This is a genomic window from Sulfuricaulis sp., assembly GCF_049587675.1.
In the GTDB taxonomy this organism is placed as follows: domain Bacteria; phylum Pseudomonadota; class Gammaproteobacteria; order Acidiferrobacterales; family Sulfurifustaceae; genus Sulfuricaulis.
Genome location: NZ_JBAVEJ010000048.1, coordinates 55,553 through 96,488, shown reverse-complemented (window position 1 = coordinate 96,488; position 40,936 = coordinate 55,553). Strand labels below are relative to the sequence as shown.

The 40,936-nt window shown below is 57.2% G+C and carries 41 protein-coding genes and 2 tRNA genes (1 of these 43 only partly in view); 17 read left to right on the top strand and 26 right to left on the bottom strand.

The features are described from left to right. Positions 1–408: 408 nt before the first annotated feature. From WB402_RS02535 to WB402_RS02505, 7 genes are all read right to left on the bottom strand, one after another. Positions 409–1,050, bottom strand: coding sequence for a rhodanese-like domain-containing protein (locus WB402_RS02535; protein ID WP_424205342.1), 642 nt, complete (start codon positions 1,048–1,050; stop codon positions 409–411). A 14-nt stretch (positions 1,051–1,064) separates the two neighbouring features. Beyond that, positions 1,065–1,445, bottom strand: coding sequence for a DUF302 domain-containing protein (locus WB402_RS02530; protein ID WP_424205341.1), 381 nt, complete (start codon positions 1,443–1,445; stop codon positions 1,065–1,067). Next, positions 1,442–1,732, bottom strand: coding sequence for a YqjK family protein (locus tag WB402_RS02525; protein WP_424205340.1), 291 nt, complete (start codon positions 1,730–1,732; stop codon positions 1,442–1,444). Before WB402_RS02525 ends, WB402_RS02530 begins: the two co-directional genes overlap by 4 nt. Beyond that, positions 1,729–2,130: a phage holin family protein gene (locus tag WB402_RS02520; protein ID WP_424205339.1), complete on the bottom strand. Its 402-nt coding sequence runs from the start codon at positions 2,128–2,130 to the stop codon at positions 1,729–1,731. The genes WB402_RS02525 and WB402_RS02520 overlap by 4 nt, the downstream gene beginning before the upstream one ends. A 21-nt stretch (positions 2,131–2,151) precedes the next feature. After that, positions 2,152–2,472 carry a DUF883 family protein gene (locus WB402_RS02515; protein WP_424205338.1) on the bottom strand — a complete coding sequence of 107 codons (321 nt, stop codon included), beginning with the start codon at positions 2,470–2,472 and terminating at the stop codon, positions 2,152–2,154. A gap of 176 nt (positions 2,473–2,648) precedes the next feature. After that, a complete protein-coding gene (locus tag WB402_RS02510) occupies positions 2,649–3,059 on the bottom strand; it encodes a four-helix bundle copper-binding protein (protein WP_424205337.1) in 411 nt (136 codons plus the stop codon). 83 nt (positions 3,060–3,142) lie between these two features. Continuing rightward, a complete protein-coding gene (locus tag WB402_RS02505) occupies positions 3,143–3,874 on the bottom strand; it encodes a Crp/Fnr family transcriptional regulator (RefSeq protein WP_424205335.1) in 732 nt (243 codons plus the stop codon). 383 nt (positions 3,875–4,257) lie between these two features. Between WB402_RS02505 and WB402_RS02500 the strand changes: the two genes are divergently transcribed. Beyond that, a complete protein-coding gene (locus WB402_RS02500) occupies positions 4,258–4,629 on the top strand; it encodes a hypothetical protein (protein ID WP_424205334.1) in 372 nt (123 codons plus the stop codon). A 114-nt stretch (positions 4,630–4,743) separates the two neighbouring features. Here the strand turns inward: WB402_RS02500 and WB402_RS02495 are convergent, their stop codons facing one another. After that, complete coding sequence (locus tag WB402_RS02495) at positions 4,744–4,977, bottom strand: hypothetical protein (protein WP_424205333.1); 234 nt, start codon at positions 4,975–4,977, stop codon at positions 4,744–4,746. Positions 4,978–4,989: 12 nt separating this feature from the next. After that, complete coding sequence (locus WB402_RS02490) at positions 4,990–5,145, bottom strand: DUF3096 domain-containing protein (protein WP_424205332.1); 156 nt, start codon at positions 5,143–5,145, stop codon at positions 4,990–4,992. A gap of 215 nt (positions 5,146–5,360) precedes the next feature. Between WB402_RS02490 and WB402_RS02485 the strand changes: the two genes are divergently transcribed. Both WB402_RS02485 and cls read left to right on the top strand, forming a co-directional pair. After that, a complete protein-coding gene (locus tag WB402_RS02485) occupies positions 5,361–5,675 on the top strand; it encodes a hypothetical protein (protein ID WP_424205331.1) in 315 nt (104 codons plus the stop codon). A gap of 324 nt (positions 5,676–5,999) precedes the next feature. After that, positions 6,000–7,370, top strand: coding sequence for a cardiolipin synthase (gene cls / locus WB402_RS02480; protein WP_424205329.1), 1,371 nt, complete (start codon positions 6,000–6,002; stop codon positions 7,368–7,370). A gap of 316 nt (positions 7,371–7,686) precedes the next feature. Here the strand turns inward: cls and WB402_RS02475 are convergent, their stop codons facing one another. From WB402_RS02475 to WB402_RS02465, 3 genes are all read right to left on the bottom strand, one after another. Next, positions 7,687–8,238, bottom strand: coding sequence for a YSC84-related protein (locus WB402_RS02475; RefSeq protein WP_424205328.1), 552 nt, complete (start codon positions 8,236–8,238; stop codon positions 7,687–7,689). 231 nt (positions 8,239–8,469) lie between these two features. After that, the gene (locus WB402_RS02470; RefSeq protein WP_424205327.1) at positions 8,470–8,667 is read right to left on the bottom strand and encodes a hypothetical protein; all 198 of its coding nucleotides are present in this window, start codon (positions 8,665–8,667) and stop codon (positions 8,470–8,472) included. A gap of 115 nt (positions 8,668–8,782) precedes the next feature. Next, positions 8,783–9,517, bottom strand: a complete 735-nt coding sequence (locus WB402_RS02465) for a Crp/Fnr family transcriptional regulator (RefSeq protein ID WP_424205326.1) — start codon at positions 9,515–9,517, stop codon at positions 8,783–8,785. Between the two features lie 336 nt (positions 9,518–9,853). On the opposite strand from WB402_RS02465, the gene WB402_RS02460 reads away from it, so the two are divergent. The 10 genes from WB402_RS02460 (at position 9,854) to WB402_RS02415 (ending at position 26,999) form a co-directional block, all read left to right on the top strand. Continuing rightward, entirely contained in the window at positions 9,854–10,774 is a 921-nt protein-coding gene (locus tag WB402_RS02460) for a diguanylate cyclase domain-containing protein (RefSeq protein ID WP_424205325.1), read from the top strand. An 11-nt stretch (positions 10,775–10,785) separates the two neighbouring features. Next, the gene (locus WB402_RS02455; protein ID WP_424205324.1) at positions 10,786–11,064 is read left to right on the top strand and encodes a hypothetical protein; all 279 of its coding nucleotides are present in this window, start codon (positions 10,786–10,788) and stop codon (positions 11,062–11,064) included. Between the two features lie 173 nt (positions 11,065–11,237). Next, a complete protein-coding gene (locus WB402_RS02450; protein WP_424205323.1) occupies positions 11,238–12,002 on the top strand; it encodes a diguanylate cyclase domain-containing protein in 765 nt (254 codons plus the stop codon). 331 nt (positions 12,003–12,333) lie between these two features. Continuing rightward, positions 12,334–12,735 (top strand): DUF4398 domain-containing protein, encoded by a 402-nt coding sequence (locus tag WB402_RS02445; RefSeq protein WP_424205322.1) that lies wholly within the window; start codon positions 12,334–12,336, stop codon positions 12,733–12,735. A gap of 24 nt (positions 12,736–12,759) precedes the next feature. Then, positions 12,760–13,689, top strand: a complete 930-nt coding sequence (locus WB402_RS02440; protein ID WP_424205321.1) for an OmpA family protein — start codon at positions 12,760–12,762, stop codon at positions 13,687–13,689. A gap of 67 nt (positions 13,690–13,756) precedes the next feature. Continuing rightward, positions 13,757–13,909 (top strand): DUF3309 family protein, encoded by a 153-nt coding sequence (locus tag WB402_RS02435; protein ID WP_424205320.1) that lies wholly within the window; start codon positions 13,757–13,759, stop codon positions 13,907–13,909. Between the two features lie 591 nt (positions 13,910–14,500). Next, positions 14,501–23,413 (top strand): GH36-type glycosyl hydrolase domain-containing protein, encoded by an 8,913-nt coding sequence (locus WB402_RS02430; protein WP_424205319.1) that lies wholly within the window; start codon positions 14,501–14,503, stop codon positions 23,411–23,413. A gap of 281 nt (positions 23,414–23,694) precedes the next feature. Continuing rightward, entirely contained in the window at positions 23,695–25,407 is a 1,713-nt protein-coding gene (locus WB402_RS02425) for a PAS domain-containing hybrid sensor histidine kinase/response regulator (protein WP_424205318.1), read from the top strand. Continuing rightward, positions 25,407–26,222 carry a response regulator gene (locus WB402_RS02420; protein ID WP_424205317.1) on the top strand — a complete coding sequence of 272 codons (816 nt, stop codon included), beginning with the start codon at positions 25,407–25,409 and terminating at the stop codon, positions 26,220–26,222. The genes WB402_RS02425 and WB402_RS02420 overlap by 1 nt, the downstream gene beginning before the upstream one ends. A 30-nt stretch (positions 26,223–26,252) precedes the next feature. After that, a complete protein-coding gene (locus tag WB402_RS02415) occupies positions 26,253–26,999 on the top strand; it encodes a Crp/Fnr family transcriptional regulator (RefSeq protein WP_424205316.1) in 747 nt (248 codons plus the stop codon). A 164-nt stretch (positions 27,000–27,163) separates the two neighbouring features. Here the strand turns inward: WB402_RS02415 and WB402_RS02410 are convergent, their stop codons facing one another. From WB402_RS02410 to WB402_RS02400, 3 genes are all read right to left on the bottom strand, one after another. After that, positions 27,164–27,568, bottom strand: coding sequence for a hypothetical protein (locus tag WB402_RS02410; protein WP_424205315.1), 405 nt, complete (start codon positions 27,566–27,568; stop codon positions 27,164–27,166). A gap of 486 nt (positions 27,569–28,054) precedes the next feature. After that, the gene (locus WB402_RS02405) at positions 28,055–28,288 is read right to left on the bottom strand and encodes a hypothetical protein (RefSeq protein ID WP_424205314.1); all 234 of its coding nucleotides are present in this window, start codon (positions 28,286–28,288) and stop codon (positions 28,055–28,057) included. A 239-nt stretch (positions 28,289–28,527) separates the two neighbouring features. Beyond that, a complete protein-coding gene (locus tag WB402_RS02400) occupies positions 28,528–30,222 on the bottom strand; it encodes a DUF3943 domain-containing protein (RefSeq protein ID WP_424205313.1) in 1,695 nt (564 codons plus the stop codon). A 705-nt stretch (positions 30,223–30,927) separates the two neighbouring features. Here WB402_RS02400 and WB402_RS02395 point away from each other — a divergent pair. From WB402_RS02395 to WB402_RS02380, 4 genes are all read left to right on the top strand, one after another. Further along, entirely contained in the window at positions 30,928–31,239 is a 312-nt protein-coding gene (locus WB402_RS02395; RefSeq protein ID WP_424205312.1) for a BON domain-containing protein, read from the top strand. 18 nt (positions 31,240–31,257) lie between these two features. After that, positions 31,258–31,494, top strand: a complete 237-nt coding sequence (locus tag WB402_RS02390) for a CsbD family protein (RefSeq protein WP_424205311.1) — start codon at positions 31,258–31,260, stop codon at positions 31,492–31,494. A gap of 86 nt (positions 31,495–31,580) precedes the next feature. Beyond that, a complete protein-coding gene (locus WB402_RS02385; protein ID WP_424205310.1) occupies positions 31,581–31,754 on the top strand; it encodes a DUF1328 domain-containing protein in 174 nt (57 codons plus the stop codon). Positions 31,755–31,809: 55 nt separating this feature from the next. Continuing rightward, positions 31,810–32,214 (top strand): PA2779 family protein, encoded by a 405-nt coding sequence (locus WB402_RS02380; protein WP_424205309.1) that lies wholly within the window; start codon positions 31,810–31,812, stop codon positions 32,212–32,214. Positions 32,215–32,414: 200 nt separating this feature from the next. Here WB402_RS02380 and WB402_RS02375 read toward each other — a convergent pair whose 3' ends face one another. The 11 genes from WB402_RS02375 to WB402_RS02325 all read right to left on the bottom strand — a co-directional run. Next, positions 32,415–33,011 (bottom strand): alternative oxidase, encoded by a 597-nt coding sequence (locus tag WB402_RS02375; RefSeq protein WP_424205308.1) that lies wholly within the window; start codon positions 33,009–33,011, stop codon positions 32,415–32,417. 212 nt (positions 33,012–33,223) lie between these two features. After that, a complete protein-coding gene (locus tag WB402_RS02370) occupies positions 33,224–34,651 on the bottom strand; it encodes an AsmA family protein (protein WP_424205307.1) in 1,428 nt (475 codons plus the stop codon). A 96-nt stretch (positions 34,652–34,747) separates the two neighbouring features. Then, positions 34,748–34,824 (bottom strand) — tRNA-Met (locus WB402_RS02365). Between the two features lie 79 nt (positions 34,825–34,903). Continuing rightward, positions 34,904–35,995 carry a redox-regulated ATPase YchF gene (gene ychF / locus WB402_RS02360; protein WP_424205306.1) on the bottom strand — a complete coding sequence of 364 codons (1,092 nt, stop codon included), beginning with the start codon at positions 35,993–35,995 and terminating at the stop codon, positions 34,904–34,906. A 13-nt stretch (positions 35,996–36,008) separates the two neighbouring features. Further along, complete coding sequence (pth, locus tag WB402_RS02355; RefSeq protein WP_424205305.1) at positions 36,009–36,593, bottom strand: aminoacyl-tRNA hydrolase; 585 nt, start codon at positions 36,591–36,593, stop codon at positions 36,009–36,011. A gap of 21 nt (positions 36,594–36,614) precedes the next feature. Further along, the gene (locus WB402_RS02350; RefSeq protein ID WP_424205304.1) at positions 36,615–37,382 is read right to left on the bottom strand and encodes a 50S ribosomal protein L25/general stress protein Ctc; all 768 of its coding nucleotides are present in this window, start codon (positions 37,380–37,382) and stop codon (positions 36,615–36,617) included. Between the two features lie 99 nt (positions 37,383–37,481). Further along, the gene (locus tag WB402_RS02345) at positions 37,482–38,417 is read right to left on the bottom strand and encodes a ribose-phosphate pyrophosphokinase (RefSeq protein WP_424205346.1); all 936 of its coding nucleotides are present in this window, start codon (positions 38,415–38,417) and stop codon (positions 37,482–37,484) included. 311 nt (positions 38,418–38,728) lie between these two features. Beyond that, positions 38,729–38,803: transfer RNA gene (locus tag WB402_RS02340), tRNA-Gln, on the bottom strand. Positions 38,804–38,931: 128 nt separating this feature from the next. Beyond that, positions 38,932–39,762, bottom strand: a complete 831-nt coding sequence (gene ispE / locus WB402_RS02335; protein WP_424205303.1) for a 4-(cytidine 5'-diphospho)-2-C-methyl-D-erythritol kinase — start codon at positions 39,760–39,762, stop codon at positions 38,932–38,934. 20 nt (positions 39,763–39,782) lie between these two features. Beyond that, positions 39,783–40,418, bottom strand: a complete 636-nt coding sequence (gene lolB, locus WB402_RS02330; protein ID WP_424205302.1) for a lipoprotein insertase outer membrane protein LolB — start codon at positions 40,416–40,418, stop codon at positions 39,783–39,785. After that, positions 40,415–40,936 carry the 3' end of a tetratricopeptide repeat protein gene (locus WB402_RS02325; protein WP_424205301.1) on the bottom strand. It continues 1,209 nt past the right edge of the window, so 522 of the gene's 1,731 nt are visible here — the last part of the coding sequence; the start codon falls outside the window, past its right edge — the gene reads right to left on this strand; the stop codon is at positions 40,415–40,417. Before WB402_RS02325 ends, lolB begins: the two co-directional genes overlap by 4 nt.

Here is a 40,936-nt window from a genome sequence, read left to right as displayed (position 1 = left end):
ATCATGCCCTGCATCATCTTCGACTGCTCTTGCAGGAGCCGTACGCGCTCCTGCGGATTTTTCTCATCCATGATCTTGTGCATTTGCTCGTGCAACCGCAGCATACTCTCCTGCATTTTGCCCAACTGCATTTGTTTGTCCTTCTCTGTCATGGTTGTTGCCGGTTTCTTGTCCTTGTCAGAAGGATGGGCTTCCTCCGCCCAGGCAAGGGGCGTGGATAAAGATAGGGTGGCCAGTACACCTATGAGAAGTGATTTTTTAATCTTCTTTAAGTCTCTACGTTTAGTTTTATAGAAAGGGTGTTAACCGTAGGCCAGGCGGCGCCAAGCAAGCACCGTTCCAGCTTGGCGAGAGGGAGTTTTCAGCAACCTGCTAGGGCCAGCCACTTAATTCTGTCGAGGAACTGTGTTATTCGCTCTCCGGCTTGACCGTGGTCAGCCCGAGGTTTTCCCAATCCTGCATGCCGCCGCGATACCAGAATAATTTGTGCGCCGGATAACCGATTTTCAACAATTCCTTGATATTGGTCGGCGATTGTCCGCACCACGGGCCGTTGCAGAACATCACCAGCGTTTGGGCGCCATCAAAATTCCAGAATCCATCCTGCCGCCTGGCGCCTAGTTGTTTCTCCAGAATTCCCCCCACGGCGACCGGGCCGGACTTGCCGATGTCGAGCTTGTCCCACGGAATATTTATCGCCCCGGGAATGGTTCCTTTTTCCACCCAGTCGGGCGTACGCAAATCGACTACCATGATCGATGCATCGCCGTCATTTATTTTCTTGAGAAACTGTAACACTTCCAGTTCACCGATGGTTTTCACACCCGGCGCCAGCTCACCGGGCTGAATGCAGAACGGCGGGCATTTACGCGAAGTCTTGACAAAATCCGGATTGACGGTGTTGTTCTGATTCTGATGGCGCATGATGGTGACCTTCCGGCCATGATGCATCACTTCCACCGACGCCAGAGCGGCGGTGATGTTCACGTCCAAAGCCGGCGCTGCGCCCGGTGCAAGCAGCCCGGTCGGCAATGCGGTTGAAGCCGGCATGAGGAGCTTCGGGTTCAGGCAATCGCCAATTTGCCGCATACCTGTTCCAGTCTGCCACGAACCTCTTGCACAATCTCGCGGGTCGTGAGATTGCTGGTCAGTTGCAGCAATGCAACCGGATTCATGAGCCCAACGGTAATGTGTCCGTCCGCTTCTTCGCGCACGAATACGTTGTAGGGCAGCAGCATGACGATTTTCGGATCGGCGGTCTGCGCCCGGTGCGCGAGCGGTGGGTTGCTGGCGCCGAGGATGCGATAAGAACGCCCCTCCACGTCAAGCTTTTTCTCCATCGTTTTTTTCACGTCGGGGCTGGTCTGCACGCCAAAGCCTTCTGCCTGCAAAGCCTCAATCGCGCGTCCTACCGCCTTGTTAAAACTGTCGGTGGCCCGCGTCATGAGTGGATCCGACGTCGCCAAATCTGCACCATCCGCCATATGCCGAAGCCACTGAATGCCACAGTCAACAAGCGCCAAGGACGCGCCACAACAGTGATGACAACGGGTAGCAGCAAAGCTTCAGGGTGGCGTTTGAGGTATTGAACTCCGTCTCGGACTTTATCAATCATTCGCGAGAGTCGCCGCAACGAAGTAACATTTTGCGCGATCGCGGCGCGTTCAAAAGCAATTTGCGCGATCAGATCGTCGCGCTGCCTCGCCAGGGCTATGGTTTTTGCACTGTTCATGGTGAATTCAGCTGCTGCCAGTCTTTGTAAAGTTCGGCCAGGCTCGCTTCGAATAAACGCGGCTTCGCTTTAAGCTTGGCACGAACCATGCCCCCGGAAATCACGGCACCGGCCAGAAACAACACGGCGAGGAACACCACGGCGTGCAACCGATAGGGTGTATCCCAATAGACCGCGATGACGAACAGCACCGCGAGGACAAGCGTCATAAAAGTAAACAACAACGCCACAATAGCGCCGAATACTAGCGAAGTCTGCCTGAGTTTTTCTTCGGCAAACTCGGTTGCAAAAAGCTGCAACCGGGTATGCAGATGGGTCACCAGGCTCGCGGCCAGGTTCTTGACGGAACCGAACAGTCCTCCCGGCGGCGCGTCGATGGATTGGATTTCACGATTCACAAGCTGACATCCAGTGAAGTATCAACGCTTCCCAAATGAAAATCCGATTAATATGCCAACACCGGCGGCGATGCCCACGGCGGTCCACGGATTGCCCTTGACGTAATCGTCGGTTGCTGTCGCGGCCTGCTTGGCTTTGTTCACGACCAATTGTTCCGCATCTGCCAGGCTGGCTTTGGCGGTCTGTAACTTTTCTGAGAATTTAGCGCGCGCTAAATTGAACCCTTCGCCGGATACTTTCGCTGTCGCCTGCAGCAAATCGTCGGCATCGTTAACGATCGACTTGAAATCTTCGACCACCTTGGCTTTAGTCCGATTCGATTCACTTATTGTCTGTTCCATCGTACTTTCTCCTTGAATATCTGTTATCTGATAAAGATGTGATTAAATAAATCACTGGTTTTCATTATGCATGCCCTGCTGAAATGCGCTGTGCGATAACGCACATACGGCGGTCCACTTAGCAGCGGCTGATCAAATTGATCCGGCAATCCTTGACTTTACTGTCAAAATACTACTTATGAGGTTGATCGGGCTAAGTCATCGATCCATTCCGGGCGCGGGCCGGGGTTAACTGCTGGCTTGATCACCATCTGCCGGCAACTTTCGGCGCAACGGCGGCAGGTGTCGGCGCAGACCTTCATTTGAACATTGCTTTCGAAACGCTCGCATTCCTGAGCGCACCGCGGGCATATCTCGGCGCAAGCGCCGTAAAAATGCTCCTGCAGAACGGAATCGCTTGCCATAAAATCAGCGCTGGCCTGACAGAGCGCCGCGCAATCGAGCAGCAACCGAACATGATTCGCTGCTGCCTGTCTTCGTTCTGCATGCAGGTATGTGGCCATTTCCTGACAAACTCGATGACAGTCCAGGCAATCCTGAATGCATTGTTTCTTTTGATTTACCCTATCAATCTTATTAGCCTGCATAACTCTCCTTGAGTGGTTATTTTGGGAGTAGGAGAATTCAATTGATAGAAATTATTAAGCGCCGGGCACGGAGAGTTTAGATATCAGGATGTGGAATGACCCACTGCACCACCTAACATGCGGTCGCGGATATTGTTGACATCCCGATAGCAGCGGCACGAGGCGCGCTCCAAACCCTTGCGATTGAGAATGGTAATATTGCCGCGGCGATAACTGATAAGCTTTTTTTCTTGCAGCAGTCCTGCCGCCCTGGTAACTCCGACTCGCCGTACTCCGAGCATGTGCGCGAGAAATTCTTGCGTGAGATGATACTTGTTTGACTGTACCCTATCGTGCGTCATCAAGAGCCACCGCGCAAGACGCTCCCCCAGCTGATGGTGGCGGTTGCAGGCGGCCGTTTGCGCTACTTGGGCCATGAGCGCATAGAGATAGTGGCCTAGCTCGAGTTGCAGCACGGGGTTGCGTTTGAGCTCTTTGCGAAATGACACCGCTTTCATTCGCGTCGCGGTACCGGTACCTTGCACCAGCATGCGCACAGGTGAAACACTGATGCCTAAAAAGAGCGCCATCCCCGCCATGCCTTCCCTGCCAACCAGCCCAACCTCCGCGCTATCATGCCCGTCCAATGGAGTAAGCAAGGAAATGATCCCGTTGTTCGGAAAGTAAACATGCCGTATCTGCTTACCGGGCTCGCAAAGGATATCGCCATACGTCAGATTCACTTGTTCGCTATGTGCGAGCAAACGCTGGTTTTCCTCGGTTGACAGAGCCCGCAGCACACTATTAGTTGCCTGGGTATGTGTGGCGATAGACATGGAACTCCTCAGCGCCCAAGTTAACCACATCGGTGCGCGCGCACTGTGCGCCAGCACACATACAGCACAGATAACCGGCCCGTAATTGTGCCGTCGCTTATCTGGCACTAACGCAAGCCGAGCCGACTGATATCTCAGATGCCAGTTCTGTTAAGACCGAAATAGTCGCCCGGCCTGCTGACTTTTATCGCCATGTGTGCCAGCGTACCGATCAAACGAGCATCTGCGCACACAATATGAATTGTCAGTAGACCCGAATCAGCGGGGGGAGTGATTGACCGTTACTCTTGAAATCATTCGCTGACTGAACATTGGTCGTAAACGCGATATTCGGATTTTTATCCGGATGAGGCTGCTAAATCCATACATTCAGGAGAACTGTCATGAAACGTACTTTAATTTATTCCACTGTAATCGCGGGATTGTTTTCCACGGTGGCATCGATAACCATCGCGGCGGACAAGGACCGGGACCAGGGTGATCAGCCGTCGCAAGAGCAGGTCTATGGTTCACAACTCATGAACCAGCAGGATCGCGATGATTATCGTGCCCAGATGAGCGCCGCGAAAACCGGCCAGGAGCGCGATCAGATCCGCCAGGCACACTACAAGCAGATGAATGAACGCGCCAAACAACAGGGCGTGACATTGCCGGATGAATCGCCAGCGCATGGAATGATGCCGGGCATGGGTTCCGGCGGTGGTATGGGTGGCTCCGGCGGTGGCGTCGGACCCGGCAGCAGGCGAATGAATTAGTTGGTGTACCGAAAACTGTGACGGAATCGCTTCACATCTTCGTAAACATGCTACTTAATTATTAAAGGGGTGAGTGCCTGGGAAACTGGCGCTGACCCCTTTAACGTCGCCAGTTTATTTCTGCACCGCTTCCTTGGTTTTATCCACGGTCTCATCGATCTTTTCGCCGGTCTTTTCCATGGGTCCCTTGGGATTGACCACATCCTGAACTTTGTCTTTGGTCTGTTCGTAGGTCTTGTCGATCTTTTCACCGACTTTCTCAGCGCTGCCTTTTTTCTCGCAAGCGAAAAGACCAGTTGCGATCAACAGGCTGATGGACAAAATAGACAGCATTTTCAACGTAGACATACGCATACTCCTTTAGTGCAGGTTAAAGTTCCCGGCGCCGAACAGCCCGAGCAGTCCGATAATAATCAAATAAATCGCCACGATGTAGTTCAGCAGGCGCGGCACAACCAGTATGAGTATACCGGCGATAAGTGAAATCAACGGGGCAATACTTAAAGTAATGTTCATGCTAGGCTCCAATCAAGCGTGTTTGTGAAGTGATGATCGCGGCTTGGTCGGATCAGATTTTTCATTCAATAATCTTCACATTGAAATTGCGTGGGTGCAGATTCAACTCTCACGGAAACCCTGCCAATGCCGCAAAAGAGATAAATACGCCGAGTACCCTTCCGGCTCTGTGCGTTATCGCACGTAGAGCGGTTTTTTTGCAAGTTCGGACGGCAATGCCCGCCGTGGTGCCCGCAACAACCCATCGTTTACAACCAATGTTCAGTCAGCGAATGGCGATGTCAGCCACTTTTCTGGAGGTCATCCCTGAAATCACCATAGCCCCGGATGTCATCCTCGAGATCGTTATAGCTCTGGATATCGTCATTGAAATCGCCATAACCTGCCTGGATTCGACCTCCGATTTTTTTCGCCCACCCTTTCTTTTTCAACAGTCTTTCGCGAAAGAGCTTGCCGCTGATTTCCCTGACCCTGCCTTTTGTTTGTTTGATTCGACCTTTGAATTGATCCCTATTCATGATTTCCTCTGACAACGATTTCGAGAATTTCCCACACCGCCTTAACCGGCGATCCGGCTTTACTGACCCGTCACAGTGTGTGCGTCGAAACTCGATTGATCGGTGCGGTAGCCCACATGGTCTGGAATTCTCCATTCCCTACGCTGAAAAGGAGTACGCGCAGCGGACGCTGCCTTGCAGGTTTCAGACGACAGTGACCCGTGATGTAAGATGGCTGGTAATGACTAATGAATTCTGAACTCAATATATACCGAGCAGATGCTCTACCACTGTTTCTCCCAATCGCCGCCATCGCGCTCCTTCGCCTTGCTTCGCTCTACCGCGGCAGTCAGGCGCATGGCGGTGGCCGCCTGCTTCCTGCTCGGCCTCGCCGGATGCGCGAGCCTCCCCGACGCCGAGCGCGAGATGGAAAAGTCTCATGCCCAGGCGGTGGAGTTCGATAACGTGCACGGTCCTGTCTCGGCAAGCAAGAGCGCCGCCATCCTCGAAGAACTCAAGAGCCAATCCGGCAACATCGACATACTGCAGAAGCACCTGGCCCTGGAACAGGCTATTAACGCTGACAGCCCGCTGGTGCTGGGCAACAAGCTGGTCCTGCTGCAAGACGGGCCGGCGACCTACCAGGCGATGTTCGCGGCCATCCGCAAGGCCAAAGATCATATCAACCTGGAAACCTACATCTTCGAAGACGACGATATCGGCAAACAGTTCGCGAATCTGCTGCTGGAAAGACAGGCCGCTGGCGTCCGGGTCAACCTGATTTACGACAGCGTCGGCTGCCTGAATACGCCTAAGGTCTTTTTCGAGCGCCTTCGCGCCGCCGGCATCCATGTGCTCGAATACAATCCGATCAACCCGCTATCCGGAAATAAAAAGAAATGGCTGCTCAACAACCGCGACCACCGCAAGTTGCTGGTGGTCGACGGCCGCATCGCTTTCATCGGAGGCATCAATATCAGTGAATCCTACTCCAGCAGCCCTTCCACCAAGTCAGCCAGGAAAAACGGGGTGAATACTGCAGGTTGGCGTGACACCCACCTTCAGATCGAAGGGCCGGTGGTAGCGGAATTCCAGAAGCTGTTCATGGACACTTGGACCAAACAAAAGGGCCAGCCGCTGGCTCAGAAAAACTACTTCCCCAAACTCAGTAGACAGGGCGATGAGATCGTGCGCGCCATCGGCAGCGCCTCCGCCGACCCCCACAGTTTGATCTATCTCACGCTGCTATCGGCGATCGCCAATGCGGAACAGCGTGTGTATCTTACGAACGCCTATTTTGTTCCCGATCCCCAATTGATCAAATCCTTGACCGACGCGGCGCGGCGCGGCGTCGACGTGAAGCTGGTTTTGCCGAGCCACTCTGATTCCTGGACGGTGTTCCATGCCGGGCGCTCGCATTACACGAAGCTGCTCCGCGCCGGCGTCAAGATCTACGAGCGGCGCGACGCGGTCATGCATTCCAAGACCGCCTCCATTGACGGCGTCTGGTCAACCATCGGTTCAACCAATCTGGATTGGCGCAGCTTTCTGCACAACGACGAACTCAACGCGGCGATTCTGGGCCGCGACTTTGCCCGGCAGATGGACGCCATGTTTGCCAAGGATTTGGCGGAGTCCGATGCCATCGACCTCGATCGCTGGAAGCACCGGTCGCTGATGCTCCGATTGAAAGAGTGGCTGGCGCAACTCGCTGAATACTGGCTGTAGCCAGGTCCGGCGGGCGTGGCTGAAGGATCAATGGGAAATGATCCCCGTTTTTCCTTTAGAACTTGAACTCGAGACCGGCCGTGACGGTATTGAGCTGGGTATCCGCGACTCATAACGTTCCGCCGCGAAGCGTAATGCGAGGTGGTCGTTAAAGCCGAACTTGAAGCCCGCGCCCCAGAGCGGATCGTTGCCTTTACTGCTCCTAACGCTCCGCCCAAGGACGAATCCGAATTCCGCCAGAACTGCCCGCCTATGAAAAAAACCGGTGTTGCGGCAAAGGCTGATCCTGGCACTAGTGCTCATTCGATGCTGAACGTTACTTCTCGATCTTCGTGATCTTCGAGCCCTCGAGAGACAAGTCGCCGATCAGGCCTTTCTCACCGAACACGAAGCCGAGGATAGGTTCCTGCAGGGTCTTGGTGTTATAGGTACCGCCGGCTCCTGCCGACACTACGGCGACACCGGCATCACCGCCGATGCTCCACCCGTGACTGTTCGTGAATTTGTCGAGCGCCGCCTTGGTCATGAACATGATGACTTCACTGCGATCCGAAATACCGAGTGTGAGTCCGATCGATCCGCTCGTGATGCTGTAGTAGCCGACTGTCTTATCCTTGACCAGCAACACACCCTCACCGTATTCCCCGGCAATGCCGGCACCGGCTTTGGTGATGCGCGGGAATACCAGCATCCCGGCTGCTTTCCCGGCGAGCTCCTTGTTCTTCGGGCTAAGCGTGTAGAACTGCTTCATGGCTCTGCTCACGCTCGCGTCGATCTCCGCCTTGCTATCAGCGAAGGACGCAGCGCTCCCAACAAAACCGAGCAGCATCAGACCGCTCGCGGCCAGTAATTGTTTCCATTTCATCATTGTCATCTCCAGTATATTGACTAAAAGTTAAATTCGCGGCACAGCTCGCGCCTTATACAAATAGAACTCCGTCTTGGACAAACCAATTGACCTCGACTAGTCCGTCACCAGATTGGAGTTATCTACACGAGCCCGTCACCGCGGCTAGACCGGATTCGCTCTTTACCTACAAGTACATGGACGTCCGTTGGGAACCGGATTTCCTGCCATCACTACACGGTCACCCATTAATCATGAAATCACTTTTCGTGCGCCCGCGTCGGTGCGCTGGCGCACAGTGCGATACAGGGGAATAAATAAAACCTGGCTATGGTCAATCAGATCGATCAGCGCGGCGTCCGTGAACAGTTCGGACTGATGCAGATTGTGGTTCGCCGCCAGAGGCCGCCTGCCGAAGTCATCTTTGTCTACGGCAGACAGATGAACCACCGGAGTTAACGGTAACGTTCTTTATCCGAATAGTCCGGTCGCTGACAAAAGGATCTGCGGGAGGACTCGACATACGCCTCCATCCTTGAGTGTTGGGCGCAGGCGAGAAGCAGTATCAGTTTGCCGTTTCAGCGGGCAGCAGGCGATCGTATTCCTTCTTGACCACCGCGTAGCATTCGCATACCTCCGCCTCCAATCCCGCCCGATCGAGGACCGTAATGCGGCCGCGGCTATAGCTAATCAAACCCAGGGCTTGCAGTTTTCCCGCCGCGTCAGTGACGCCTTCGCGGCGCACGCCGAGCATATTGGCAATCAGCTCCTGGGTCATGGTGAGCTCGTTGGTAGGCAGGCGATCCAGGCTCAGCAGCAGCCAGCGGCAGAGTTGCTGATCCACCGAATGGTGCCGATTACACACGGCGGTCTGCGACATCTGCGTGATCAGCGCCTGGGTGTAACGCAACAGCAGATGTTGAAACCCGGTATGGCGCTCGAATTCCCTTTTCAGCGCATCCCCCGGAAGCCTAAACGCCTGACCGGCGCTTTGTACCAGCGCCCGGCTGGGCGTGGTGCCGCCGCCCATGAACAAGGCGATACCCACCATGCCTTCATCGCCGACCACGGCAATTTCCGCCGAGGAACCATCCTCCATGACGTAGAGCATGGAAACGATACAGCTCGGGATGGGGAAATAAACATGCTCCAACTGAGAGCCGGATTCGTAGATCACCTTGCCCAGAGGCATAGTGACCGGCTTCAGATCGGGAAGCAGGCGATCGAATACGTCCGCCGGCAAGGCGGCTAGAAGGTAGTTATCTTTTGGTTTTATTTTTGATTCAACAACGGTCAGCATAACTGTAACCCATGGTCTTGCGCAAAGGGGGCAAACAGATTTTACCCAGGATTCGGCGTGCACTGTGTTCGTTAACGAACACAGTGTATTACACGCATATGTAGCCGTATATCCTCATGTGATGAAAGGTTACTGACGGCCCACACAAATGCAGAGTCTCATCTCCTGGCGCGGAAAAACCAAGTATCTGTTGGAACAGGCCAGTCATCCGCATATGTTCGCTAACGTACAGAATCCGCAGGTTTTTCTGTGTATTTAGGGAACATGCAACGGGAGACCGCGTCTCAAGGTGTATTGCGGTCAGGTGTTGCTGACTAATTTAGGGAGAAACCAGCCATGGCACGTAATTCACATACCAGTGAGACGGCGTACCTTAAAGCAGTTACGAGTCCAAAACTTCACGGTGAACGGCGCAGTCTAACTGCCACCAAAAAAACCGCTTCCGGACCTTCCGCAGTGCGCGCGGCGCCGGCGCCGGACCTGAAAACATTCACTAAAGTGATAGGCGAATGTCGACAGCTGGTCAAAAGCTCGCAAGATCAAATTGAAATTCTTGCCAAGCGGAATGCCAGTTTACAGCATGAACTTGTTGAGCTTGCGCACAAGGAGGCGCAGGCCCGCTACTTGGCCTACCACGATGAGTTGACAGGTCTCCCCAATCGTAGCTTGCTTCAAGACCGGTTCCACCAAGCCATGTCCCAGGCGGAACGGCATCACAAACCGCTGGCGCTGCTAATGGTTGACCTGGACGAATTCAAACGCGTCAACGACAGACTGGGACATGCCAGCGGCGACAAACTCTTGCAGGCGGTGACGCTACGCTTAACCAAGGGTATCCGCGGCGCCGATACAGTCTGCCGTTACGGCGGAGACGAGTTCGTCATCATGCTGCCGGAAATCGATAGCCCGAATATCGCCGCCACACTCGCCGTTGAAATCGGCGGGCGCCTCAGCGAACCCTATATTCTTGACGGTCACAAAATTCATATAGCCGTCAGCGTAGGCGTTGCTGTCTACCCGGGCGACGGACAAACTTTCGACGATTTAATGAAGCAGGCGGATATCGCCATGTATCGCGCCAAGGGTACGGGTCACAGTACCTCCATCACCGAACAGCCTAAGGAAGATGTTGGCGCGGCTGAATTGGACAATCCGCCCGCCCGTATGAACGCTGACCGCATGCGCGCGTGTGATTTATTTATTCAGGATGAGTTAGTGCGCGCACAGGGACAACAAAAGAAGTATCAGCAACTGTAAGGAGCAGTGTTATGGGATTTGAAAAAAAAAGCTCTTTAGTATTTCGCGTGAAACAGGGTAATGCCGGTAAATGGAACGTCATGGAAGCAGGGTTCGAGAAACCGCTCGCCTCATTCGATACGCAAAAAGACGCGAGTGAATATGTGTTCGATCTGGCCTGCACAAAAGATGGATCGAAGGTGGAAATCTTCAGCGAATATGGTGCGCAAATAGCGGAAGTTAAGGTGGAAATCTTCAGCGAACCTGCTCCGCAAATAGCGAATGTTGATGCCGCCAACCTATCCCGCTGAGGATAACGACTGATGGTGGTTTATCCGCTTGCTTCCGTCTGCTCCGTGTGTGCATCAAATCGATTATAGTATTTGCAGTACCGCACAGTAGGTCCGTTACGCTTCGTACGATACTTTCAACATACCGGCAGGAAGCCAAGGCAAGAAACTAAGAAATTATAAGGAGGCAATAAATGAAACAACGGAATGTTAACCTCGCCCCCAAAATCATGCGGCCGAGTAACTCAAGCGGTCGGCCGCCATCGGATATAAAGCCATCGCCTGATCTGCTAAAGCAAGCCAAAACAGAATTATCGGAACTCAAGCGGGCACTGGCAGCAAGCCAACAACAATCACAAAACACATGCCGGCAAATTGATGCGCTGGCCAAAACCAATGCTTGTCTCAGGGAAGAATTGATAGGGCTGGCTCATAAAGTTGCCGAAGCGCGCCACTTGGCCTACTACGACGAACTGACAGGCCTGCCCACCCGCCGCTTGCTGCTGGATCGTCTCAATCAAGCGATGGTTCAAGCGGCACGGCAGCAGAAACAGGTGGCGTTATTATTACTCGATCTGGATGGATTCAAAGAAATCAATAAAAAATTCGGGCAAGCGGTTGGAGACAAAATCTTACGGCAAGTGGCCAAACGTTTAATCGCGTGTATCCGCAGCACGGATACGGCCTGCCGCTATGAAGGAGACGAGTTCGTCATCATGTTGCCGGAAATCGACGTCAAGGAAAGCGCTACCGAAATGGCGGAGAAAATCCGCGTGCGTCTGGCGGCTCCTTATGTCGTCAACGATCAGCCGATGACGGTGACGGCGAGTACCGGTATGGCTGTCTATCGAGGCGATGAACAAAATTATATCGATTTAATCAAGCAAGCCGATGTCGCCATGTGTCTTGACAAGGTGCATATCAATGCGCCCTCTTCTCAGCAGGCCATGCAGAATTAATCCTTGTCCGGCGGCGTCAAGAAAATACGACGACGCCCTTTCTATTTCACGTCGATCTCTCGCGGCAAAACGCATATCGAGATTCTGGTACAGCACCGGCAACAATCCTATGTGCGTCACCGTACAGACTGTTATGGGCGACGCGCCTAGTCTTTTTCTTTTTTAATTCATTTTTTCACTTTCGGAATTGCTTGCTAGACCGGTCTGGATTAGGTCTAACAAGCGCACGAAACAGACCGGAGAAAGTCCGACCGCTGCTATCGAGAATTGAAAATCGATGCAATAGCAATGGTTATTTATTGCAGAGGATTTTTTCCGCCATTTAACTCACATGGATGACAAGACGATGAAAAAGATTTCGAAACACCAATGGTATCGTACGATGAGCGGGATCGGTTTTGCTGCTGTTGTGATGATTGCCGGTTGCGCAAGCGTTCCACCCCCGACCGAACAGATCGCGGTTTCAAAGCAGGCCGTTTCCAATGCCATCAACGCGGGTGGTAATGAGTTTGCGCCAGCAGAGATGCGAGCAGCGCAGGATAAACTGGATCGCGCTATTCAGGCGATGACAGCGGAAGATTACAAGAACGCCAAATTGCTGGCCGAACAGGCACAGGTTGACGCTCAACTGGCGGCAGCCAAGGCACGCTCAGCCAAAGCGCAGAAAGCGGCTGCCACCGTGCAGGAAGGCAGTGAAGTGCTGCGCAAAGAAATTGACCGTAAAAGCCAATGATCATTGCTCTTTAAGGAGTTCATCATGCAAAATTATCGTTTTTTTTCAACAGCACTGCTCGCTATAGCGACGCTCGCTGGCTGCGCCTCCGTGCCTGAAAATTCTCTTCTGAATGAAGCGCGCAATGACTATCGTGCGGCGCAAAACAATCCGCAAGTCATTAATCTCGCTCCGAATGAACTGAAGCAAGCTGGCGATGCGCTGGCCAAAGCAAACGACGCTTCGATCAAAAAAGAAGATGCGGCGGTGGTCACTCATTTGGCGTATCTGGCGAAACAACGGGCAGCGATCGCACAGGAAGCCGCCAAGCAAAAAGAAGCCGAAATAAACGTCACTAACGCCGCAGCGGAACGCAGCACAATCCGTCTCGAGGCCAGAACAGTTGAGGCGAACAAGGCTCGGCAAAGCGCGGAGGCTTCGCAGGAAAGCGCAGCTGAATCGCAGCGTCAGGCAGAGGCTTCACAGCAACAGGCGGTCACGTCACAGCAGCAGTCAGAAATGTCACAGCAGCAGGCACGTGATGCGGAAATGCGGACAAGCCAACTCGAAACACAACTCAAGGAATTGAACGCGAAAAAAACCGAGCGCGGGTTGGTTATCACCCTCGGCGACGTGTTGTTCGATACCAATAAAGCGCAGCTTAAATCGGGGAGTACGCGCAGCATGCAAAAGCTTGCTGACTTTCTCAAGCAATACCCGCAACGCAAGGCGCGGATTGAAGGCTACACCGACAGTACCGGCAGCGCCGACTATAACCAGGCACTCTCTGATCGCCGCGCCAAGGCCGTACGCACGTCTTTGGTGGACATGGGCATCAGCAACGACCGTATCTCCACCCAGGGTTACGGTGAGGAGTCTCCGGTTGCCAGCAACGACACCGCCGCCGGCCGTCAATTGAACCGGCGCGTGGAAATTGTCCTCTCTGACGATAACGGCAACTTTTCTTTACGCTAAGCGCCCGCGAGCCTGATTTCTGCGGAAAACTTGGGTCATACAGCAAAACACCGGGCGGCGAAATAACATGGGAACGCTGCTGTTGATCATCGTGATACTGCTGCTGGTCGGCGCGATCCCGCGCTGGCCACACAGCAAGGGATGGGGTTATGCCCCGAGCGGAACGCTCGGAGTGGTGTTGGTAGTCGTGATCGTTCTGTTACTGATGGGATATTTATAAGGTACTTGCACCAAGCATGACAACGTCTCGCGCATTTGTATACCTGGATACAACCGGGATCGTGGCGCGCGATTTTTAATGGCCCACCCCCCGGGTCACTATGCGCCATTCTGTCTGCGCGACCCCCTACCCTAGCGCTTTGTTTCACGCCTTGCCTCTCCCGATGAGTCCTGAATGTTCCGAATGGAGACCGCGCTAACGGCGCGGATATCCAACGCCTGTCTGTACGATACCGCGTATTGTTAAGTGCCGAGCCTGGATAAAAATGAATTTATCGATATTTCGGTACGCTGCCATACAGAATTGATAGAGGCACAAGAGATAATTGGCGCACTGACAGGGCGCTGGGTTCAACTTCAATATCGGTAAACACGCGGGTTTGCGGTTCGAGTGGGAGCGTTTCAAGATCAACAATCTTGACACGGATTTAGTATCCGCGAATATTGTGCATTATTTCCGCTAGTCACTGGTATTATCTTCTACACGCCTGGGCTTCAGGCATCGCTCTGATAATTTCGGAAGCGCTTTTGCTTAACAACGAAGCGGCAACTCTTGCGTTTAAGAACAGCTATGCCCCGACTTGAAAGTCTCATGGAGAGCTCTACTTTGACGGCGAGCGATAGGGCTGTCTCTAGGATCTTGCTCTACTTAAGAGCTTACTCCCGTGGAAATCGCTCGGCATCGGATTACGCCGGCGACGAGCCGCCGCTACGCTCAGAGTTGTTCAGCGCCGATCAGATGGAGCAGCATGGAAAGAGTCTCGCCTCCTCGCATACTCTGACTCCGCGTCGAGCCAAGAACCAGTTGCTAACGCGGCTGGCGGAGAATGAGCGCGTCCTGACTGGCGCCTGCCATGTGCTCACGGCGGCAGTCACGGCGAACCACCGGATTACGCCGGCCGGGGAATGGCTGCTCGATAACTTCTACCTGATCGAAGAACAGATTCGTACGGCCAAGAGACACCTGCCGAAAGGTTACAGCCGGGAATTGCCGCGCCTGGCTCACGGTCCTTCGGCTGGACTCCCGCGCGTGTATGACATCGCGCTGGAGACGATCGCGCACGGCGATGGACGTGTGGATCCGGAAAGTCTCCGCCGTTTCGTCGCGTCCTATCAGACGGTCACCGCCCTCAAGTTAGGCGAATTGTGGGCCATTCCCATCATGCTGCGCCTGGCCTTGATCGAGAATCTCCGGCGCGTTGCCGCCCGCAGCGCCGCCGGCAGGATCGATCGAAACCTGGCCGATTCCTGGGCCGACCAGATGACAGAGATCGCCGAGAAGGATCCGAAGAGCCTGATTCTGGTGATCGCGGACATGGCGCGGTCGAATCCGCCGATGACGACCCCGTTCGTTTCGGAATTTGCGCGCCGGCTGCAGGGACAGAGCCCGGCCTTGGCATTGCCGCTGACCTGGATTGAGCAACTGCTGTCCGAGTCCGGCCGAACGATCGAGCAGTTGGTGCAATCGGGAAACCAGCTACAGGCCGCCGACCAGGTCTCCATCAGCAACAGCATCGGCAGCCTACGTTTCCTGGGGGCGATGGACTGGCGCGACTTCGTCGAAACGCTGAGCGTTGCCGAGCAAAAACTGCGGGGGGATCCCGGCGCCGTCTACGGCATGATGGATTTTGCCACTCGTGATCGCTACCGCCACGTCGTCGAGAAGATCGCGAAGCAGAGCCGCCTGTCCGAGGGCGAAGTGGCGGAGAGAGCGATCCGGCTTGCGCACGAAGGCGCGTCCCGCCAAGGCGGCGATGATCGAACGGCGCATGTGGGTTTCTACCTGATCGACAAGGGATTGCGCGAGCTCGAGCGGACGACGGAGGCGCGCCATTCCGCCTCCGAGGCGTTCACGAGAGCGGCGGGCCGGTTTCCGTTGCTCCTGTATCTGGGCGCGATCACGCTGATCACGCTGATCCTCACCGGGGGTCTGTTGATGCAGGCGCGGGCCAGCGGCGCGCCGGATTGGGTGCCCGTGTTGCTGGGTGTCCTCGCACTGCTGTCCACCAGTCAACTGGCGGTGGCGCTGGTGAACTGGCTGGCGACGTTGCTGGCATCGCCGCATCCGCTGCCGCGCATGGACTTCTCCCGGGGGATCCCGCCGGAATCGCGCACGCTGGTGGTGGTTCCGACGATGCTCACCGGCGCTCAGAAAATCGAGGACCTAATCGAGGCGCTGGAAGTCCGGTTCCTGGCCAATCGGGACGACAACCTGCGCTTCGGTCTGTTGACCGATTTTCAGGACGCGTGCGCGGAAACGCTGCCGGAGGACGAAGCGCCTTTGCGGCTGGCGGCGGCGCGAATCGTGGAACTGAATGAAAAGTACCGGGGTGTCAACGGCGACACGTTCTTTCTTTTTCATCGCCCGCGCCGCTGGAATCCACGCGACCGGATCTGGATGGGCTACGAGCGCAAGCGCGGGAAGCTGGCGGATTTGAATGCGCTGCTGCGCGGCGACGCGAAAGATCGCTTCTCGCTCATCGTCGGTAACACCGACGTTTTATCGAACATGAAGTATGTCATTACCCTGGACACGGATACGCAACTCCCGCGCGACTCGGCGCGGCAGTTTGCGGGAACCCTGGCGCACCCGCTGAATCGCGCGCGCTATAACGAAGACCAGCAACGTGTCTGTGACGGCTACGGCATCCTGCAACCGCGCATGGGCGTGAGCCTGCCCAGTACGAACCGCTCGCGGTATGCTCGCTTGTACGGGGATGAGCCGGGCATCGATCCCTATACGCGCGCCGTCTCCGACGTCTACCAGGACCTGTTCGGTGAAGGCTCGTTCATTGGCAAGGGGATCTACGATATCGATGCGTTCGAGCGGTCGCTCAAGGGTCGCTTTCCCGAGAACCGCATCCTCAGCCACGATCTTCTGGAAGGTTGTTACGCGCGCGCCGGGCTGGTAAGCGATGTATTGTTGTACGACGAATACCCGTCTCGTTACAGCGCGGACGTGAGCCGCCGGCACCGCTGGATTCGTGGAGATTGGCAGCTCGCCGGCTGGTTGCTGCCGCGCGTTCCCGGTCCCGGTGCGCACCGGCAGAAAACCCCGCTGTCGTGGCTGTCGCAATGGAAACTCTTCGACAACCTGCGGCGCAGTCTCGTGCCGGTGGCGTTGACGCTCCTGTTGTTGCTGGGTTGGACGGACTTGTCATCAGCCTGGTTTTGGACCTTGGCGGTGATCGGAATCATCCTGATCCCGTCCTTGATTGCCTCTACCCTGGAGATGTTTCAGAAGCCGGTCGACGTGCTGCTGGCTCAGCATCTCGCCGCCGTCGTACACGCCGTCGGCCGGCGCCTCGCCCAGGCGGCTTTTGCACTCGCGTGCCTTCCCTATGAGGCGATCTTCAGTCTGGATGCGATTGTGCGCACGGTGGGACGGATGCTGATCACGCACCAGCGACTACTCGAATGGGATCCATCGAGCGAATCGGATCGCAACAGCCACGCGGACCTCGCCGCCTCTTTCCGGTCGATGTGGACCGCCCCGGTTGTCGCCATTGCTACGGCGCTGGTTCTGGTGCTGTCGAGCCCGGCGGCGCTGGTCGTGGCGGGACCGATACTGATCTTATGGCTGGTCTCGCCCGCCATTGCCTGGTGGATCAGCCGGCCGCTCGCCCGCCGTGAAGCCAGGCTGACGGACGACCAGACCTTCTTCCTGCGCAAACTGGCGCGCAAGACCTGGGCGTTCTTCGAGACCTTCGTCGGCCCGGAAGATCATTGGCTGCCGCCGGATAACTATCAGGAGTATCGCGGTCCCGCGGTGGCACACCGCACGTCGCCGACCAACATGGGGCTGGCGCTGCTCGCGAATCTGTCCGCGTACGATTTCGGTTACATTTCGGGCGGACAACTCATCGAGCGCACGGCGAGCGCACTGCGCACGATGCAATCCATGGAACGGCACCGCGGCCACTTCTACAACTGGTACGACACGCTCTCGCTGAAACCGCTGCACCCTGCCTACATTTCGACGGTGGACAGCGGAAACCTCGCGGGCCATCTGCTGACCTTGCGCCCGGGCCTGCTCGCACTACCCGATCGCCCGATCCTGGAGGCGTGCTGGTTTCACGGGTTGCGCGACACGCTGGGGATCCTGGCAGATGCCGTGGGAGGTGTCACGCCGGCGGCTCTCGCTCCATTTAAGAAAGATCTGGACTCCGCCTGCGATTCCCGGCCAACCACGCTCACGGCGGCGCGGCTCACCCTTGACCGGCTGACAACACGCGCAGCGGCGTATGCCGACAGCCCCGATGCTGTCCCTGAGAAGTTGCCTCAAAAAGGTAGCGAGCGGGTATCAGCCGAGGGAAGGCGGCGCGCAGAAACTGAAGTATACATAGAAGCAAATGAGGATTCCGTGCACCACCCGACACTGAATCACGCAAGCGCAGTAATTTCCGAGACGGCTTCTGAGACCGACGCGAATTGGTGGGCACGGACGCTGGCCCGGCAATGCCAGAGCGCACTCGATGAACTGACGTTTCTCGCCCCGTGGAGTGTGCTGCCGGACGCTCCGGGCCGGCTCGGCGACCTCCCCGGCATCGACGATATCCCCACGCTGCGCGAATTGGCCAAACGTGAGGCGGAGTGGTTGCCGACCATCGAGCATCGACGCGACGCGGCTGCGGATGCGTCGCCCGCGGAGCGCGAGTGGCTGAATGAGCTTCGACGGCTGATCACGGAAGCCAGCCGTCGCGCCGAGCAGCGGTTAGCGGCGGTCGAGCGCCTGGCCCTGCAAGCAAGTGAGTTCGCGCACATGGAGTACGACTTCCTGTACGACAAGGCATCGCGTCTGCTGGCGATCGGGTACAACGTGGATGAGCGGCGACGCGACGCGAGTTATTACGACCTGCTGGCCTCGGAAGCGAGATTGATCAAATTCGTCGCGATTGCGCAGGGACAAGTGCCACAGGAGAGCTGGTTCGCCCTCGGGCGCCTGCTCACGTCCGCCGGTGGCGAGCCGATTCTCCTGTCGTGGAGCGGTTCGATGTTCGAGTACCTCATGCCGCTCCTGGTGATGCCCAACTACGAGAACACGCTGCTCGATCAGACTTATAAGGCGGCGGTGGAGCGACAGATCGAGTATGGGGGACTGCGCGGCGTGCCGTGGGGCATGTCGGAATCCGGTTACAACCTGGTCGACGTTCATCTCAACTACCAGTACCGCGCCTTTGGCGTGCCCGGTCTGGGGCTCAAACGCGGACTGGCGGAGGATTTGGTCGTTGCTCCCTATGCTTCAGTGCTGGCATTGATGGTGGCGCCTGAAGCGGCTTATCTGAACTTGCAGCGGCTCGCCAACGCGGGACTGCTTGGAAAATTCGGTTTCTATGAAGCCATCGACTACACCCCGTCACGTCAACGACGCGGTGAATCGAGCACCGTGGTTCGCTCCTTTATGACCCATCACCAGGGGATGAGCCTGCTCTCTCTGGCCTATCTGCTGCTGGACCGTCCGATGCAGAAGCGATTCGAGTCGGACCCGTTGCTCCAGGCGACCCTGTTGTTGCTCCAGGAGCGAATTCCCAAGGCCACGGCGCTGTTTCCGCACACTGCCCAGCTCTCCGACATTCGCCCGACTTCGCGTGCTCCGGAGACGCCGATTCGCGTTTTCAGCAGCCCCGACACGCCGATACCGCAGGTGCAGTTGTTGTCGAACGGCCGATATCACGTGATGGTCACGAACGCGGGAGGCGGCTACAGTCAGTGGAAAAATCTCGCCGTGACCCGCTGGCGCGAAGACGCTACCTGCGACAACTGGGGTACCTTCTGTTACCTGCGCGACGTGGCGAGCGGGGAGTTCTGGTCAACCGCACACCAGCCGACGCTCAAACGCGCGGAGAACTACGCCGCGATTTTCTCGGAGGGACGAGCGGAGTTTCGCCGCCGCGACCACGACATCGATACCCATACCGAGATCGTGGTTTCGCCGGAAGATGACATCGAGCTGCGCCGCGTCCATATCACCAACCTCTCCCGGACGCGCCGAACGATTGACGTGACCAGTTACGCCGAGGTGGTGCTCGCGCCCGCGGCCGCGGAAGCATTGCATCCGGCGTTCAGTAATCTCTTTGTTCAGACCGAGATCATCGACCCGCGGCGGGCGATCCTCTGCACGCGCCGGCCACGCTCCGTCGATGAGTCGGCGCCCTGGATGTTTCACCTGATGGCCGTGCACGGGGCGGACATCGGAGAAATCTCCTACGAGACGGACCGCATGCAGTTCATAGGCCGCGGCAACACGGTCGCCGCGCCCCAAGCCCTGAACGGCTCCGCCGCGCTCTCGGGCAACCAGGGTTCCGTGCTCGATCCGATAGCCGCCATCCGCTATCGCATAACACTCGAGCCGGACGAAGCGGCAACGATCGATATCGTATCCGGCATCAGCGAAACCCGCGACACCGCCTTGAGCCTGGTCGATAAATACCAGGATCGGCGGATCGCGGATCGCGTCTTGGAACTGGCATGGACCCACGCCCAAGTGGTGCTGCGGCAGATCAATGCCACCGAGGCCGACGCGCAACTTTATGGACGCCTTGCCAGCTCCGTCATCTACCCTAATTCCTCGTTGCGTGCCGACGCTGCCGTCCTCATCAAAAACCGCCGCGGCCAATCCGGTCTATGGGGTTACGCCATTTCCGGCGACTTGCCCATCGTGCTGCTGCAGATTGGTGATGCGGCCAATATCGAATTGGTGCGTCAACTGGTACAGGCCCACGCGTACTGGCGCCTGAAGGGACTGGCTGTGGACCTGGTGATCTGGAACGAAGACCGTGCCGGCTACCGGCAACTGCTCCAGGAACAAATCGTGGGTCTGATTGCCGCGGGCGTCGAACCACACGCCATGGACCGACCGGGCGGCATCTTCGTGCGACCCGCAGAACAGATATCGGACGAGGATCGCATCCTGCTCCAATCGGTCGCGCGCGCCATCATCACCGACAGCCGGGGAACGCTGGAAGAACAGATCATCCGTCGCGGTCCGGTGGAAGCGCGAGTTCCGCGCTTCAAACCGACCCGAATCCGCCGCGCCGAACTCCCGGCCGCCACCGAGTTGCCGCGCCGCGATCTTATGCTCTTCAATGGATTGGGAGGATTTACCCGTGATGGGCGCGAATACGTCATTACCACCGCGCCTGGGCAGATGACACCGGCACCCTGGGTGAATGTGCTGGCGAATGCGCACCTCGGAACCGTCGTCTCCGAGAGCGGCCTGGCGTATACGTGGAGCGAGAACGCCCATGAATTCCGTCTTACGCCCTGGCACAACGACCCGGTGTCCGATGCGAGCGGAGAGGCCTTATACCTGCGTGATGAGGAGAACGGATACTTCTGGTCCCCCACGCCGCTCCCCAGCCGCGGAGCCGGATATTACGTGAGCCGACATGGGTTCGGCTACAGCGTCTTCGAGCACGTGGAGGGTGGCATTCGATCGGAGCTCACGGTTTACGTGGACGTTGACGCCGCGATCAAGTTCTCGGTGCTGAAAGTGCGCAACGAGTCGGGACAACCGCGCAAGCTTTCCGCGACCGGTTACGTGGAGTGGGTGCTGGGAGATTTGCGGCCGAAATCGGCCATGCACGTGACCACCGAAATCGACCCCCACAGCGGCGCGCTCCTCGCGCGTAACCCGTACAACACGGAGTTCACCGGTCTGATCGCGTTCTTCGATGTGGACGATGCGACCCGGACCGTAAGCGGCGACCGCACTGAATTCATCGGGCGAAACGGCACGCTCAAGAATCCGGCGGCAATGGCGCGTTCGCGTCTTTCCGGCAAGGCGGGAGCGGCCCTCGATCCCTGCGCCGCAATCCAGGTCGGCTTCGAACTGGCCGCCGGGCAAGAGCGCGAAATCATCTTCAGGCTCGGCCTGGCAGGAAGGCGAGGAACGGATGATGTCAGCAAGCTGGTGCATCGCTTCCGGGGATCAGCCGCCGCGCGCAACGCGCTCGAATCGGTATACCAGTACTGGAATCACACGCTCGGCGCCCTGCAGGTGGAGACACCCGATCCGTCGCTCAACGTGCTGACCAACGGCTGGCTTTTGTACCAGACACTGTCATGCCGTCTGTGGGCGCGCAGCGGATACTATCAGTCAGGCGGCGCTTTCGGTTTCCGCGATCAATTGCAGGATGCGATGGCGCTCGTGCACACGGAGCCGCAGCGGCTGCGCGCTCAACTGCTGCTGTGCGCAAGCCGTCAGTTCCTGGAGGGCGATGTCCAGCATTGGTGGCATCCGCCATCGGGCCGTGGCGTGCGTACGCATTGTTCGGATGACTACCTGTGGCTGCCCTTGGCGACGTGCCGCTATGTGCTGACAACCGGCGACACCGGGGTGCTGAATGAATCCGTTCATTTCCTCGAAGGCCGCCCGGTCAATGCCGAGGACGACTCCTATTATGATCTTCCCGGCCGGTCCGGCGAGGCGGCCAGCCTGTACCAGCACTGTGTGCGAGCCATTCAGAGAGGACTCCGATTTGGAGAGCACGGCCTGCCGCTCATGGGTACCGGTGACTGGAACGATGGCATGAATCTGGTGGGCAATCACGGTAAAGGCGAAAGCGTTTGGTTGGGATTCTTCCTGCACACCGTGCTCACGCAGTTCACCGCGGTGGCGCGCCTGCAGGGTGACCCCTCCTTCGTCGAACGTTGCCAGAATGATGCGGAACAGCTGCGCCAGAATATCGAGCAGCATGGCTGGGATGGCGAGTGGTACCGCCGCGCCTACTTCGACGACGGCACGCCGCTGGGATCGGCAACCAATCCCGAGTGTCAGATTGATTCCATTTCGCAGAGCTGGGCGGTTCTATCCGGGGCGGGCGATGTCCAGCGCGCACGCCTGGCCATGGAAGCGGTGGATCAGCGCCTTGTGCGCCGCGATTCAGCGCTGATCCAACTTCTGGATCCGCCGTTCGACAAATCGCCGTTGAATCCCGGCTATATAAAAGGATACGTCCCGGGCGTGCGCGAGAATGGCGGGCAGTACACGCATGCGGCGATCTGGGCGACCATGGCGTTTGCAGCATTGGGTGACAGTCGGCGCGCGTGGGAATTGCTGACCATGATCAACCCGGTGAATCACGCCAGCTCTCCGGCGGGGGTGGCGACCTACAAAGTCGAACCGTATGTCATCGCGGCCGATGTCTATGCGGTTAAACCCCACACCGGCCGCGGGGGTTGGACCTGGTACACCGGCTCGGCCGGCTGGATGTACCGGCTGATCGTGGAATCGCTCCTCGGCTTGAGACTGGAAGTGGACAAACTGTATTTTGCGCCGTGCCTCCCGGCGGACTGGAAGACGTTCAAGATGCACTACCGGTACCGGGAGACGGTCTACCATATCGTCGTCTCGCAAACGCGCGCCGCCGTTGACGCAAAGATCGGCGAGACGAGCATAACGGTCGACGGCGTTGAACGTCACGACCAGGCCATTCCTCTGATAGACGACCGCCAGGATCACGCGGTCGAAGTGAAAATAATGGCACCGCCTCCAGTTCACTAAAGTTAGAAGCTCTTAGTCAGTCACGGTTAATTCCTCGCCCTGCGTCACGCTTTGCCTGAAGTCTCCGCCCTATGTGTGGTAACGCACAGAGAGCGGCGGGCTTGATCCCTATAGTAAAAAACTTGCTCAAAATTCATCCACAGACTCAATTCACCCCCGGCACCGGCAAGCAAAAGCATGCATTCTTTCGTGCAGGATGAACGTATAGGCAGGTGAGGTGCCGCCCGCACCTTCGGCCACGCGATCCGCCAGACTAATTCGCGCTTTAACAGAGGCCAGCCATGCCCGAAATAATCCACGATTCCGCCATTCGCAACCCCGCCGCAGGCGCGGCGGAAGGCCTCACCGAGTTCCGGCGCCAGGAGGCCTTGCTGAAAACCGGGGCCTTGCAGAACGCGATTCTCAACAGCGCCAATTTCTCGATTATTGCCACCGACGAGAAAGGCATCATTCAATTATTCAATATCGGCGCCGAACGCATGCTGGGCTATCTGGCCGCCGAAGTCGTGAACAAGATCAACCCCAGCGACATTCACGACCCGCAGGAAGTGATGGCGCGCGCGCAGGCGCTGAGCCTCGAACTCGCCACCTCCATTACGCCGGGCTTCGAGGCATTGGCTTTCAAAGCTTCGCGCGGGATCGAGGACAGCTATGAATTGACCTACATCCGCAAGGACGGCAGCCGCTTTCCGGCCATCGTGTCGATCACCGCGTTGCGCGACGATTATGATGGCATTATCGGCTATCTGCTGATCGGCGCCGATAATTCCGTGCGCAAGCAGGTGGAAGCGGAGCTGATCAACGCCAAGGCCGCGGCGGAAAAAGCCAACCTCGCCAAATCGGATTTCCTTTCCAGCATGAGCCATGAGTTGCGCTCCCCGCTCAATGCGATCCTCGGTTTTGCCCAATTAATGGAGTCGGGTACGCCGTTGCCAACGCCTGCCCAAAAGGCCAGCATCGACCAGATTCTCCAGGCGGGATGGTATCTGCTGGAGCTGATTAACGAAATCCTCGATCTCGCATTGATCGAGTCCGGCAAACTTTCGCTGTCGCAGGAGCCTATGTCGCTGGTTGACGTCATGCTCGAATGCCAGGCGATGATCGAACCGCAGGCACAAAAAAGCGGCATCCGCGTGAGCTTTCCTCAGTTCGATGGCCCTTACTTTGTTAAAGCCGATCGGACCCGGGTGAAGCAGGTTCTGATCAACTTGCTTTCCAATGCGATCAAATACAACCGCGCGCGGGGAACGGTCGAAGTGACGTGCAGCGCCAGTACCGCAAATCGCATACGCATCAGCGTGCGGGATACCGGTGAAGGCTTGCCCCCCGAAAAACTCGCACAACTGTTTCAGCCGTTCAATCGTCTCGGACAAGAGGCCAGCGCCGAGGAAGGCACCGGCATCGGCCTGGTAGTCAGCAAGCGGCTGGTTGAATTGATGAGGGGCGAAATCGGCGTGGAAAGCACCGTCGGGGTGGGCAGCGTGTTCTGGATCGAACTGAACGTGGCGGCTGAACCACAACCTGCCTCCGGTTCAGACGAACCGCTTGCGCCAAATCAAGCGCGTGTTCTGCATGGCGCAGCGCTGCGCACCTTGCTGTATATAGAAGACAACCGGGCAAACATGCAGCTGGTTGAGCAACTCATCGCGCGTCGTCCCGATATGCGCTTGTTGAGTGCGGGCGATGGCACGCGCGGCATCGCGCTGGCGCGCACCCATCAGCCGGAAGTGATCCTGATGGACATCAATCTGCCTGGCATCAGCGGTATCCAGGCGCTGAAAATCCTGCGTGCCGATCCGGCAACGGCGCACATCCCGGTGCTTGCCATCAGCGCCAACGCCATGCCACACGATATCAAGAGAGGCCTGGAGGCAGGATTCTTCCGCTATCTCACCAAACCGATCAAAGTCAACGAGTTCATGGAGGCGCTGGACATGGCACTGGAACTTGCGGAAACAGAATTAGACGGCGCAATTAACCCGGGGGGCCTGTGATGATCAGTGCCGCCGATATTCTTAACGCCAGTATTTTGATCGTAGACGACCAGGAAGCCAATGTGCAGCTGCTGGAGCAAATGCTGCGTGGGGCCGGCTATCGGTGCATTACGTCGACGATGGATCCGCATTCCGTCTGCGCGCTGCATCGCAAGAACCGCTACGACCTGATTTTGCTCGACCTGCAGATGCCCGGCATGGATGGCTTCCAGGTGATGGAAGGCCTCAAGACAAATGCTGCGGACGGCTACCTTCCGGTCATCGTTCTCACCGCCCAACCGGGACACAAGCTGCGCGCGCTGCAGACCGGTGCCAAGGACTTCATCAGCAAGCCGTTCGATCTGGTCGAAGTCAAGACGCGCATCCACAACATGCTGGAAGTGCGGCTGTTGTACAAAAAACTCGAGAATTACAGCAAGGGACTGGAGCAGACGGTGCAGGAACGCACCGCCGAACTGCACGAAAGCGAAGCGCGCTATCGCAGCCTGACCGAACTGGCCTCCGACTGGTACTGGGAGCAGGACGAGAACGGGAACTTCACCAAGGTTTCCGGCCCGGTCCTGGAGATGCTCGGAATCCGGGTCGATACCTTGGTGGGAGAACCAGGCGGTGTTCAGCTGGCAGGCTGGAACGAGGCGGAGCGGGAAATGCTTCTGGTAAAGATTGCCGCCCGGCAGCCATTCCTGGATTTCGCATTCAGCCGCGTCAACGCCGATGGCTCGCAACAAAAGTTTCGGGTGAGCGGGGAGCCGATGTTCAACCAGTCCAGCCGCTTCATCGGTTATCGCGGAATCGGCGTGGAACTCACTGCATAGAAATAAAACACAGGATTTCGATAGTTCTCCATGTCATCACCCCATCGTCCGAATCAAAACCATCTTCTCGCCGCCCTGCCCACCGCGGAATTCGAGCGCTTGGCGGCGCATCTGGAACTGGTCCCGATGCCGCTCGGTGAAATCCTCTACGAACCCGGCGGACAGTTGCAGCACGCCTATTTCCCCACCACCGCCATCGTGTCGTTGCACTATGTCATGGAGTCTGGCGCCTCGGCCGAAACCGCGGGGGTGGGCAATGAAGGCGTCGTCGGTATTTCGCTGTTCATGGGCGGAGGCACCACGCCGAGTTCAGCCGTGGTACAGACCGCGGGCCACGCTTACCGGCTGGAGAGCGGCTTGCTGATGCAGGAATTCAATCGCGCCGGCTTGATGCAATCTTTGTTGTTGCGCTACACCCAGGCGTTGATTACCCAGATGACCCAGACCGCAGCCTGCAATCGGCACCATTCGATAGAGCAGCAACTGTGCCGCTGGCTATTGTTGACCCTCGATCGATTGCCTTCGAATGATGTGTTGATCATGACGCATGAATTGGTCGCCAGCATGCTCGGCGTGCGCCGGGAAGGCATTTCGGAGGCCGCCGGGAAATTGCAGCACGCCGGTTTTATTCGCTACCGTCGTGGCCACATTACCGTGCTTGAGCGGTCCGGACTGGAGACCCGCGCTTGCGAGTGCTACAGCGTGGTCAAGAAGGAATTGAGCCGCCTACTGTCCGACGTGCGGTACCGCCAAGACATTGCTACTGCTGTCCGATAACCGACTCCGGCCATCAGGCTTGCCCGGCGAACCGGTATCGGGAAACGATCTACCACATCGTCATAGCGCGTTTGGCGCCCAGCACGCGGTATACATCTTCTTCAGCAGGACATTTTGGAAATTACGGGCATGCCCTTTGGTCACGGGTTGCCGGATTACGGGGCTCAAGGCACTGGGACGACACTACGCGCCGCTGACTCACCTGAACCTTGGAATGGACCGAGGGGATTCTTGTTTTCCTCGAGCGAGTAAATTGAAGGTTGGCCGCCGGCCAGCGAGTAGATGACGACGCCATCCTTGACCAGGATGACCCCGCTAAAGCTCCAGCCGGTAACCTCGACCTTACGTTTGAAATTGAGGAAATCCGCCCAGAAATTTCCATAGCGCTTGCGCGATGAGGCCTGCTGAATTATCTCATAGCCTTGGCATGCGGCAAGTGCCTTGATGCAGTCCCTTACCCCGGGAGCCAATTCATCTGCACTGACCGAGGGACTTGGAATGAAACGGCGTATCACATCGGAATAAGTCAGGATGGTGATATTATTCGGATTCGATGCGTGATCCAACATGAGTGTCTTGAGGTCTGCGACTGTGGTTTGGTAAGGGACGATCTTGTTGAAGGCTTGCTCAGCTTCATGGTAACTCTGCCATGGACCCACTACGCTAGTGTGCGCACGCGGAAGCATGGAACTGCAACCGGTCAGTAAGACCGGAAAAAAAATGATTGCCAGCCTTGTTATGACCCGTCGCGTAGCACAGCCTCCACGTAAGTTGACTGGTTTCTTATGCCAACGTTACTTGAAAGTCTACTGCATAAATTTAGGTTGATCGAGGGGTGACGTGACCAGCATTGTTAGTACCAGGTTGATTGAGAGTAAATGATCTCCCCTCGTCCCTGGCGAATTTAGTGACACCGCAATCCGAGCCCAAAACAGACCACGACAGTGGGGCATCCAGGCGCGCCACATAAAGTATGGCGGACAAACCCCCCTTGGAGACGCCATCTTAATTCCAACTTTTCACGGGGCGTTATCTCAGTTGATGCCCAGGCCACACTACCACCGCTTGCGCAGACCGATGGCAACTCCATGCGAAAGCAACTCGAGGAAAAACGATTGTTTGCGGTTATGGGCGTAATATCCCGCCATGGTCCCAACGCCGAAACCGACAATGACATCGCTTTGCCAGTGCCCGCGCGCCTTGACGCGTGCTACGGCATCGTGAAGTTCGTTTACACGATGATCGATTCCGAACGGTCCGTCGGCGAATACCGGGGTTGCCTGCAGCATCGCTGCCAGGGAAAGCGAACTGTCAAGCTTACACAGCCTTTTGCATCGAAGCCCCCCTGCCCGAAAACGCGATATCGGCATATGCCATTGACCCCCATGACCGAGTGTCCATTGGATTACGACTGCATCAATCAGACTCATGGGGGCAGCCTCCCTGACTTGGAAAAACACGCGGGACGTAATGGAAGTGCATCGGATATCCAAAATTGACGCTGGAACAACAGGACGTGGTGGCTGTGCTAACGTTTAGGCTCTCCGGCGTGCGATGCGTCGCGGATGGATTGATCTATTGAGCTTTCGTCAGCAGCGCGCCACTCGATCGCGCCGAACTTGGTCTCGCCGAAGGAGTATGTATAGAGCAGGCTGAGGGTGGTCACGGTCTGGTGAGTGTCAGCAATGTCCGGATAGTGCGCGTTTCGTTGGGAAGTGTTGTACTTGAGCGTGACGGCGTGGGGACCGTGAACGCGCACGGTGAACGCCGCATCTCCGCGGAAGATATGCTCCGATCCCCGATCCTCGGTGGAGGCTACATCGCTGACATAGTATGAGCGCGCCGTCAAGTCGAGATTGGCTGCATCGCCGAACATCAGGCGCAGTGCCAGGAGCGCCTGCGGCGTGGCGCCGTAGTGGTAATCGCGTTCTTCTGTGCCGTGGATGGTCCCAGCCGCGCCATAGCCCAGACCGCCGAGAGCCGAGCCCTGAAGCGCCACCGTCTTCGAAAGCCACCACTGGGCGGTCGTTCCGAGAGAAACAGCCGTGCTCGAGACGCGAAATATTTGTGGCGATATATAATCGTAGCTCCCATAGAGGCCCCACACGCCGCGATAGGTATCGCCCACTTCGTACTCCTTTCCAACAAGAAGACCGCGGCTCATGATGTTCTCGAACACATTGGCGGTGGTGGCGGTGAATTCAAAATCGAAGTAGTCGAAAGGACGCGTATAGGTGTAGCCGGCCTTGCCGGGGAGCCCGTAGGCCATGTGAAAGTCCGCGGTCGCCGCATCGCGTTTTACATTTTGTGACACTGTCGCGTCGAACACGTTATCGACCTTGTTCCAGCCGAAACGCACGTATGTATAAACAGCCGGGTCGTGGCTGTCGAATACAGAGCGGAACCGGTCACCGAAGGCGAGCCGGGTGAAGCCGAGAGACGGGGCGATCGCCGCCGCGCCCAGCTCGCGCCAGAACCCGGGCGTTTCGCCTCCGCCCTCGAGCAACATGCTCGCCATCCGGAACAGCGGTTCGCCGAGGAAAGTTCCACCGAAGCCGGTGGTGACCAGGTCGTTGATGGAGGGCGGGCCCGTCTCGCCCGCTATCTCCCAAAGCCAGCTGCCGCCTAAGGTATACCCAAGCGATTCCCAGTAGTCGAGGCCGGTCGATCGCGCGAGCCCGTAGTAAATGGATCCCTGATACGGATGCATAAACTGGTTCACGGCGAACGGATCGGTGTCGACAACCCATGTGGCAGTCAAATTTTCTCGGACCGTGTGATAGGTGACGCCGTACACCTCCTTGTCAACGAAGTAGTAGTTGAATCGATTGAGCAGGATATTGAACCCCACGATTTCCCCGGCCGGGAGGAGATAGCTCTTGCCGGCCTTCGTTTCCTCGAATCGAAGCGGCTTTTTTGGTTTGGCGGGGGTTTCCTCGGAAGAGGGCTTGGGCGGGGTGTCCGTCGCGCCGGTGGGATTTTGCGCAAGAAAGTATCGGTCGTCCCCATCGAGCGGTCGTGGCAAGCCAAGATAAAGCATGGATGGAACGAACTCGCTTTTGTTCGCTTTGGATTCCTCGGCAAATACAGCACTTGGCGTGATGAGCGCCAGTGCGAGAGCAGCGCCAAGGAACATTATTCTCAGCTCGCTGCCATGCAAGTATCCGTCTCGGCTCGGTACTTTACCGGCCAAGGCCTTTTGAATTACGCGCGGCGTGTTCATGACATACTCGTTGCTTGGCTACTAAAAAGATTAGTCCGACTGACCTGTTTTTTGTTTGCGTGACAGTCTCTTTCAAATTGGTATGAAACTGACGAGGATTGTGACTAGATGTAAGTCAAAAATTAATTCACATCAGTGCTGTACCGAACATATGCCTTTAGCACATAAGGGGATGGAAGCGGCAACCCGGCATATTCCGGTTTTGCTCGTGCTTCTCGGTTACTCGATGATCAAGGGTGCGATGGACGTCTAAGGTCACTTAATACATGAAGGTGACAACGATGCAGCCAAAATGGCGATTCTCACTCTTGTCTTGACGGACGCCATCCCTGGCGTTCGCGCTTCGGGTGCACGGAAGCACGTCCAAGTCCCCGTATGTTCGCTAACGAACGGAATACACGCGGTTGGAGGTATATTGTGTTCAAATCGATGGGAGCAGAATCCGCGACCGCCGTTTGGCGCCCACAGAGACCTCTCTCGGGACTGAAATGCAAAACCGAGGTACACCCAGCGGGGCTTTGATTAACGGTGCAATCCCGGTTGTTATTTTCAGGATGCGCTGGTCTAGGTGTTGGCATAGCCGTACTAGAAGCCTCAATTGATATAACGAAGTGTAAGCGACGGTTATCACTGAAACGCGGTGCCGTGGCTCCATGCAGAAGGCTTTTCCCGATCCAAGTGATCTAATTGAAACAGGAGTCAACGATGAGAATTTTATTGAATAGAAGCTGGGTATGGATGGCTGTGTTGCTGATTGGCATGGCAGGTTGTGCGGGCACACAGACACAAGACAGCACCGGTGAATACATCGATGATGCGTCGATCACCACCAAAGTAAAGTCTGTGATGGTCGCCGACACGGAAGTGAGCGCCTTCCATATCAGCGTCGAAACCATTAAAGGCGTTGTGCATCTGACCGGATCCACCAATACCCAACACGAATCCGATAAGGCCGCGATGATTGCGCGTAATGTTGCCGGAGTAAAATCGGTCGTCAACGATATTCATATCAAGTAACGGTGGCAGGAGACTTATATGAATTGGGACACTGCCAAAGGTAATTGGACCCTGTTCAAAGGAAACATGAAGTTACAGTGGGGCAAGCTGACCCATGATCACCTGAGCAAGCTTGCGGGCCGGCGCGACCAGTTGACCGGCAAAATCCAGAAAGCCTATGGCGCCACAAAAAGGGTAACTGATGAGCAGGTCAGGGATTTGCCGCAGGTCAAGGAATTTGTCGGGCCCCATAAGGATCATGGTCCCCGTATTTAATGCTTCGCGGAGGAGAGGTTGTGCGTGGCTGTCTGTAACGCACGACTTTTTCCATAGTTGCAACTGGCATTAGAAAGGAGAGAGCCATGCTCTACTATGCTGCTGTATTTTTCGTGATCGCCATCATCGCCGGGATCTTCGGGTTCGGCGGTATCGCTGTGGGCGCCGCTGAAATTGCGCGCATTCTGTTTTTCATCTTTATCGTGATATTTCTCGTTAGTCTCGTTATGGGCCTCGGTAAAGGTAAATGGCGCCATTGAATGGGCGACTCAAGTTAAGTATGTAATACATTCACTCATGATCGGGAGTTGTAAATTGGAAATACTTCGCCGCCTCACCAAACCCGTCAGTCATCTGGTTGTTCTCGGTCTGCTCGCGCTGAGCCTGCATTTACCTGCAGCGCAAGCCGGCATGGTTGGCACCGAGGCGGTGGTCAACGCCGCCCAAGCGCAACAATACCGCGAGCGTCTGCACGACGCGCTCAACCGTAACGACGTGCGGGCCCAGCTGCTGGCCCGCGGCGTGGACCCCGCGCAGGTTCAGGCGCGCGTGGACAGCCTGACGGATGAAGAAATGCAGACCCTGGCAACCAATATGGATCAGCTACCGGCCGGCGGCGATGGTGTCGTTGGAGCGCTCGTGCTTATTTTTATCATATTGCTGATCACCGATATCCTTGGCTTGACTAACATCTTCCCGTTCGTCAAACATAACCGTTAAACGCGGTACTTGGTATTTGCCGAATGATTAACGCTCAAACCGCCTGGAATAATCCGGGCGGTTCTACGGTTAATGTTCCCCTGCTTACGGCCGTGAGATTCACTATGGCGAGGTGGATTGTGGTCGCGGTCTTCTCCATGCCGATGAAGCTGGCGGGCTCTTCGCCAGCACTTCATGTTTCCTGGCTCACTACATGAAGCTTATGACATCCTGTCGGCAAACGCATGATTGATGTCGCGATGACGGACTTCGTCATCCCGAATAGCGATGACAAGATCATGTAGCGATGCACTCGCCGGCAAACGCCAGTAGTCGATCGCAATCTGCGGGGCCGGAACGTTTTTGACGGAACCGCTGTCGATTTCCGCCAGATATTCTGTATATGAATTAATGGCCTCTTCTTCCAGGTAGCCGACGATACGGTGACATGTCTTCGGCGTTATCAAATACAGCAAGAAATACAAGTTGAACATCAGGCCTTGCACTATCAGTACGATCATCCGCTCCAACCACGTCGGTTTGGCAATTTTGACGAACGTCATCAGGTGCATGCGTTCATTTTCCGCTTCATCGAGCAGTGTTTTGATTTTACCGCGATCATTATGCATGGTGCGCAGTGATTTCATGTGTTGCAGCGCGCCTCCCACCATTCCGGGGATGGCTGCAACCGTTTCCAGCACCACCGCCCGGTGACCATAGCGCCTGGCAAAGAAAAGATCCGCGGGAACGCGCATCGCCTTAACAACAGCTAAAGCGATGTGATCAGAAATGGTTTTCGGCACATGGTGGGCAGTCATAAATCAATACAAGCTTGCATAAGGCGGCATAAAAATAATATCCCGCAGATGACCCGACCGATCTTAAAAAGGAAGAGAAAGCTTACAGTGAAAATTTATCGCCGTATGTACGAGATCGCACAGAGCGTCGTGGAGCGGGCAAGGATCAATGCCGTGACGTCACGGGTACTCATGAATACCCTCCATTCCAGGGCATTTCCGAAGTGCCTGCGTCATTTCGGCGGCGTCACCGAACCGGCGTAGAACACTTCGCACTCCCCGCCAGGAAAGAGGTCCCTTCCCTTCTTGAGCAGCCTGACCGCTGGCCCCGCGAGGGACATGAGGATATTCGGTTTCTCCACCACCGGTTTCTGGAACGGGCCATGTATTTTTTGCCGTACCATGGCGCAGCCCTGGGCGTCGATCAGCGCCATGGTCACGTCATCGAACCGCTGGTTGAGTAAATCAAGTCTTCCGGTCAGGGCAACACGGTTCTGTTTCGTCGCCATGGCCACGTCCTGCGAATGCGCCACGCCACGCTCGATCTTCCAGTCAGAGACGAGTATCCGGATCTCGCTGCTGCCCTCCGATCCCTGAAAGATGCTCGCAAAGTTGTACCCCTTCGTGACCACCATGCCGAAAGGCCCGGCAAAGAAGAAGGCGCCCACGTCCACGAGGTTGAAGTTCTGGCTGGTCTCATACCGGGCGAACTCCAGATCGAGGTCGGCGCCTTTGAGCGTGAGGTTCTCGCCCCGAAGCGAGATCTCTCCCTCCGCGGTCTGTAGCATCTCGTTCACGGTCTTTCCCTGCAACGACAGGTTTACGGAGAAGTCCATCGGCCCTTCTGCAACCTTATTCGGCGACAGGGCCTTGAAGAGTTCCTCGATAGGGAACTGGGGCAGGGAGTAGCGGACGTGGTAAATGGGGACAGCGCCGGAAAAGTCCGCCTGGATACTCCCCGATCCCTGCGCGCCGAAGAGATGCATCGTGATCGGCTTGAGATCGAAGACCCCATTCTTCCCGTCGGCCGATAACTTCAAATCGGACACCATGAAGTCATTTTTCCGAATCTCCCCGCAGGCGAGTTCCGCCGTGAAGGAAAGGTGCTTCAAGAGGTCTGAACTTTTCCCTTCCGCGAGCCGCAGGCGGCGCGTGCTCAGGTTGCAGTTTACCGCCTCGAATCCTTCCCCGGACGGTTTGTCCAAATAGAGGAGAGTCGCGTCCGAGAATGAAACACTCGCCAAGTTCAGAGCGGGTAACATTCCTCCGGCTGCCTCCGGTTTTTCGAAGTTGTACTTGCCGTCGTGGTCCCGCTCGATGGAGATCCTGGGCTGTTTCAGCGCAATCTTTCCGATCTGGACTTCCTGGTAGAGCAGAGGGAGGAGATCGATGCCAACGCTGGCCTGCTTCGCGGAGGCGAGGTCTGCTCCCCGGTTGCGGATGTTCACGTCCTGCAGTGTGACGTGCAAGCCTGGGAAGAAGCCGATCCCAACTCGGCCGCCAACTCTGACTTCCATCCCCAAAACTCCCGAGGCGGCCGCTTCCAACCGGGGCTTGTAGGCATTAGCATCCACAAAAAGATGCAAGGCCACTGCGACGAGGACAAGGAACACTACGAGTCCGCCGACGGCGAAGAGGATGATTTTAAGTGGCTTTGACATTGACCCGATCCAGGTTCATCAGGAGGGACTGGATCACATTCTAAGGCAGATGCATTGCAAAGAAGAAATCACGGACGAGATAAGTGTTTGAAAAGATGGTGGCTAGGGGCGGAATCGAACCGCCGACCTCAGCATTATGAGTGCCGCGCTCTAACCGTCTGAGCTACCTAGCCAAAGGGGCGCAAAAGATACCGATATCTGTCTGACCTGACAAGGGAAACGCGTCCGACCTGATCAAATCAGGGCTGGACGCTACACGTTAAACCGGAAGTGCATGACATCACCGTCGTGCACCACATAGTCCTTGCCTTCGAGCCGTAGCTTCCCGGCCTCACGCGCGCCGTGCTCTCCATGGCAGCGCACGAAATCGTCGAAGGCGATGGTCTCGGCACGGATAAAACCCTTTTCGAAATCCGTATGGATGACTCCCGCGGCCTGGGGGGCGTGGGCGCCTTGGCGGACCGTCCAGGCACGCACTTCCTTGGGGCCGACGGTAAAAAACGTCTGCAGGCCGAGCAGCTTATAGCCAGCACGGATGACGCGGTTCAGCCCCGGCTCTTCCAGGCCCATATCGGCAAGAAATACCTGTTTCTCTTCGGCGTTCATATCGGCCAGTTCCGCCTCGATGGCGGCGCAGATCGGCACCACCACGGAATTTTCCGAGCGCGCGAGTTGTTCGACCTGATCGAGATATGGATTGTTGGTAAAACCCTTCTCGTTCACGTTGGCAATGTACATGAGTGACTTGTCGGTGAGCAGGCACAGCGGCTTTAACAGCCTGTGCTCGTCATCGCTCAATCCCAAGCTGCGCACCGGCTGACCGCCGTTGAGATGCTTGCGCACGCGTGCCAGCAATTCGCGCAGTTTGATATCGTCCTTGTCACCGCTCTTGGTGCCTTTGTCCGCGCGCTGCATACCTTTCTCCACCGTATCCAGATCGGCCAGCGCCAATTCGGTATTGATGGTCTCGATATCCGCCAGCGGATTGATGCGGCCGGAGACATGCACGATGTTCTCGTCCTCGAAGCAGCGCACCACATGGGCGATGTCATCTACCTCGCGGATGTGGGCGAGAAATTTATTCCCCAGTCCTTCGCCTTTAGATGCACCGGCCACGAGGCCGGCGATGTCCACGAATTCGATCGTGGTCGGGAGGATTTTTTCGGGTTTGGCAATCTCCGCGAGTTGCAGCAGGCGCGGGTCCGGCACCTCGACGATACCGATATTAGGGTCAATCGTGCAGAAGGGATAATTTTCCGCGGCGATGCCCGCCTTGGTGAGCGCGTTGAAGAGCGTGGATTTGCCCACGTTCGGCAGGCCGACGATGCCGCATTTGAAACCCATCTTGAAATCTCGCTTACTGGTTGTGTGTGTGCAGACTGTTCATGACCTTCTGGAACTGACCATGGACGATGTCCGCGAAATGGGATTTGGCGCTGACGATGGCCGCATCGATCAACATCTGCTCCGCCGCCGACGCCTTCTTCAGCACGTACGACACGACCTGCGCGGCGTTGCCGGGATGGCCGATGCCGATACGCAGGCGCGCGTAGTCGGAGGTGCCGAGTTTCTGGGTAACATCGACAAGCCCGTTGTGACCACCGTCGCCGCCGCCGATTTTCAGCCGCACGGTTCCCGGCGGCAGGTCCAGCTCGTCGTGCACCACTAGAATTTCCGCGGCCGGAATTTTGTAATAGTGGGCGAATCGGGAAACCGCGTCGCCACTGTGGTTCATGAACGTTTGCGGCTCAAGCAGCCAGACGTCTTTGCCGCTCACAGTCAGCTTGCCGGCATTTGCCGAAAAGCGCGACTCGTTGTGCAATCTCTCGCCGGTAGCATCCAGCAAGACGTCCAGAAAACGGAACCCGGCGTTGTGCCGGGTTTCCGCGTACTCCGCGCCCGGATTCCCCAGGCCAACGATGAGGGAAATCCCCTGCGCCACGTCGTCGCTCCGCGAAGGGGATTACTTGCCTTCCTTCTTGGGTGCTTCTTTCTTGGGCGCCTCTCCCTTCTTGGCTTCCGCCTTGGGTGCCTCGCCTTTCTTGGCTTCGCCCGCCTTGGCCTCGCCGGGTTTCGCCTCGCCTTCGGCCGGCGCCGCCGCAGCCGCTTCGCCTTCCGCCGGTGCGGCCACCACAGGAGCCACTTCTTCCACCACGCGAATAGTAGTGACGGCACCCACCGCCAGGTCATCGCCGCCATGCGCGAGGCTCGTGATGCTCACGCCTGCGGGCAGCTTGATGTTGGATAGATGCACCGACTCATTGATATTCAGGGCTGACAGATCCACCGTCAGGAACTCGGGCAGGTCCTTGGGAAGACAGGTGATGTCCACGTCGGTCATGAGATGCGTGACGATACCGCCATCGATCTTCACGCCCGGGGCCACGTCGCCGCCCTCGAAGTGCAGCGGCACCTTCATGTGAATCTTCTCGGTAGCGCTGATGCGCTGCAGGTCAACATGCATCACCACCGGCTTGTACGGGTGCATGTACCAGTCACGCAGAATGGCCTGGTCCGTGTCGCCGCCAACCTTCACGGTCAGGATCGAGGTGTGAAACTTTTCATTCGCCAGATGACGCGACATCGCATTGTGGTCCAGCGAAACCATCATCGGCTCCTTGCCCGCTCCATACAGGACGGCGGGTACTTTTCCGCTACGGCGAAGGCGGCGGCTCGCACCCGTACCTTTCGCTGCGCGCGGTTCGGCAATCAATTCAAATTTAGCGCTCATTGTCAGTCTCCAATATTGTTAAACATCTCCCGCCTCTCCCGCGACCAGGATCGGAGGGTACAGAAAAGACACGGGGCACAGGCCCCATGCCCGAAACTTTTACTCCATGAACAGCTCGCTGACCGAATCCTCTTCCGCGATGCGGCGCATCGATTCGGCGAGCAGCTCGGCCACGCTCAGCTGGCGGATGCGCCGGCAGGCCCTGGCTTCCGGCTTGAGCGGGATGGTATCCGTCACCACCAGCTCATCGAGATCAGACTTGCTGATCCGCTCCACCGCGCTGCCGGAAAGTACCGGGTGCGTGCAATACGCCAGCACCCTGCGTGCGCCGTGGCTCTTCAGCGCCCCGGCCGCCTCGCACAGCGTCCCGGCGGTGTCCACGAGGTCGTCCATCAGCACGCAGGTCCGGCCTTCGACCTCGCCGATGATGTGCATTACCTTGGCCTCGTTCGGCTTTGGGCGGCGCTTGTCGATAATCGCGAGGTCCGCTTCCAGATGCTTGGCCATCGCGCGGGCCCGCACCACGCCGCCCACATCCGGCGACACCACGAGCAGGTCCTTGAACTCCTGCCGCCATATGTCGCCGAGTAGCACCAGCGAAGAATAAACGTTGTCCGTCGGGATGTTGAAAAATCCCTGGATCTGGTCGGCATGCAGATCCATTGTCAACACCCGGTGCGCGCCGGAAATTGTGATCATGTCCGCCACCAGTTTGGCGGTGATCGCCACCCGCGCCGTGCGCGGTCGCCGATCCTGGCGCGCATAACCATAATAAGGTATCACCGCGGTGATGCGCCGCGCCGAGGAGCGCTTCACCGCGTCGATCATGACCAGCAACTCCATCAGATTGTCGTTGCTGGGCGAGCACGTGGGCTGGACGATGAACACATCCTTGCCGCGCACGTGTTCCATGATCTCGACCTGGATCTCGCCATCCGAGAAACGGCCGACCACCGACTTGCCGAGGGGCAATCCCAGGTGCCGCACCACCAGCTCCGCGAGCGCCGGATTGGCGTTCCCGGTAAACACCACCATGTTGTCCAAGGACACGCGATTTCCCCTGTGATACGGGTGATCCAATACATAAACTGGTTGGGGCGCCAGGATTGCTCGCCCCGTCCCTGGGGCTCGCCCTCGCCACAAAGTGGCTCGGGCCAGTCGCTTCGCGCCTGTCCAAATTCAGTTCTAAGCTCGATCTTCCTATCTCGCTAAGAACTCCAGGGCTTGCCATCCATGGCAAGCCCGCTCGATGTAGCGCGATTCAGTGAATCGCAATCGCTCCATCTCGCCCCGGCGAATTTGTCGAACCCGTCAGCTTCTCATCCTGGCACATCAACTACAAAATCTGGTTGGGGCGCCAGGATTCGAACCTGGGAATGCCGGAATCAAAATCCGGTGCCTTACCGCTTGGCTACGCCCCAGTAATAACGAAACCGTCCGAACCCAGGCCGCTCTCGGCATCCTGCCTCCCGCGGCATTAGTACGTCCCTGTACGTCAGAATACCGGAGGCAACGACGGGCGCCGAACACGCGGTCCCGAATCTGAATATCACCGAACCATATATAAAGGATGCCGGTTCATCCCTCGCGCCACAAAACCGGAAAACGGTTTGGGAATTCTTTCCAGAATCTTCCGGCCGTGGTCCGCCCCCGTCACCTTCAGGAACACGCAGCCGCCCGAACCCGACATGCGTGGCGCGCCGAACTCGGCCAGCAGCCGTATCGCGCGGTCCACCTCCGGATAGCGGTTGCGCACCAGCGGTTCCAGGTCGTTTTGCAGCCCACGCCCTGCGTGAAAGTCGCGTATTGTGAGGGGCGGGCTATAACGTGTCAATTCAGGGTCGGCAAAAACCTGCGCCGTGGAGACATGCACCGGTGGCACCACCACCAGATACCAAGCCTCTTCCGGCTCGATGGGGGTCAGGATTTCTCCAATCCCTTCGGCCCAGGCCGCCTGCCCCCGGACGAAGACCGGCACATCCGTGCCAAGCCTGAGCCCCAGCGTGGCGAGTTCCGTGCGGGAAAGCTTCGCGTCCCACAGCTCATTCAAGGCCAGAAGGGTCGTGGCGGCATCGGAACTGCCACCCCCGAGCCCGCCACCGGCGGGGATGCGCTTGGTCAGACGGATTTGCACACCGCGGCGGATACCGGTAGTCTCTTGCAGCAGCCGCGCGGCGCGTACCGCCAGGTCCTTGTCCTCGTCCACTCCGGGAAACGGCGTGGTGCGCGTGACGCGTGCATCGTCCGTCATCGTGAATTCCAGTTCATCGCCGTAATCGAGAAACTGGAAAACCGTCTGCAAGCTGTGATAACCGTCCGCGCGCCGTCCCGTGATACGAAGAAAATGATTCAGCTTTGCCGGCGCCGGCCAGGTTTGCATCCCGAAACTCCTGTTTATATTTATTTGGATAATGCCCAGCGTTCGATGACCAGTCGCACTTCGAGCGTGGCATCATTGGCCGGGCTGCCGTTCATGCCACGGCCCTGTCTCTTGATGAAGAGTTTACTCGGCAAGTCGAGGGCACCGTAGCGGGCGTATTCCAGAAAGCGAATGTCCCAGCCGGACTGGGACAGCGTTTTCAAGCGTCCCTGCGGGTCCAGCTCCTGGCTTGCAGCGGAATCGGGCAAAGGCAGGCCGAGAACCCAGTAATTGAGCCCATCGAGCGGCAAGAGCCAGCCGGTGGTCTGGTATAAAAGTTGCTCCGGATTTTCCGCGTGCCAGCTATGCTGATCGGCATCGCGCAATTCCGCTCCCTGGTTGTCTCGCGTCAATCGCAAATGCCCGCGCCCCAGGGGACCGATGATATCGATGCGATGCCGGTCACCCTCGCGCACCCAACTCAGCGACGCTTGCCAGCCCTCCTCGGCCGTGCGCATCGACATGCGCCCCTGGATTTTCCAGGTCGTAATCGGGCGCAATTCCGTCTGTCGCGCCTGCCAGGTGGCGGCGGGATTCTCGACCGGGGGAAGCGCAGGTGCGGTAGCGCACCCGGCCGCGAGCGCGGTCAGGCCAAGGAGGCCCGCCGCATATCTCATGGTTTGAATTTCTTGATGACGCCGTTAAGCGCTTCGTTATCCGGCGTTTCGCGCAGCGCGCTGTTCCAGACGGACTCGGCTTCGCGATGATTGCCCATGACCCACAGCACCTCGCCGAGATGCGCGGCGATTTCCGCGTCGTTGCGTATGTCCAGCGCGCGCCTGAGGTATTTCACCGATTCCGCGTAATTACCGAGCCGGTATTGCAGCCAACCCATGCTGTCCATGATGTAAGCGTCGTCCGGTTTCAGCGCGATCGCCTGATTCAGCAATTCAAGCGCTTCCTGGAAACGCGTGGTGCGGTCCGTGAGCGTGTAACCAAGTGCGTTGAGCGCGTTGACGTTCTTCGGGTCATGCTGAAGGATTTCGCGCAGGTCGTGTTCGGTCACGTCGAGCATACCGAGTTTCTCGGCCGCCAGGGAACGGGCATAGAGCAGGTCCTTGTCTCCGGGCACAGCTTGGATCGCGGCATTCAGTACTTCTAGCGCCTCGCGATACAGTTTGGCCTCGCGCAGAAT

Excerpts from the sequence above, each read along its gene's own strand:
- WB402_RS02445 (WP_424205322.1), top strand. The coding sequence starts at position 12,334 with ATGGATGACAAGACGATGAAAAAGATTTCGAAACACCAATGGTATCGT.
- lolB (WP_424205302.1), bottom strand. The coding sequence starts at position 40,418 with ATGAGATATGCGGCGGGCCTCCTTGGCCTGACCGCGCTCGCGGCCGGG.
- WB402_RS02530 (WP_424205341.1), bottom strand. The coding sequence starts at position 1,445 with ATGACGCGGGCCACCGACAGTTTTAACAAGGCGGTAGGACGCGCGATT.
- WB402_RS02430 (WP_424205319.1), top strand. The coding sequence starts at position 14,501 with ATGGAGAGCTCTACTTTGACGGCGAGCGATAGGGCTGTCTCTAGGATC.
- WB402_RS02345 (WP_424205346.1), bottom strand. The coding sequence starts at position 38,417 with ATGGTGGTGTTTACCGGGAACGCCAATCCGGCGCTCGCGGAGCTGGTG.
- WB402_RS02525 (WP_424205340.1), bottom strand. The coding sequence starts at position 1,732 with ATGAACAGTGCAAAAACCATAGCCCTGGCGAGGCAGCGCGACGATCTG.
- WB402_RS02500 (WP_424205334.1), top strand. The coding sequence starts at position 4,258 with ATGAAACGTACTTTAATTTATTCCACTGTAATCGCGGGATTGTTTTCC.
- WB402_RS02410 (WP_424205315.1), bottom strand. The coding sequence starts at position 27,568 with ATGTTGGATCACGCATCGAATCCGAATAATATCACCATCCTGACTTAT.
- WB402_RS02390 (WP_424205311.1), top strand. The coding sequence starts at position 31,258 with ATGAATTGGGACACTGCCAAAGGTAATTGGACCCTGTTCAAAGGAAAC.
- WB402_RS02495 (WP_424205333.1), bottom strand. The coding sequence starts at position 4,977 with ATGTCTACGTTGAAAATGCTGTCTATTTTGTCCATCAGCCTGTTGATC.
- WB402_RS02515 (WP_424205338.1), bottom strand. The coding sequence starts at position 2,472 with ATGGAACAGACAATAAGTGAATCGAATCGGACTAAAGCCAAGGTGGTC.
- ispE (WP_424205303.1), bottom strand. The coding sequence starts at position 39,762 with ATGCAAACCTGGCCGGCGCCGGCAAAGCTGAATCATTTTCTTCGTATC.
- WB402_RS02400 (WP_424205313.1), bottom strand. The coding sequence starts at position 30,222 with ATGAACACGCCGCGCGTAATTCAAAAGGCCTTGGCCGGTAAAGTACCG.
- ychF (WP_424205306.1), bottom strand. The coding sequence starts at position 35,995 with ATGGGTTTCAAATGCGGCATCGTCGGCCTGCCGAACGTGGGCAAATCC.
- WB402_RS02450 (WP_424205323.1), top strand. The coding sequence starts at position 11,238 with ATGAAACAACGGAATGTTAACCTCGCCCCCAAAATCATGCGGCCGAGT.
- WB402_RS02485 (WP_424205331.1), top strand. The coding sequence starts at position 5,361 with ATGCCCGCCGTGGTGCCCGCAACAACCCATCGTTTACAACCAATGTTC.
- WB402_RS02385 (WP_424205310.1), top strand. The coding sequence starts at position 31,581 with ATGCTCTACTATGCTGCTGTATTTTTCGTGATCGCCATCATCGCCGGG.
- WB402_RS02370 (WP_424205307.1), bottom strand. The coding sequence starts at position 34,651 with ATGTCAAAGCCACTTAAAATCATCCTCTTCGCCGTCGGCGGACTCGTA.
- WB402_RS02440 (WP_424205321.1), top strand. The coding sequence starts at position 12,760 with ATGCAAAATTATCGTTTTTTTTCAACAGCACTGCTCGCTATAGCGACG.
- WB402_RS02460 (WP_424205325.1), top strand. The coding sequence starts at position 9,854 with ATGGCACGTAATTCACATACCAGTGAGACGGCGTACCTTAAAGCAGTT.
- WB402_RS02405 (WP_424205314.1), bottom strand. The coding sequence starts at position 28,288 with ATGCTGCAGGCAACCCCGGTATTCGCCGACGGACCGTTCGGAATCGAT.
- WB402_RS02425 (WP_424205318.1), top strand. The coding sequence starts at position 23,695 with ATGCCCGAAATAATCCACGATTCCGCCATTCGCAACCCCGCCGCAGGC.
- cls (WP_424205329.1), top strand. The coding sequence starts at position 6,000 with ATGGCGGTGGCCGCCTGCTTCCTGCTCGGCCTCGCCGGATGCGCGAGC.
- WB402_RS02395 (WP_424205312.1), top strand. The coding sequence starts at position 30,928 with ATGAGAATTTTATTGAATAGAAGCTGGGTATGGATGGCTGTGTTGCTG.
- WB402_RS02475 (WP_424205328.1), bottom strand. The coding sequence starts at position 8,238 with ATGATGAAATGGAAACAATTACTGGCCGCGAGCGGTCTGATGCTGCTC.
- WB402_RS02435 (WP_424205320.1), top strand. The coding sequence starts at position 13,757 with ATGGGAACGCTGCTGTTGATCATCGTGATACTGCTGCTGGTCGGCGCG.
- WB402_RS02490 (WP_424205332.1), bottom strand. The coding sequence starts at position 5,145 with ATGAACATTACTTTAAGTATTGCCCCGTTGATTTCACTTATCGCCGGT.
- WB402_RS02510 (WP_424205337.1), bottom strand. The coding sequence starts at position 3,059 with ATGCAGGCTAATAAGATTGATAGGGTAAATCAAAAGAAACAATGCATT.
- WB402_RS02535 (WP_424205342.1), bottom strand. The coding sequence starts at position 1,050 with ATGCCGGCTTCAACCGCATTGCCGACCGGGCTGCTTGCACCGGGCGCA.
- WB402_RS02455 (WP_424205324.1), top strand. The coding sequence starts at position 10,786 with ATGGGATTTGAAAAAAAAAGCTCTTTAGTATTTCGCGTGAAACAGGGT.
- WB402_RS02415 (WP_424205316.1), top strand. The coding sequence starts at position 26,253 with ATGTCATCACCCCATCGTCCGAATCAAAACCATCTTCTCGCCGCCCTG.
- WB402_RS02375 (WP_424205308.1), bottom strand. The coding sequence starts at position 33,011 with ATGACTGCCCACCATGTGCCGAAAACCATTTCTGATCACATCGCTTTA.
- WB402_RS02505 (WP_424205335.1), bottom strand. The coding sequence starts at position 3,874 with ATGTCTATCGCCACACATACCCAGGCAACTAATAGTGTGCTGCGGGCT.
- WB402_RS02420 (WP_424205317.1), top strand. The coding sequence starts at position 25,407 with ATGATCAGTGCCGCCGATATTCTTAACGCCAGTATTTTGATCGTAGAC.
- WB402_RS02465 (WP_424205326.1), bottom strand. The coding sequence starts at position 9,517 with ATGCTGACCGTTGTTGAATCAAAAATAAAACCAAAAGATAACTACCTT.
- WB402_RS02350 (WP_424205304.1), bottom strand. The coding sequence starts at position 37,382 with ATGAGCGCTAAATTTGAATTGATTGCCGAACCGCGCGCAGCGAAAGGT.